The 57671-nt window shown below is 25.6% G+C and carries 58 protein-coding genes and 1 riboswitch (1 of these 59 running past the window's edge); of the genes, 8 read left to right on the top strand and 50 right to left on the bottom strand.

Annotation, left to right across the window (positions count from 1 at the left end):
- From BN346_RS11540 to BN346_RS11505, 8 genes are all read right to left on the bottom strand, one after another.
- Nucleotides 1–370 carry the 5' portion of a GNAT family N-acetyltransferase gene (locus BN346_RS11540; protein ID WP_040328752.1) on the bottom strand. Its footprint begins 149 nt before the window's first position, so the window shows 370 of its 519 coding nt (coding positions 1–370); the start codon lies at nucleotides 368–370; its stop codon lies off the left edge, out of view.
- Between the two features lie 171 nt (nucleotides 371–541).
- Entirely contained in the window at nucleotides 542–1423 is an 882-nt protein-coding gene (locus tag BN346_RS11535) for an aminoglycoside phosphotransferase family protein (protein WP_040328751.1), read from the bottom strand.
- 270 nt (nucleotides 1424–1693) lie between these two features.
- Complete coding sequence (locus BN346_RS11530) at nucleotides 1694–2119, bottom strand: N-acetyltransferase (RefSeq protein ID WP_040328749.1); 426 nt, start codon at nucleotides 2117–2119, stop codon at nucleotides 1694–1696.
- Nucleotides 2120–2221: 102 nt separating this feature from the next.
- Nucleotides 2222–2749, bottom strand: coding sequence for a putative immunity protein (locus BN346_RS11525; protein ID WP_040328748.1), 528 nt, complete (start codon nucleotides 2747–2749; stop codon nucleotides 2222–2224).
- A 238-nt stretch (nucleotides 2750–2987) separates the two neighbouring features.
- Nucleotides 2988–3398, bottom strand: coding sequence for a peptide deformylase (locus BN346_RS11520; RefSeq protein ID WP_040328747.1), 411 nt, complete (start codon nucleotides 3396–3398; stop codon nucleotides 2988–2990).
- 368 nt (nucleotides 3399–3766) lie between these two features.
- Nucleotides 3767–4444 carry a Dph6-related ATP pyrophosphatase gene (locus BN346_RS11515; RefSeq protein WP_040328746.1) on the bottom strand — a complete coding sequence of 226 codons (678 nt, stop codon included), beginning with the start codon at nucleotides 4442–4444 and terminating at the stop codon, nucleotides 3767–3769.
- Nucleotides 4445–4754: 310 nt separating this feature from the next.
- Nucleotides 4755–5465: an HAD family hydrolase gene (locus tag BN346_RS11510; RefSeq protein WP_040328745.1), complete on the bottom strand. Its 711-nt coding sequence runs from the start codon at nucleotides 5463–5465 to the stop codon at nucleotides 4755–4757.
- Between the two features lie 189 nt (nucleotides 5466–5654).
- Nucleotides 5655–7055, bottom strand: a complete 1401-nt coding sequence (locus BN346_RS11505; protein WP_158644486.1) for a sensor domain-containing diguanylate cyclase — start codon at nucleotides 7053–7055, stop codon at nucleotides 5655–5657.
- 516 nt (nucleotides 7056–7571) lie between these two features.
- On the opposite strand from BN346_RS11505, the gene bsh reads away from it, so the two are divergent.
- On the top strand, nucleotides 7572–8561 hold the full coding sequence (gene bsh / locus BN346_RS11500; protein ID WP_040328742.1) for a choloylglycine hydrolase: 990 nt from the start codon (nucleotides 7572–7574) through the stop codon (nucleotides 8559–8561).
- A gap of 91 nt (nucleotides 8562–8652) precedes the next feature.
- Here bsh and BN346_RS11495 read toward each other — a convergent pair whose 3' ends face one another.
- Both BN346_RS11495 and BN346_RS11490 read right to left on the bottom strand, forming a co-directional pair.
- The gene (locus BN346_RS11495) at nucleotides 8653–9117 is read right to left on the bottom strand and encodes a GNAT family N-acetyltransferase (RefSeq protein WP_040328741.1); all 465 of its coding nucleotides are present in this window, start codon (nucleotides 9115–9117) and stop codon (nucleotides 8653–8655) included.
- Between the two features lie 75 nt (nucleotides 9118–9192).
- Nucleotides 9193–9585 carry a cytidine deaminase family protein gene (locus BN346_RS11490; protein ID WP_040328740.1) on the bottom strand — a complete coding sequence of 131 codons (393 nt, stop codon included), beginning with the start codon at nucleotides 9583–9585 and terminating at the stop codon, nucleotides 9193–9195.
- A gap of 191 nt (nucleotides 9586–9776) precedes the next feature.
- Here BN346_RS11490 and BN346_RS11485 point away from each other — a divergent pair, with 191 nt between their 5' ends.
- A complete protein-coding gene (locus tag BN346_RS11485) occupies nucleotides 9777–9971 on the top strand; it encodes a DUF6199 family natural product biosynthesis protein (RefSeq protein ID WP_040328739.1) in 195 nt (64 codons plus the stop codon).
- A 64-nt stretch (nucleotides 9972–10035) separates the two neighbouring features.
- Here the strand turns inward: BN346_RS11485 and BN346_RS11480 are convergent, their stop codons facing one another.
- The 8 genes from BN346_RS11480 to BN346_RS11445 all read right to left on the bottom strand — a co-directional run bounded on the left by BN346_RS11480 (nucleotide 10036) and on the right by BN346_RS11445 (nucleotide 17473).
- Nucleotides 10036–10605, bottom strand: coding sequence for a GrpB family protein (locus BN346_RS11480; protein ID WP_040328737.1), 570 nt, complete (start codon nucleotides 10603–10605; stop codon nucleotides 10036–10038).
- 49 nt (nucleotides 10606–10654) lie between these two features.
- On the bottom strand, nucleotides 10655–11098 hold the full coding sequence (locus tag BN346_RS11475) for a GNAT family N-acetyltransferase (RefSeq protein ID WP_040328736.1): 444 nt from the start codon (nucleotides 11096–11098) through the stop codon (nucleotides 10655–10657).
- Between the two features lie 45 nt (nucleotides 11099–11143).
- Nucleotides 11144–11896 (bottom strand): class I SAM-dependent methyltransferase, encoded by a 753-nt coding sequence (locus tag BN346_RS11470; protein WP_040328734.1) that lies wholly within the window; start codon nucleotides 11894–11896, stop codon nucleotides 11144–11146.
- Nucleotides 11897–12007: 111 nt separating this feature from the next.
- Nucleotides 12008–12382 carry a VOC family protein gene (locus tag BN346_RS11465; RefSeq protein ID WP_040328733.1) on the bottom strand — a complete coding sequence of 125 codons (375 nt, stop codon included), beginning with the start codon at nucleotides 12380–12382 and terminating at the stop codon, nucleotides 12008–12010.
- A 209-nt stretch (nucleotides 12383–12591) separates the two neighbouring features.
- On the bottom strand, nucleotides 12592–14310 hold the full coding sequence (locus tag BN346_RS11460; RefSeq protein ID WP_040328731.1) for an ABC transporter ATP-binding protein: 1719 nt from the start codon (nucleotides 14308–14310) through the stop codon (nucleotides 12592–12594).
- Between the two features lies 1 nt (nucleotide 14311).
- Nucleotides 14312–16054 (bottom strand): ABC transporter ATP-binding protein, encoded by a 1743-nt coding sequence (locus tag BN346_RS11455; RefSeq protein WP_040328729.1) that lies wholly within the window; start codon nucleotides 16052–16054, stop codon nucleotides 14312–14314.
- Nucleotides 16054–16452, bottom strand: a complete 399-nt coding sequence (locus BN346_RS11450) for an ATP-binding cassette domain-containing protein (protein ID WP_040328727.1) — start codon at nucleotides 16450–16452, stop codon at nucleotides 16054–16056. Before BN346_RS11450 ends, BN346_RS11455 begins: the two co-directional genes overlap by 1 nt.
- Before the next feature lie 109 nt (nucleotides 16453–16561).
- Complete coding sequence (locus BN346_RS11445) at nucleotides 16562–17473, bottom strand: helix-turn-helix transcriptional regulator (RefSeq protein ID WP_081770995.1); 912 nt, start codon at nucleotides 17471–17473, stop codon at nucleotides 16562–16564.
- A 772-nt stretch (nucleotides 17474–18245) separates the two neighbouring features.
- On the opposite strand from BN346_RS11445, the gene BN346_RS11440 reads away from it, so the two are divergent.
- Complete coding sequence (locus BN346_RS11440; RefSeq protein ID WP_040328723.1) at nucleotides 18246–19853, top strand: ATP-binding cassette domain-containing protein; 1608 nt, start codon at nucleotides 18246–18248, stop codon at nucleotides 19851–19853.
- 435 nt (nucleotides 19854–20288) lie between these two features.
- Here the strand turns inward: BN346_RS11440 and BN346_RS21845 are convergent, their stop codons facing one another.
- The 8 genes from BN346_RS21845 to BN346_RS11405 all read right to left on the bottom strand — a co-directional run bounded on the left by BN346_RS21845 (nucleotide 20289) and on the right by BN346_RS11405 (nucleotide 25645).
- Nucleotides 20289–20396, bottom strand: coding sequence for an SdpI family protein (locus tag BN346_RS21845; protein WP_148361103.1), 108 nt, complete (start codon nucleotides 20394–20396; stop codon nucleotides 20289–20291).
- A gap of 116 nt (nucleotides 20397–20512) precedes the next feature.
- Nucleotides 20513–21364, bottom strand: a complete 852-nt coding sequence (locus BN346_RS11435; RefSeq protein WP_040328722.1) for a class I SAM-dependent methyltransferase — start codon at nucleotides 21362–21364, stop codon at nucleotides 20513–20515.
- 48 nt (nucleotides 21365–21412) lie between these two features.
- Nucleotides 21413–22234, bottom strand: coding sequence for a class I SAM-dependent methyltransferase (locus tag BN346_RS11430; RefSeq protein WP_040328721.1), 822 nt, complete (start codon nucleotides 22232–22234; stop codon nucleotides 21413–21415).
- A gap of 49 nt (nucleotides 22235–22283) precedes the next feature.
- Nucleotides 22284–22781, bottom strand: a complete 498-nt coding sequence (locus tag BN346_RS11425; protein ID WP_040328720.1) for a YcxB family protein — start codon at nucleotides 22779–22781, stop codon at nucleotides 22284–22286.
- Nucleotides 22782–23012: 231 nt separating this feature from the next.
- Nucleotides 23013–23594 carry a 4Fe-4S binding protein gene (locus BN346_RS11420; protein WP_040328719.1) on the bottom strand — a complete coding sequence of 194 codons (582 nt, stop codon included), beginning with the start codon at nucleotides 23592–23594 and terminating at the stop codon, nucleotides 23013–23015.
- Nucleotides 23594–23806 carry a DUF362 domain-containing protein gene (locus tag BN346_RS11415; protein WP_040328718.1) on the bottom strand — a complete coding sequence of 71 codons (213 nt, stop codon included), beginning with the start codon at nucleotides 23804–23806 and terminating at the stop codon, nucleotides 23594–23596. The genes BN346_RS11420 and BN346_RS11415 overlap by 1 nt, the downstream gene beginning before the upstream one ends.
- Before the next feature lie 123 nt (nucleotides 23807–23929).
- A complete protein-coding gene (locus BN346_RS11410) occupies nucleotides 23930–24688 on the bottom strand; it encodes an APH(3') family aminoglycoside O-phosphotransferase (protein WP_051540333.1) in 759 nt (252 codons plus the stop codon).
- A 102-nt stretch (nucleotides 24689–24790) separates the two neighbouring features.
- A complete protein-coding gene (locus BN346_RS11405) occupies nucleotides 24791–25645 on the bottom strand; it encodes a DUF4438 domain-containing protein (protein WP_040328716.1) in 855 nt (284 codons plus the stop codon).
- Nucleotides 25646–25936: 291 nt separating this feature from the next.
- Here BN346_RS11405 and BN346_RS11400 point away from each other — a divergent pair, with 291 nt between their 5' ends.
- The gene (locus tag BN346_RS11400; RefSeq protein ID WP_040328714.1) at nucleotides 25937–26407 is read left to right on the top strand and encodes a VOC family protein; all 471 of its coding nucleotides are present in this window, start codon (nucleotides 25937–25939) and stop codon (nucleotides 26405–26407) included.
- A gap of 46 nt (nucleotides 26408–26453) precedes the next feature.
- On the opposite strand, the gene BN346_RS11395 is transcribed toward BN346_RS11400, so the two are convergent.
- The 10 genes from BN346_RS11395 to BN346_RS11350 form a co-directional block, all read right to left on the bottom strand.
- Complete coding sequence (locus tag BN346_RS11395; protein ID WP_040328713.1) at nucleotides 26454–29582, bottom strand: AAA family ATPase; 3129 nt, start codon at nucleotides 29580–29582, stop codon at nucleotides 26454–26456.
- Nucleotides 29583–29588: 6 nt separating this feature from the next.
- Entirely contained in the window at nucleotides 29589–30776 is a 1188-nt protein-coding gene (locus tag BN346_RS11390; RefSeq protein WP_341350022.1) for an exonuclease SbcCD subunit D, read from the bottom strand.
- A 1150-nt stretch (nucleotides 30777–31926) separates the two neighbouring features.
- Nucleotides 31927–33102, bottom strand: coding sequence for a NupC/NupG family nucleoside CNT transporter (locus BN346_RS11385; RefSeq protein ID WP_040328711.1), 1176 nt, complete (start codon nucleotides 33100–33102; stop codon nucleotides 31927–31929).
- Nucleotides 33103–33480: 378 nt separating this feature from the next.
- Entirely contained in the window at nucleotides 33481–34164 is a 684-nt protein-coding gene (locus BN346_RS11380; protein ID WP_040328710.1) for a peptidylprolyl isomerase, read from the bottom strand.
- Nucleotides 34165–34429: 265 nt separating this feature from the next.
- Complete coding sequence (locus BN346_RS11375; protein ID WP_040328709.1) at nucleotides 34430–34612, bottom strand: hypothetical protein; 183 nt, start codon at nucleotides 34610–34612, stop codon at nucleotides 34430–34432.
- Nucleotides 34613–34770: 158 nt separating this feature from the next.
- Complete coding sequence (locus tag BN346_RS11370; protein ID WP_040328707.1) at nucleotides 34771–34986, bottom strand: heavy-metal-associated domain-containing protein; 216 nt, start codon at nucleotides 34984–34986, stop codon at nucleotides 34771–34773.
- A 483-nt stretch (nucleotides 34987–35469) separates the two neighbouring features.
- Nucleotides 35470–37911: a heavy metal translocating P-type ATPase gene (locus BN346_RS11365; protein ID WP_278245515.1), complete on the bottom strand. Its 2442-nt coding sequence runs from the start codon at nucleotides 37909–37911 to the stop codon at nucleotides 35470–35472.
- A 177-nt stretch (nucleotides 37912–38088) separates the two neighbouring features.
- Nucleotides 38089–38352 carry a metal-sensing transcriptional repressor gene (locus BN346_RS11360; protein WP_040328987.1) on the bottom strand — a complete coding sequence of 88 codons (264 nt, stop codon included), beginning with the start codon at nucleotides 38350–38352 and terminating at the stop codon, nucleotides 38089–38091.
- 160 nt (nucleotides 38353–38512) lie between these two features.
- Nucleotides 38513–39001 (bottom strand): hypothetical protein, encoded by a 489-nt coding sequence (locus tag BN346_RS11355; RefSeq protein ID WP_040328705.1) that lies wholly within the window; start codon nucleotides 38999–39001, stop codon nucleotides 38513–38515.
- An 83-nt stretch (nucleotides 39002–39084) separates the two neighbouring features.
- Nucleotides 39085–39714, bottom strand: coding sequence for a hypothetical protein (locus tag BN346_RS11350; protein WP_040328703.1), 630 nt, complete (start codon nucleotides 39712–39714; stop codon nucleotides 39085–39087).
- Nucleotides 39715–40091: 377 nt separating this feature from the next.
- Here BN346_RS11350 and uvsE point away from each other — a divergent pair, with 377 nt between their 5' ends.
- Nucleotides 40092–41051 (top strand): UV DNA damage repair endonuclease UvsE, encoded by a 960-nt coding sequence (gene uvsE, locus BN346_RS11345; protein ID WP_040328701.1) that lies wholly within the window; start codon nucleotides 40092–40094, stop codon nucleotides 41049–41051.
- Between the two features lie 40 nt (nucleotides 41052–41091).
- Here the strand turns inward: uvsE and BN346_RS11340 are convergent, their stop codons facing one another.
- The gene (locus tag BN346_RS11340; protein ID WP_040328700.1) at nucleotides 41092–41523 is read right to left on the bottom strand and encodes a hypothetical protein; all 432 of its coding nucleotides are present in this window, start codon (nucleotides 41521–41523) and stop codon (nucleotides 41092–41094) included.
- Nucleotides 41524–41780: 257 nt separating this feature from the next.
- Between BN346_RS11340 and BN346_RS11335 the strand changes: the two genes are divergently transcribed.
- Complete coding sequence (locus BN346_RS11335) at nucleotides 41781–42449, top strand: zinc dependent phospholipase C family protein (protein WP_040328699.1); 669 nt, start codon at nucleotides 41781–41783, stop codon at nucleotides 42447–42449.
- Nucleotides 42450–43117: 668 nt separating this feature from the next.
- Here the strand turns inward: BN346_RS11335 and BN346_RS11330 are convergent.
- The gene (locus BN346_RS11330; RefSeq protein ID WP_040328698.1) at nucleotides 43118–43621 is read right to left on the bottom strand and encodes a TspO/MBR family protein; all 504 of its coding nucleotides are present in this window, start codon (nucleotides 43619–43621) and stop codon (nucleotides 43118–43120) included.
- Between the two features lie 262 nt (nucleotides 43622–43883).
- Nucleotides 43884–43947: riboswitch (Fluoride riboswitch) on the top strand.
- Nucleotides 43948–43978: 31 nt separating this feature from the next.
- Between BN346_RS11330 and BN346_RS11325 the strand changes: the two genes are divergently transcribed.
- Entirely contained in the window at nucleotides 43979–45187 is a 1209-nt protein-coding gene (locus tag BN346_RS11325; RefSeq protein ID WP_040328697.1) for a cation:proton antiporter domain-containing protein, read from the top strand.
- A gap of 95 nt (nucleotides 45188–45282) precedes the next feature.
- The gene (locus BN346_RS11320) at nucleotides 45283–46833 is read left to right on the top strand and encodes a nitrite/sulfite reductase (protein WP_040328985.1); all 1551 of its coding nucleotides are present in this window, start codon (nucleotides 45283–45285) and stop codon (nucleotides 46831–46833) included.
- Nucleotides 46834–46909: 76 nt separating this feature from the next.
- Here the strand turns inward: BN346_RS11320 and BN346_RS11315 are convergent, their stop codons facing one another.
- The 12 genes from BN346_RS11315 to BN346_RS11265 all read right to left on the bottom strand — a co-directional run bounded on the left by BN346_RS11315 (nucleotide 46910) and on the right by BN346_RS11265 (nucleotide 57358).
- A complete protein-coding gene (locus BN346_RS11315) occupies nucleotides 46910–47545 on the bottom strand; it encodes an ABC transporter ATP-binding protein (RefSeq protein ID WP_040328695.1) in 636 nt (211 codons plus the stop codon).
- Nucleotides 47538–48275: a hypothetical protein gene (locus BN346_RS11310; RefSeq protein ID WP_040328693.1), complete on the bottom strand. Its 738-nt coding sequence runs from the start codon at nucleotides 48273–48275 to the stop codon at nucleotides 47538–47540. Before BN346_RS11310 ends, BN346_RS11315 begins: the two co-directional genes overlap by 8 nt.
- Nucleotides 48262–48846 (bottom strand): hypothetical protein, encoded by a 585-nt coding sequence (locus BN346_RS11305; protein ID WP_148361102.1) that lies wholly within the window; start codon nucleotides 48844–48846, stop codon nucleotides 48262–48264. The genes BN346_RS11310 and BN346_RS11305 overlap by 14 nt, the downstream gene beginning before the upstream one ends.
- Before the next feature lie 33 nt (nucleotides 48847–48879).
- Nucleotides 48880–49557: a hypothetical protein gene (locus tag BN346_RS11300; RefSeq protein ID WP_040328689.1), complete on the bottom strand. Its 678-nt coding sequence runs from the start codon at nucleotides 49555–49557 to the stop codon at nucleotides 48880–48882.
- 11 nt (nucleotides 49558–49568) lie between these two features.
- Nucleotides 49569–50351 carry a hypothetical protein gene (locus tag BN346_RS11295; RefSeq protein WP_148361101.1) on the bottom strand — a complete coding sequence of 261 codons (783 nt, stop codon included), beginning with the start codon at nucleotides 50349–50351 and terminating at the stop codon, nucleotides 49569–49571.
- 156 nt (nucleotides 50352–50507) lie between these two features.
- Nucleotides 50508–51005, bottom strand: a complete 498-nt coding sequence (locus tag BN346_RS11290) for a DUF4829 domain-containing protein (protein ID WP_040328687.1) — start codon at nucleotides 51003–51005, stop codon at nucleotides 50508–50510.
- A 3-nt stretch (nucleotides 51006–51008) separates the two neighbouring features.
- Nucleotides 51009–51233 carry an amidase domain-containing protein gene (locus tag BN346_RS11285; protein ID WP_040328685.1) on the bottom strand — a complete coding sequence of 75 codons (225 nt, stop codon included), beginning with the start codon at nucleotides 51231–51233 and terminating at the stop codon, nucleotides 51009–51011.
- 23 nt (nucleotides 51234–51256) lie between these two features.
- The gene (locus BN346_RS21690) at nucleotides 51257–51439 is read right to left on the bottom strand and encodes a hypothetical protein (protein ID WP_148361100.1); all 183 of its coding nucleotides are present in this window, start codon (nucleotides 51437–51439) and stop codon (nucleotides 51257–51259) included.
- A gap of 239 nt (nucleotides 51440–51678) precedes the next feature.
- A complete protein-coding gene (locus tag BN346_RS11280) occupies nucleotides 51679–53241 on the bottom strand; it encodes a methyl-accepting chemotaxis protein (RefSeq protein WP_040328684.1) in 1563 nt (520 codons plus the stop codon).
- A gap of 24 nt (nucleotides 53242–53265) precedes the next feature.
- On the bottom strand, nucleotides 53266–54270 hold the full coding sequence (locus tag BN346_RS11275) for a ketoacyl-ACP synthase III (RefSeq protein WP_040328683.1): 1005 nt from the start codon (nucleotides 54268–54270) through the stop codon (nucleotides 53266–53268).
- Between the two features lie 336 nt (nucleotides 54271–54606).
- Nucleotides 54607–56139: a methyl-accepting chemotaxis protein gene (locus BN346_RS11270; RefSeq protein ID WP_040328682.1), complete on the bottom strand. Its 1533-nt coding sequence runs from the start codon at nucleotides 56137–56139 to the stop codon at nucleotides 54607–54609.
- Between the two features lie 214 nt (nucleotides 56140–56353).
- Complete coding sequence (locus tag BN346_RS11265) at nucleotides 56354–57358, bottom strand: ketoacyl-ACP synthase III (RefSeq protein WP_040328681.1); 1005 nt, start codon at nucleotides 57356–57358, stop codon at nucleotides 56354–56356.
- Nucleotides 57359–57671: the final 313 nt, after the last annotated feature.

Here is a 57671-nt window from a genome sequence, read left to right as displayed (position 1 = left end):
ACTCTGTTATTCCTTGATTTTTTAATTCATTTTTAGCAAATTTAAATATTTGTGAACCTATTCCCTTACCTTGATACTCTTTTAATAAATATAGTAACCCTATATCATGAGTGTATTTATCAAAAGATCTCATAATTCTACCACAACTAACATATCCAATAATTCTTGAATTATTTAAAACAATGAATAATCTCTGTGATTGTTTTTTTATTATATTCTTAAATTTATTTTCATTTAACTCAATATCATATTTATCTATTTTTTCATTTGGATAAATTCCTCTATAAGTAGTTTCCCATACATTTCTTTTTAATATGGCTAACTTTGCACAGTCTTCATATGTTGCAATACGAATTTCTATTTCTATCACCTCTTAAATTAAGTATTTATTACTTTTATCTATACTTCTAATTTTAACTTTTTTAAGACTTGAAATTTTTTTAAATAAAGCCTAATATCTTGCCTATTGTAGTAATTTAATATTATTTTATTTTTCAATTGAAACTTGCAAATTACCTAAAAGATAAATTTAATTTTATACTTATAAAATACAGCCTTTATACCAAGTCGGAACAGGATTTTGCATATTATCATACCACTGAAGAACTTCTTTTGCTTGATTTATCATATTATTAATTTCATTTTTTCCAAATTGCATTGCCCAAGATATAGATGATATAGTATTGTTTGAAATATATAATGCAAGCAACTTCCAGAAATCCATTGGTACATTTTCATCAAAATAGCCATTTACCATACCTGAAGCGAAAAGTGGTGATTTTTGTGCACTCCAAACAATTCGATCAAACTCCTGCCATGGATCACCAAAATCAGCTCTATCAAAATCAATGATTTGCAAATTTCCATAATTATCAATCATCATATTTCCAACATGGTAATCACCATGCTGATAACATTGTGGACGACTATTTAACAAATAGCGATTTTTATTTATATAGTCAATAAAAAATTGTCCATTTTCATATTTTATCGGACACTCTTTATACATTTGAATTTTCCGCTCAATTTTACGATTAAATTGTATCTCCCATTTTTCATGTGTATCAGGAATTTTAATAGTATGGATTTTCTTTAGTATTTGACCAGCCTGAACTCCATAGTCATATTGATCTTTATCAGTTAACATGATAATAACTTCTTCAAAATTCTTTCCTTCAATCCAACTTTGTAAGCAGTATACGCCTTCGTCACAAGTACCAAACGTAATTGGATTACACATAGGCACACCAAGAGCTTCCACACACTTCATAAATTCAAATTCAACACTTTTACGTTCCTTTTGTTCTATTTTTGAAATACGTAACAAATATTTTTTATCATTCTCTGTTGTAACACAATATTTTTTATCATCTGACCATCCTTCTAAAATTTGTACCTTTGTTTTAAAATCATATATAAACATGCCTATTCATCACCCTCTAAAATCCTCAAAAGTTGTGTAATTCTTTAACTATACATTAAACTAGATTAATTATAATTTCTTCTTAACTTTTAGTAAAATTTTATCATATTTACTATATTATTTCATTAAGTTCCTATACACAATTATTAAAATTTTAAAGAACATTATTTAAAGATATATCTAATGATAAAAACATAATATAAAATACCGTAAATTCATTTCTGAATATTACGGTATCTCTACTAATTTAATATTTAATTATAGTTTTAACTATTTTTTATAAAACAAAGTGTACTCAAGCTCTTTTGTTTCTTCATCAAATTTACTATCTAATACTTTGAAATTGTTTTTATAATAAAAATTTAATGCTTTTTCATTTTTATTATAAACATCCAATGTAATATTTTCATATTTAGATTTGATGTAGTCTATTAATTTATTACCTATTCCTTCTCTTTGATATTCCTTCTTTATAAAAATACCTGCAATATATCCATTTTCAATAACACCTATAAATCCTTTTATAGTATTACATTCCTTAAAAACATAAATATCAGAACTAGGCAGTAACTTTTTAACCAATGGAGCTTTATCAATCCAATATTCTTTTGGTATAAAACTATGAGCATCTATATTAGTTTCAAGCCAAATTTTCATTAATTCATCTAATTGTTCTATTTTAAATTTTGTTATCATTTTATTCTCTCCACTTTCCTAAAATATTTACACTAGGACTTATAGAGACTCATAAAATTCCCTCCTTTTATAATATGCTTATTGATACATATCATTTTATATTTAGCAATTCCAATTTATTTTTGCTGGATTCGACTCGTCTTTTATAGCAATTTTGCATAATGCTTCTTTCATCTTCCTACACTCTATTGCTGCAATTTCATCATAAACTTCTGGCTTTTCATTAACTCCAAGAGATGAATATGCTATTGCTGCTGCCCCATAAAACGCAAGTCCTAAACAACTAGTTATATTATTAATTGTTATAGTTGTTGCACCAATTGCCCTAGCTGCAGCTTGTGCAGCTGGATTTCCTTCTACTTCCCTTGCTGCTATTTGAGCTTCCTTAATAATTTTCTTTGCTTGTACTAATTTTATATTTCCATCTAAACATTCCTTACATGCATCTAATGCATTTTTTAAACGAAAATCTTCTGGATAATCTTTTTCATAAATAGGTAAAATATGCTCTCTTGCATATTCATTACACCACTTTACAATAGTATCTTTACTTTGTGTTTCTATTAACCTCATAAGAGAAACAATATATGTTGAATCTGCTTTTCCAAGCATCTTTCTTAATTTTGCCATAATAAATTCCTTTCACTGAACATATAGGGTTCCAATCTCAAATTCAAAGTAATCTCTTTATCAAATGATACTACTAAAATTACATGCTATTTCTATTTTTATATTGGAACCAAGTAAGAAGTAAGCGTGAAAAGTTAAGGTAGTTATTACTCACTTTTTTCCTAATATCTAAAAATAGACGTACATAAAAACTCTTTTTTAACTAATATTATCAATTAATAACAAATAACTTTATAATCTAAATTATTACTCCTTCAAAGTGATCCATTTCATGTTGAATAATTTGTGCAGTAAATCCAGTAAATACTTGTTTTTGCTTTTTAAAATTTCTATCTAGATATTCTACTTCTATTAATTCATATCTTTTTGCTTTTCTAACTCCAACTAAAGACAAGCAGCTTTCCTCTGTCTCATACATTTTATCCTTCCTCAATATAACAGGGTTCACCATTGGTACAATAACATTTCCCATAACAAATACCAATATACGTTTCTTCACTCCAATCATATTTGCAGCCATGCCAACACAATACTCTAAATTTGCTCTTAAAGTATCTATTAAATCATCAATCACATTTGCATCATTCTTCGTTGCATCCTCTGACTTTTGTCCTAAAAATAATACATCTCTCACAACTGTCTTTATCATAAATAATCCATCCTTCTTAAATTTCTCATTAATTACTACTCTCTTAATTTTAAACTTATTATAACATAAGCCAATGACAGTTTTAATATCATTGGTTCAAGTTTAGTTTTCTCAAATAAAATTCATACTATCTTATATAACTTTTAACTATACATTTAAACTCAAAGTTTAAACTATTCATTGAAAATTTAATTAGAAAATCTTATGGATTTTTATTGGATTTTTATGACCTAATCCGAGAACGGATTAGCCACTGCACCACCCAGGACGTAGTTTTAGTGGGAAGTCATAAAAAAATATATATTATATTACAATTCAATAAAAAGAACATTAACCACTTTAATATAAGTACGTTAATGTTCATTTATCTATTCCAAATCTAATGTTAGATACATATACTTTCCATCTTTTATAATTTCTTTTTCTTTAACTTTTATCTGCTTTTTAAAAATTGGGCCATCTATAACTACAGTGTGGAATTCTCCAGATTCACCACATGGATCAATTCCACGTTTTTCTAGCTCTTTCATGTAATCAAAAGTTAGTATTCTCCCAAGGTCTTCTTTCTTCATTCCTTGTTTTGTATCTATTGTTATAATTTTAGTTATAAATCCTAAAGAAATAAATTCCTCAACTACTTCTCTATGATTCATTTTCCAAAGAGGAATACCAAGTTCAAGTCCTACATTATGTACAACCCTTTCATGCCAACAGTCCTTTTCTGGAACATCAATATCACCAGTTACAAGAACTTCTGCACCTAGTTTTTTTACTTCTTTTAATATTTCTACAAATACTTTCTCATAATTTTCCCAATTTGCATTACCTGAAAAAACAGGTAATCCTATTGCTTCTCCTTGAGCTTTTAATATATCTAAAAATAAACTATGCGCTCTAGATTTTTCCCCATCTTCCTCCATCATTACAATAATCCCTAAAGCTTCTCCCTTTTTCATAGCTTTATATAACGCTAATGTGCTATCTTTTCCTCCACTATATGAAGCTATGAATTTTTTATTTTCTGCACCATCAATCCAATTTTTCATTACTATCACTACTCCTAATTAAATAAATTTCCAAGTATATCTTTTAATTATTTCTACTATTAATCATCTATATCAATAACCTTAATATCTATCTTTTCCCTAGATTATATATTAATTCTACTTTTTATCAAACATTTACCACTTTTCAATTTAATAAGTTCTTATGTAATTATACAAGATAAAAATAACTTTAAAAATACATTTTTTATAATAAAAATAAAAAGAACTTCATCATATTTGACTTAGTTCTTTATATTATTCAGTATATAAATTTTAATAAATATCATAGTATTTTACTTTTAAATTAAACCTACTTAATTATTTCTAATAATTCATTTAATGATTTAATCTCAATGAACTCATCATTGTTAATATTTGTATTCTTTTTACGATTTATGAAAACTGGAGTAAATCCAAAATTTTTCGCTCCAAGAATATCTGCCTGAAAGTTATCTCCAATGAAATAAACATCATTCGTTTCTATGCTTTTATTTTTCTCTTTAATATCATCAAATACAATTTTAAACAAGTCTTTATGTGGCTTTCTTATATTATAATCTGCACTAAAATATACATTAACAAAATACTTTTCTAAATCGTATTGATTAATAATTTTTCTCATTACATTCTTTTTAAATATGGAATTACTTAATAAGTAAACTGGAATTTCTAAAAGCTTAAGCTGTTCCAAAACAAAAATAGTATCCTCATATAGCTCAGCAATATTCATTTTAAGTGCACAATTTAATACAATTTCTTCTAATGAATAATCTACTTTAAAACCATATTTGTTTTTAAAATCTAAAAGTTCATCTTCAAATGCTAATTCTGAATTGTCTTCGCTTCTTTTATCATAAAGCTCTTTCCAATATGTAGATGCATAGTGTAGAAACTCAACTTTATCAGTATCTTTTGTTAAAATATTTTCATGCAAATAACATAACCCTGAATCAAAATCAAATTTAATATCCTTAAGTAAGGTATCAAATAAATCAAAAATAATAGCTTTTGCTTTCACCATAATCCCCTCCATAAATTACACATTTATACCCCATATTCATTTAACTTATTATACCATATGTCATAAATAGTAAATATAATAAGAAGAATTTTCTAATTACACTGTAAGTTTCATACTTAGAAAAATAAAATTTTGTATATAATAAAAATAGATAATTGCAAATATATATAATCCACAACTATCTTAATTTTAATCATATTCAATAATAAATTTATTTTTCCCCTTTTCCTTTGCTTCATATAACAAATTATCTACTTCATCATAATTTTCAATGTAAGTCTTATCTAAGAAAAATCTTTTACAACCAACACTTATACTAATCTTAGGATTAATATCTATAGAGTTAATTTTTTCAAATATACTTTTCAATACTATTTCTGGTGAAGTCTTACTAATATCTATCAAACCAGCAAACTCATCTCCACCTATTCTGAAAAACATACATCTATTTTCTTCCTTAAGGATTTCTCCTATAATAGATAAATATTCATCGCCTTTATTATGACCATAGTTATTATTTAAATTTCTTAAATCATCTAAATCTATTAATATAAGATATATATTATTATTTTTGTTTAAATAAATTTTATTTATTTCAATTTTAAATCTTCGTCTATTAAATATTTTTGTTAATTCATCTAGTTCAGACTTTTCTATAGCTTTCATCTCATCCGTAATATCCCTAGCTATACCTAATATTCCTCCATCAATTTTTTCTTTAGAAACTCTAAAAATTCGATTTCCCTTAGTTTCAATTCTATCATAATATCCTTGTTCTAAAGCAATTTTATCTCCCAATTTCCACTCATAGTATAATTTCTCATCTAAAAAATTTTCATTCAGTAAATCTAAATCTGTTTTCCCAATAATTTTGTCTTTATCTCTATTTAAAAAATTCTCACCTGCATTATTTAAGTATGTGTATCTAAAATTAGAATCCTTAAAAAACATAACATCTTTTGATTTATCAACTAATTCATTAAAAAAATTTAATTTTTTATAAGTATCCAATTCTTCTTCAAACCATTTTATTGCTCTTATCTTTTCATTAACTGAGAAATAAAAACAAAATGCAATGCAAAATCTATCTATTAACATAATCTTTGTAGTTGAAATAGAATCGCTTGAATAAAAATATGTATGGTTAGAATTTAATAATAAAATAATTAAACTAATTATTGTAAAAGTACTCATTAATAAAATATTTCTATTATCTAATAATTTTTTTACAATTTCTAAACTTACAAATTTGTTGAAATTTAATATTAAAATTAATCCTATAAACCTTGATGCAGCAAATGATAGTACATATGTATCATACGACATAATAACATCACTCATGCTTTTTTTTAATAATAAACTAAATATACCAACACATATATCTCTAATGAAAATCAACATAAAAATATTAGTAATAATAATGCTATATATCTCACCTAATTTATTTCTAAAATTTACTTTGTAAATAATCATATATTCAATAAATAAAGTTAAATATACAATTGGTGTATATACTTTATGAACTATCATTATCATAGAGATAATTGATATAGTTATAATTAAAATTTCAGATACTTTTTTACTTTTCAAATTTAATATACTGTAACTATAATCCATTAAGGCCCTATTAAATAAATAAATAGCTAAAAAAGTTATTAAGTATATACTAGTTATATTATCACCTACTTCTTATAAGTTACTCTTTTAAAATCTTCAGATTAAAAACCATATTTACTTGCTCATAAATTGTTTTTTACATATTATTAGAACCTATTATAATTTTAATTTTATTAAATTCTTATGATGAAATTTATTTCATAAAGTATTTTATTATCTATATAATTCTTTGTCAATGTACTGTTCTTATATTATTTAAAATTAGAATTTGCAAAAATTATGTTTTATTTTAAAATCATAACATAAATTGAGTATTCGTTCTATAACAACAATATTAAGATTTATCAACAACACTTTTAATATTATTTTATATTTAACAGTTTCATGTTAACTTAAATAAATTAATTTAATATATCAGTATAAATATCTTAGAATTTTCAAACATTAAAAATAAATATATTAGTAATTATAATAATATGAGGTGGAAATATGTGTACAGCTTTAAGTATAAAATCTAATGAAAACAAATATTTTTTTGGACGGAATATGGATTTAGCTTATAATTTTAATCAATCAGTTATGATTATTCCAAGAAATTATAAATTCAAAGATACAATTACAGGCAATGTAATGACTAATAATCATGCAATTATTGGAATGGGTACTATTATTGATAATCATCCCGTAATAGCTGATGGAATGAATGAACACGGTTTAGCTTGTGCAGGATTAAATTTTGCAGGTTATGCTTATTTTGGAAAAGATCCTGTAGTTGATAAAGTTAATATTGCACCCTATGACTTTGTGCAATGGGTGTTGTCAAATCATGATACTGTAGATGAAGTTAAAGTTACAATTAAAAATTTAGAATTAGTAAATAGACCAATAAATGAAAAAACACCAGTACCAACACTTCATTGGATGATTGTTGATAAAAACGGTAAATCTATAGTGGTTGAAAAAACTAAAAATAGCTTTTCAATTCATGATAATACTGTTGGAGTTATGACTAATAATCCTACATTTGATTGGCACTTAACAAATTTAAACGAGTATTTATATTTAACTCCTGATTATCCAAAAGAAACTACTTGGAATAACCAAGAATTAAAAGCTTTAGGCATAGGAGCTGGTACTTTAGGAATGCCTGGAGATTTTGCTTCTGTTTCAAGATTTGTAAGAATTGCTTATATTAGATCTAAAATGCCGTCTATTGATAATGATATATTGGCTATTACTCAATTTTTCCACATGCTAGATTATGTAAAAATGGTAAAAGGTGGTGTAATTACAGAGGATGGTTTAGAAGACCTAACTACATACTCTTCTTGTATGAATCAAAATAATGGAGTTTATTACTACAAAACATATGATAATAATAGAATAAATGCTATTGATATTAATAAAGAAAATTTAAACGCAGAAGAAATTAAGATATTTGAATATTTAACATCACAAGATATCAACTATCAAAATTAATACATAATCATCATAACTTAAATAGGGCAGGTATATATTATTAAATATACTTGTCCTAGTAAAAGTTAATTTTATCTTACTACAAATTAGACTATAGATTACTTAATGTCATAACATAGATTTGACAAGGGTTCCATTCATCCCAAAGTGAAGGAAAACATTCAAATTCCTTAAATCCAAGTTTTTTATAAAATGCTATTGTTCTATCATATTCTTCATAGCACCCCTCTTTTACTGTTTTAACTTGCATATATAAATATCCTTGCTCTTTAGCATAATTATAACAAGCATCAAATAACTTCACACCAATTTTATTTCTATGAAACTCTTTCAATACTCCTAAAACGTAAAGTTCAACAGTATAAGGACTTGTCTCTTTTAGTACAATAAATCCCCTCGCCTTATCATCTTCAATATCTGCCCAAAAGTTCATATCTTTACTACAATAAATATATTCTTCAGTGCTTTCTGGTAATCCAAACCATTCAGGCAAATTATATAATATATCTCTTGCTATTTTTTCTTTTTTATCTCTATCTTTAATAATATATATCATGATATTCCCCTATTCTAATTGCTATTTTATATTAAATGAAAATCTAAAATTTATTATAGGTAAGGATGACTAAATTTATTTATATTTTGGGTATTCTGGCAACAAATCAATTAACTTTATTGTTTTTCCTTCCTTATCAAGTAGCATTTCAATATTATCTGAGTTATTTCCAAGATGCATCATAAATTCTCTACATGCACCACAGGAAGGTATCACCTTTCCATCCTTATATACAGAAACAATCTTATCTACCTCATTTTCTCCATTAGTTAACATTGTTGATAATGCATTTCTCTCCGCACACATTCCTAATGAACCATTTGTATCAATGCAAATACCTACATAAATATTTCCTTTTTTAGTTAAAATCGCTGAGGCCACACTACCAACCCACATAGTTTTTGATACTTCATGAGGATTTAGTGCATTCACAGCCTCTTTATAAAGTTTTTCCCATATTTGTTCCATATTACATTCTCCTTAATCTCTAATTTGTTACAGCGCTCAGTATTAATTTCATATACTTATAATACCATATATTGTAATTATTAGTTGTAAATACTTTTTATTTTTAATATTTTACTTGTAATATAATTGAATTTTTAGCATAAAATTTCTGTAGCATGTTATTATAATAATATGAGAAAGGAGGTTATTAAATGGAATTAATACTTGGTATATTTTTTATTGTTATTGGTATAATAATGTTATTAAACCCTAAAATTATGTGGAAAATTTCAGATTCATGGAAAACAAAAACTAAAGCTGAACCAAGCAAATTCTATATAACACTTATACGAATTGCTGGCTGTATATTAATTGTAGCTGGCATTTTTGTAACTTTACAAAGGTAATACAAATTTAAAGATAAAAGCCCAGTAAAGAATGTCTTACTGGACTTTTGTTATATCTTGTAATTTAAATATATCTATCTTTATATAATACCTTTGCCTTTTCTGTATGCTTCTTTATAAAATCCGTTTTACTATCTGTATAAGCATCACGATTATGTTCATATTTCTTCCACAATTCTAATTTTAATTTTTCATACTCTTTTGCAACATCAATATTATTCATAAGGTAATCTCTAAAATAAAGTTCATCATTATCACCAACACATCTCAAATGCAAATGAAATACTCTATCTGCAAAACCATCAATAGTATACCCTCTATTAAAAGATATTCTATCATCACTCTCTGACATGCATGTATACCCATTTCTAATTATGATACTTTTTATCTCCTTAATGTTACATTTAGACTTTAATTCTACCATAATATCAACAGTTGGTTTCGCCCAAATAGTTTTAATTGATGTACTTCCAATATGACTTATACGTGCTATTAAATTCATAGGAAGAACTGTTTCTAATCTCTTTTCTTCTTCTTTATACCAATCTTGCCATTCATCATTATGCTCTGTAAGCTTAATGGGAAACAACTCCCAAAGTTCCTCCAATGTCATTCCGTCAAGTGTTTTCTTCATTCTAATCACCTTTCAAATATAAATTTTTTTACTTTTATGTTATAAGCACTTAATATCTATAATTATAAATTATTTCATCTTTCACTTTTGGCTCTTTTGCACCAATACTTCTATACAATGCACAAGCCGCTTTATTACTTATGTTTGTTGGAATCCAAATTTTCATTGATTCATTCAACTTTCCATCTTCAATAATTTTCTCTATTATTCTTTTTGCAATTCCCATTCTTCTAAAGCAATTTAATGTACCTATTTCATATAGACAAATCATATTTTTCATAGTATCGATCCGTCGTTGAACATAAGCAATGGCATAGGAACTTACCTTTTCATCTATAATTGCAACATAAAACCAATTATCTTCATTTTTTAAGAACTCTTTTATAGCCTCCTCATTAAAACAACATATATCTTCTTCAGCTTTAACATTAACAATTGCATCTTTAATATATTCTATTTCATTAATCCCACATCTAAAAATTTTTACAGACATGTTGTGTTTTCCTCCAATAATTAATATTAAATTTGATTTATTTTTTTATGATTTTCTTGCCAAATATAAAATTATTGTGTCATAAAGCTTTATATTATTTCCAAAACTTATAATAGCATCCTTAATGCCTGAATAAAATTTTGATTTATATGGCTCCCTCAAAGTTATATGAGAAGCATGTGTACTTATCCATGAAACATACTCATCAGCATTAAGCTCTCTTACCTTATAATACTTGTTACACTTAATATCACTAAATCCATAATTTTTAATGTTATTATAATTTAACTTACATGTATATTCTGTTTCTGGATGAAAATATTTGTCATATACTTCTTGTATCTTTGAATATAAAAGTTCATTGCCACTTTTTTCATCTGTTTTAGTTAACATCATTGCAAATGTTCCATTGCTTTTTAATATATTATAAACTTTATTAAAACCAATTTCTTCTGGTATCCACTGAATTGTAGCAGCTGAATAAACTAAATCGAATTGCTCATTTTCAAAATTATATGTTTCAAAATCACCATTTACAATTTGAAAATTATCATATGAACTAAATTTAGTTTTTGTATACATTGCAAGGTTTTCACCAAGTTCAATTGCCAAATATGAACAACCTGTTTTAAGTATTGGTTCAGTAGCTTGACCTGTTCCATGACCAATTTCAAGAACTGTTTTATCAGATTCTAACCTTGAATATTCTATAAGATCGTTAAAAAGTTCCCTACAATAACGTGTTCTCCATTTATCAAATTCTTTTGGAATACTGTCAAAAACCTTTCTAAAATCCATAATATCCCCCCTTAATTATATATCAAATAAAGCTCGCACTATATATATAATATTTTAAAATTTCAGAAAATATTATATTAAATACTTATAGATTAGTTAAATTTCTAATTACTAGACAAAAAGACACCATCTAACTCCAAACTTGTCAATAAAATCTGTACACAATGGACTAAACTCACAAGGCCCTAATGGAAATAGGATTTTACTCTCCTCTTTAAGCACCTCATAAGCCTGTTTGACCATATTCTTATTTTCTTGGTCATAATGTAACCAGAGATGCATTGTGTTACCTATAATAATTTTGTCATTATCATCATTTGCCTCATCTACGGCTAAGGTATGTCCACAAATATCAAGTTCTGAATGGTAAAACGTATCATCAGAGTTTTTTACATTAAATCCTAAAGTAGCATTAAAAACTTTTAAATACAGTTTCACAGCCTCTCCACTACCTTTTACATAAACTTGCATCATTGATCTTTTCATAATGTACCTCCTTTGCCTTATTTTTTACTTTTTTAAACAATTATATAAACTAATTATTACTACTTATATATTTCTATATAAAAACTTTTCTTCCTTGCTTTTATTATTTAATATGCAAAAAAGCCTCTAAAAATAAATACTTTTCAAAGGCTTTTTATCATTCATTTTTAATATTATATTTTTCTCTATTCTATCAAATGAATAATAATTTATATCTTCATGTTTTCTAATTTCTTATATAACCCATCTTTACTCATCAATTGGCTATGAGTACCTTCATCTACAAGCTTTCCATCTTGTAAAACAACAATCTTGTCACAATGTTTGATTGTATCAAGTTTATGTGCAATAACTAAAACTGTTTTGTTTTTTGTTACATAACTCAGTGCTTCTTGAACTAGATTTTCATTCTCAATATCTAATGCTGATGTAACTTCATCAAGTAGCACAATAGGTGCATCTTTAATAATTGCTCTAGCTATAGAAATTCTTTGTTTCTCTCCTCCAGATAAAAGTTTTCCGTTTTCACCAATATAAGTATCATAACCATTAGGTAATTCCATAATAAAATCATGGCAATTAGCAAGTTTTGCAGCATCAATTACTTCTTTATCTGTGGAATTCTTATTTCCAAGTCTTATATTTTCCATTATAGTATTATCAAAAAGTAATACATCTTGAAAAACTACCGAATAATATTTAAGTAAAACTTCTGCATCCATATCTGCTATTTTCTGATTACCTAAATATATGTTTCCACTTGATACATCATAAAATCTAGCTGATAATTTTAGTAAGGTTGATTTTCCTGAGCCTGATGGTCCTACTAATGCAGTCTTTTCACCTTCTTTAGCCGTAAAACTAACATTATCAATAACCTTAGAATCACTATATCCAAAGGAAACCTTATCAAAAGTAATATCAAATTTACTATTATTAAACTTTGTTACTCCATCAAATATTTTTTCACTTTTTATATCGTTTATCCTCTTTGTTAAGATATCTGTAGAAAAAACTTCAGTTAATGAATTCATTAAACCATATATAGGATCATATACTAAGCCAGCTGAAAATAAAAATATAATATAAGTATATAAATTCACTTCACCTTTTAATAATAAATCACTTCCTATTATTATAACTGTTGCTATACCTAATTTTAGTATCATTTGTGCTGAACCTAAAATCGTAGCTGAAAATAACTCACTCTTTTTTTGGCTGTTTTCAAAATTGTTAAGTTGATTCTTCAAATTTTCTTTATATTCATCCTCCAAGGAAAATGACTTGATTTCTTTAATCATTTCCAATGTGGCTTGAATTTCATTAGAACAATCTAGCTTATCCTTTTTAAACTGATTTCCAAGTCCATTTTGTATTTTTCTTGATAAAAGTACCACTAAAAATGCAATAGGAATAACCCAAAATAATGCTAGTGCTAGTTTGACATTAAATATAGCTAGTGCAATACATACAACAATTGTTGATATTATAGTACCATAGGCTTGAGGTATAACATGAGCTAAAGCATGTTCAATTCCTGAAGTATCTGTCATAATAGCAGTAGTTATATCTGCTATATCTCTTTTAGCAAAGAATGATAATGGGAGTTTTCTCAAAAATTCTGCAATATCTATTCTTCTATTTGCACTTTCTCTATAAATATCAATATAAGTTTTTGTATATTCTATATATGAAAGTATAAACATTATAAGTATAGCAATTATTGAAAATACTATATATTTTTGAATTGGTATATAACTTGTATTTTTATTTGAAATTATTGCCGACATATTAAATAGTAAATAGGTACATATACCAACAGGAATCATTTTAGCAATGTTAGAAAGTGCATTAAATAAGACTCCTTCTTTTATTAATTTTGCTTCATTATTAGATAAATAATATCCGTTTTTTAATTTGTTGAACATACTATAACCTCCAATCTGTTGAACCTACATATTGATTCCACATTTTTGCATACTGATTTCCATCTTTTATTAGAGTATTATGATTTCCCTTTTCAACAATTTTTCCTTTATCCATAACAATAATTTCATCTACATCTTGTATTGTAGATAATCTGTGCGCAACTAAAATAACAGTTTTATTTTTTGAAATATCTTCAATGGCTTTCGTAATATAATATTCATTTTCTGCATCTGTTGCTGATGTTGCTTCATCAAATATAATTATAGGAGAGTCTTTAATAAACGCTCTTGCTAAAGCAATTCTCTGCCTTTCTCCTCCTGATAAATATACTCCTTTAGTTCCATAAACACTTTTAATACCAAATGGCAATTTCTCTATAATACTTTCACACTGAGCAATTTTAAGTGCTTTTTTTACTTCCATTTCTGATGCATCCTTTTTTCCTATACGTATATTGTCTAATATGCTCATTTCAAATAACTTACTATCTTGAAAAACAAAAGATACATTTTTCATTAACTCTTCATTTCTTATATTTTTAATATCTATATCACCTATAGTTATTTCTCCATCTTTTACCTCGAAAAATTTTCCTATTAATGAAATAATGGTACTTTTACCCGAACCAGACAACCCTACAAATGCAACTTTTGATTTTTCTTTAATCTTCAAGTCTATATTGTATAGTACTTTTCTTTCATGGCCTGGGTAAGAAAAGCTCACATTTTTAAACTTAATATCATGTTTCTCTGGAAAACTTACTCCTTCAACCTTATTCTTTGTGTTATTATAAATAATAGATTCTATTCTTATCAAAGCTTCTTTAGCTTGTATAAGATTCTCTCCAGTCATCATTAATCTCATCATTGTTGTGGATATCAATGGTGCAATTAATATGAAAAATATCAAGTTTAAAAATACTCCTACTTTATCTGAAGAAAAATTAAACACTATAATACCAATAACAATTAAAAAAATAAAGAAACTATTTAAAGCAATTATGAAAACCGTTTTAGGTAATCTACAATTTTTTGCATACTCTGCTACTAAATCTCTATAGTTTAGGATTGTATCATGAAACTTTTTAAAGCTAAATACAGTCTGCTGAAAAACTTTTATAATTGGAATTCCTCTAACATACTCAACAGCTTCTTTATTCATTTGCTCCTGAATGGTCATTATTTTTCCCATTGTAAACTTATTTTCTCCACCCATCATTTTATGAATGCAAAAGAAAGCAATAAGTAATGGAATGAAACAAACTATGCCCATCCTCCAATCATAAAAGAAAAAACTAATAACAATGACTATGGGCATAATTAAAGTTGCTGCAAAATCAGGCAATTTATGTGCCAAGAAATCCTCTGTTAACATAGTGTTTTCATCAATTGTCTTTCTCAACTCCCCTGTTGATTTCATTTCAAAATAACCAAGTGGCATATCAATAATATGATTGCAAGCTTTCATTTTTAAATTTTTTGCTACTCTAAATGCAGCAATGTGACCTAATGACAATGCAATAAAATACAATGTAACACTTATTATGGATGTTAATACAGCTATTTTTCCATATCTAATAATTTGATCTGATTGATTATTCAATATGAAATATTTTATGATATTGTAAATACATACAAATGGAACAATTGATAAAGCAGAACTTATACCTGATAACACACATGAAACAATTGTAAGCCACTTGTAACCTTCTGCATACTTCAATAAACTATTTTTTCTATTCATTATGCTTCACCTTCATTCTTCAACACTTGAAGTATAGACTTTGTATCAATTTTTGTATCAAAGGTAGTTATTTTATTCTTATCTATCATTAAAGTTTCTGTGCATGTTTCCATCAAAAATTCATAATCTTGTGTAATTACAATAACAATTTTCCCACTCTTTTGAAGTTCCTTAAGTCTATCTGATACCAAATGCATACTGTCAGCATCTAAGCCACTAGTAGGCTGATCAAATATAAATGCTTCCTTATTTAAAACCTCTGCTGCAGCTATAGTAAGTCTTTGCTTTTGTCCACCTGATAATGTTAAAGAATGACGATTTTTCATATTAGGAAGCTTATATTTTCTTAATAAATTCTCTGTATTTACATTACTTACGGTTAATTTTTTATTTTTCATTTTTTCCCCCTGATTTAATATTGCGATCTGTTAAGTTAATATGCTCTACAAGAATATGTTAGCATGCTCTAACTTTTTTATCTTTCCCAATATGACCATTATTACCAAATCAGGCATGAACTTTTCTATATTCCATTGGTGTAATATTATACATTTTTTTAAAAGCTGTAGAATATTTTGAATTACTTGAATACCCAACAAGCAGTGCTATTTCAGTAATCGTAAATGATGAAGTTTTTAACAATTTTGATGATTTATCCAATCTAGTTTTCATAAATGTAGTATAAATTGTTTCTCCATAAGTAGACTTATAACATCTTTTCATTGTAGTTTGATTTATAGAAAACATGAAAGATAATTCCTCATATGTATAATGTTTTTCTGAATTTTCAATAATAAATGAATGTAATTTTTTCACTATATTAACATTAGATTTTGTAAAATATTCTCTATCTATCACTTCATTTTTAGGATCAATTGTACTTAAATACAAGAACAGTTCTTGTATTTTAACTTTCAAATAAGGTATAACAATATTTTCTTCAACATTATATATTTCACAGAAAATATGTTGTATTTTAGGCGTTGCTCTTTTTATAAAAAGTCTATCACCCTCACATAATTTATTTAAAATGTTATTGTAGTTTATATTAAAGACCTTTTGCAAACACTCTGCTTCCTCACCAAGTTCTGATGGAGTTATATAAACTGTAACTCCATGATAATGTCTTATTGGAAAGTTAGATTGAGAAGGACAATTTTCTAATGGATTAATTGAAAAATCTCCAGCATTCATATATGTTATAGTTCCATCCTTTAAAACACATTCAAACTTTCCTTCTCTACAATGGTTAATCTCGTAACTCTTAGAATTGGATTCACAATGAAAATTATGTATAATTTTATCCGTATGAATGTCATTATAAAATACTTTTATACCTTTAAAAATCTCATACTTTCTTGAACTATATTTTTCGCCTTCATTTCTCTTGCAAATTTTTAAAAATTCATTATTATTCATACTTATCCTTACATTGATGTATTTAAAACTAACTACATCAATTCTCTCCTTTCTTTTAAATAATAAATACCTATTAATGCTATGAAAAAAACTTTGTCCATTATGCTAAAAATTTATAACAGCAACGACAAAGATTTGTTTATACCATATAGTTATTTTCACTATCAGTAACCATTTTAATAATACCTACTGATAAGTACATATGATTTTTAACATCAATAATACTACTCATTATAACTTCTTAGGTTATTTAAAATTAATTTATCCATTTTCTCGTTATCCACCAAACCCTTCTTTACTTCTTGCTAATAACACTAAAATCATTTTACTATTTCCGATATTGATTATCAATATTAATTAAGACTGCAATTTAATATATTGTTTAAAGGATTTTCTTCACATATGAATCCATAATCAAAATTTATATAAAAAAACTATATAAATTTTGATTAAAGTTTACCATGTATGCTATTTTTTATGTATAATAAAAATATACAAATATTTCAACATAAGGCAAAGGTTAGAATTGCATCTTAAGAATGAACATATTGAAAATGTAATTGAGTCAAACTAATTTTATAAAATAATTGTAAATCACATTCATAAATTCCAGCACCAATATGACTTGATTTTTACCATTTAAAATGAACAAAAGAATTATCATTTTCTTTAAATAATTTATATAAATAAAAAATATTTAGTAATACATTTGTCAACTACAAGTGATATGAATAATACAAGGACTCTTGCTTTATAGAAAGGAAAATACAAAATGAATAATTTAAGAAAATCTTTTAGAAATATTATTGTTAAAAATAAATTTTTACTTTTTAAAAGCATTCTTTTGGTTTTTCTACTTATTGTATTTCAAGTTTTTTTACCTTTATTAATGCGAAAATTTATTTCACAAGTATCAATAATTCAATCCGTATCATTTCTATTGCTCTGTGTTTTTATATATGCACTATTCATTCTTATTTATAATATTATTGATGTTACATGGATGAAGTTTCTAGATAAATTGGGTGGTATAATTCTTGAAGGAATTAGACGTGATTTATACTATTCTATAACAAATGCAAATTATGAAAAATTGATTTTAATAGGAAAAGAAAAATTAAAAAATATTCTTTATATGGATACATTAAATATATTTAGTTCAATTGCCTGTCATAGTATACAGATATGTGTTAATTTGTTGTTAATAATAGTTTTTTTAGTGATATCAGCATACATAGATTTGAAATTAACATTAATTTTATTAATAGCTTCAATTATTGGTTTTCTAATTTCTATGTTTTCTCGTAAACCTATTTCTAATGCCTCTATGAAAGTTAATATTAAAATGAAAGAAGACAATAAGACTTTAAATGAATATATAGATGCACTTGAATTAGCAAAAACAAATAACTTAGATGAATATTTTCTTAATAAAAGTAAACAAAGTTTATGGAATTTCATAAATACATCTATTAAAGCAGATAATACTCTTGTTTTTCTAAAAAATCTTGTTACAGGATTCCATCAGGTAGTTTCTATTAGTATCGCATCATTTTTATCTATGACAATGCAGGCTGACTCTGTTGGAGATTTAGTCTTTTATTTATTTGTTTCTAATATGGTTTTAGATATAAGTCAACAAATTGAGTCTTCAATATACTCATTAGTTAAAATGATACCTTCATTTAAAAATGTAAATGAAATACTTAATTTAGCTAAATGTGGTGGAAATGAAACAATAAATTCCATAGAAACAATAGAATTTAAAGATGTTACTTTCCGCTATCAAGGTAATGAAAGAGCAATCCTATATAATAAAAATGAATTATTTAAAAAAGGAGATATTATTAGGATTACGGGACAAAATGGCGGTGGAAAATCTACCTTTGTAAAATTACTACAAGGCCTGTTGTACCCTAAGGTTGGAGATGTACTTTTAAATGGAATCTCAACAAAGACCTTAGACACAAATTCTATAAAAAATCAAATTCTTTATATTGACCAAGATGAAATTATATTAAATGATAATATAAAAAATTATTTGGAGGCAATATCAGAACAAAGTATTTCTAAATATCAATTGAAAGAATTAAAAAATATAGTTAGATTTGATGAAAATATATTTTCTATAAGTGAAAATGGACGTTCCTTATCAGGTGGACAACGTAAAAAGTTATTAATGATTAAATTATTATTAAAGTATAATTTAGTTTCTGTAATTATTTTAGATGAATTAGAAGCTGGCCTTGATGCTGAAACCAAAAACATAGTTACCCAATTAGAAAAAGAAATTATTAAAAATAATAATGATTTTATTTTTTTCAAAATTACACACGAAACTCAAGAAGATGATATATTTAATAGAATAATTACTTTTTAAACTGATTTTTAACATTATTACATTATGTGGAGTGATAAAAATTTGTAACTATATTTATTACAATATTTCTTAAGATAAAACAAGAAGGAGTGACCTTCTTAGATACTCCTTCTTGTTTACTTATATATTTATTAAGTTATCATTAGTTTTTAGTTTTATTCGCTCTATATCTCTTATGCTGTTAATTGTTATTTCTTTCAAATTTCATTCTTTCCTAAAATTCTATGTTTCTTAGTACTATTGGAAATTTATTTTAATCAAATAGTTTTACTATTCTATTTTGAATCTGCTTATTTTAAATTCTATATAACAAATAGCACCTAGTATACTCCATATATTTATCAAAAATATAATAGTACCATTTTCTAAATTTGTTATTAGATATGCCCCTATATTAAATATAAATAGTACAATTGAAATGTACCTTATAACTTTTTATGCAAGTTTGTTTGAAAAATGCCACAGTTCTTTGCTTTCTCTAGCTTTTTTACCTCTATACCCAACTGTAGTATCTGGATATTCACTTGGTTTCCTTATTATCATTCTAGAGATATAACAAATTATTGTAAACACTTCAAATATGAAAAGTATTAACATATTAACACATCACCATTTTAATTATATTTATCATTTCAAGTTTAGTTAATTCAATGATTTAATTATTTTGTACGTTGAGCTTCAATTATAGAGTAAAATTGTGTATCACCTGCTACTGGAATTAAATCGTATGGATTTTCTGCCCATATAGCCTTTGATACAACTTTTGATATAATATTTTTAAAACCTGCATTTTTTAAATCATTAATTAAATATTCTTCTACTAAACCACGTTCAATATTTTTACTTTTAGCAAGTTCAAAGCTTTTACTTCCTTTTTCAATATAACTACTTTGAATTACAATTTTGCCATTTGGCTTTAAAATTCTATATAATTCTCTTATAACTTTATTGCTTTCTGGAATATTTCCAAGTGCAGCTAAAGAAGTGATATAATCAAAGCTCTCATCCTTTATTGACATATACCTACCATCAGTTGCTACATAAAAGACTCTTTTGTCATCTGTTTGTTTTAATTTTCTAGTCTTCATTAATACATATTTATCTATGTCAGTACAAACAATAGAGAAGTTTTTATTTTTTGAATTAAGTAATCTTTGAAGCATAGATCCCATTCCAGTTGAAAGGTCACAAACAGTTCCTGAAAACTCTTCTATTAAACTATTCATACATTCTCCGTGAATTTTTTGTGCCTCAATTGTTTCTTTATTTTTATGTGCATTATAGTCTTTAATTGCAGAAGCATCTTTTTTTCTTATATCTTCAATATCTTTTTCAAGCATATCTTCTGTTATATTCCATAGTATTTCTTGATTATCTGATAAACTAGGAGCTACAATATTAAATACACCATGTTCATAAGAAAATTTACTTTTACATTTTGAACATTCCAAATTTTTCATTAATTCTTCTTTACATACAGGACACATAAGTAAATCTTGAATATTCTCCATTTAATTTTCCTCCTTAAAATTGAGAATAAAACTTTCAAAAATTAAATTTTATTTTTTAGGATTTTTAGCTATAAACATACCACTACTTTTAGGTATATCAATACTTCCATCTTTTGAAATTATATCTTCCAAATATCTATAAAAATCTGTTACTTTTTTCTCTGTCATTATAGTATTTATATTTGTATGTCCTTCTAAAGATAATATATAATCTACTAATGGTTTTGGATTTGTTATGTGAAGAGAATCTTCATATATTACTTTTTCAATAGAGTTAAAATGTTTTTTTAATTGTTCTTCTCCATTTTCTAGTCCAAATTCTTTTGTAATAGAAAACATTTTATAATTAGATTGTGCATCAAACTTGGTTACTAAATCTTTAAGACCCTTCATATTATTTGCACCATTAGTAGTTGCATAAAAAGTTCCATCAGATTTTAGTATGCGAGCAATTTCACTTATAGCAAGTTCTCTATTTGGTACATGATAAAGCATGTGATTGGCAATAACTACGTCAAAATAATTATCCTCAAACTCTATATTTTGTATATCCATAACAGAATAATTAACTATCTCTTTAACGTCTGAAAGTTTGTTCTTTGCTGAATTTAACATACCTTCTGAAAAATCTGTTAAAATTACATTAATATCTTTTGGTATTCTATTTTTATTTTTAACCCATATACTCCCATTTCCACAACCAAATTCAATAACTTTACTATTAGGCTTAAAGTTATATTGATCAAATATCCAATTTGTCCATCCATATTTATTTATACTACATTCATTGTGAAATGCTTGTCTAGCATTTAAATTCTTATCTGAATTATATTGAACCTTAACTATATTACTATCATTTGCTCTAGACATATTGTTTCCCCCTTTTTTATATCCTTTCAAGTTGAACATTATTTAAATTCTATTTTAAATTTTTACACTTTTCTCTCATAAATAAATCAAACTCACCTTCTCTATCATTTAAATATTTTTTATCTATAATAAAGACTTGATTTGTTTTTGTAATAATAAGATAAGCCTCAGGAATTTCTATAAATCGTACAAATGAATCATATTTCATAACAACTTTTCCACCTGTATTTGCATTATTAATTGTTGCACTTATTTCATCAAAGGATATTTCATAAGTTATTTCCCTTTTCCCAGCAATTTCCTCTACTCTATCCATAAATACTTTGCAGTATTTATTAATAATTAAAAGATATTCCGCAACCAAAATAATAGCTCCAATAAAAGCAATAGCTACAATATATTTATCACCTAAAGAAATATTAATTAATCCTATTAATGTACATATGCTAATTAGTATTATAAACACATTTTTTTGCAAAGGTGTCATTAAATATTTTTTGAATATTTTTATATTTTCTTCATTAATTGTACCCTTTGTTTCAAACATATAAATCTCCTCTCATTTCTAAAATCCCCACTTATTTAGCATTTTTATTATAACATATTATGTAAATTTGTTATATATAAGGAAATACATTAAAATTTATTAATGATTTTCAATTTATTTTAATATCTTAAAAACTACACTTATTTTATTAAAATTAGAAATATCAAGTTTTATATACACAAAAATAGTCTTAAATGCATTATCACATTTTAAGACTATTTTTTTACTAATCTATTTAATTTTATCTTTTATAATACAAACTCCTTGAGTCATTGTTCCCATGGGACAATATACACACCATGATCTTGGTTTATATAATGCCATTGTAATAAATCCAAGTATTGTTGATGTAAGCATCATACTATAAAATCCAAATGCAAATTGTGCTATCCAAGGAGTTACATTAGTTAACTCATTAAACCTCCAAGGTACTTTAAATGTCCACATAAGAGTAATAACTTCCTTTAATCCAGTAGTTTCATTAAAAACTAAATAGGTAACATATAACATATTTACAAACATAGTTAAAAAGAATATTAAAAATCCATACCTAAACCATTTTGTTTTTAAAAATTTTGGCATAGGTTTATTTCTTGAAAACTTAGTTCCAACCAATTCTAATAACTGTCCCCTACCACAATATTTATTACAATAAGCTTTATCCTTTTTAGTAAAACTCATAATTAATGGTATAAAGAAGCATAACAATCCTAACCAAGCAAATAATATATTAAATAGTCCTAATGTCAAATATAAGATAGTTGCTATCCAAAGATATTCATACCAATTCTTTTTCTTTTTTACTTTACCCATTATTGCCCCTCCTCTTGCTTTATTTCAATAACTGATGCAGGACATTGTTTTTCACATTTTGAACATCCAACACATTTATCAAAGTCAACTTCTGCATAAATTCCCTTATATATAGAAATGGCGCCAAATGGACAAGTTCTTGCACACACACCACATGCAACACAATATTTAGTATCAACATAAGCTTTTCTTTTAACTATTTTTTTATTCATTATATTCCTCCTAGTAATACATACGTTTTTCATATTTTATATTTTAAAATAAACATAAAAAATAAACTGTAACAAAGTCACAAAAGTTTGTGATTCTATTACAGTTTAAATTAATATAAGATATTAAAATAATTCATCCAAGAGAATATAATAACGTATTTTTTCATAATCCGGTTTAATGTTTAAGTAATGAAATAATAATTCAGTATAACATTTTTCATAATTCATAAGCTCACGAACACATAATGCAATGTCTTGATATCTGTCTCCTATGCCACCTCTTCCCATATCTATAAATCCTGAAATTTTATTATTTTGAGCAAAATAATTATTAAAACAATAATCACCATGAACTAAAACTTTGTCTTCTTTTGGCATATTTGAAACTAAATACTCATAAACATCTTTTTCATTATTAAATACATCTGTATATATATTTTTATCAACACAAATTTTCATTCCATTATCAATATTTTCTTTTACCTTCTTTAGCTTACTTTCAATTGATGCATTAAAAGGGCATTTTGAAATTGGTATTTTCCATAATATGTTTAATCCTTCTGCTGCAAGTCGTACTAATTGTTCAGGATTTTTAACATAACATTCACTCTCTAACATAATTCCATCTGCTTTTTCAAGTAAAATATAATCCATACCATCTTCAAAACATTCGCAAATGACTTTTGGAACTGGAACTTTTTCTTTTAACCAATGATACATTTCATGTTCACGAATGCTCTCATCATTTCTTTTTTCTACTTTTAGATAATAGATTTTTTCCCCATCAACAAACTTATAAATATCAGCTTTAGATTTTCCTTCATTATCTTTTACACATTTCATATCCTTTATAAAAATTTCTACTTCCTTTGGAAAACACATAAATATACAGTTCCCCCTTATTTTTTATAGATATCTGATCTTATATTCAAAAATCTATATATTAAGTACTAACTTCACTTAAGGATCAAATAATTTTATTTTTTACATATAATCTTTTATATTACTATCTTCACTTATCATACCTTTTATTAAGGGCTTTTTACTTGTTAGTATAGTTGTTACTCCAGGGCCATGTCCCATTTTTATACAATCACTGTGAATTACAACACCTACTGAAACTGCTCCTGTTAAGTAGCCTCTTCCATAAGTATTATCACAATCTGCAAGTAACACTAAATCTCCAAACTTTAATTTATCTATACCATGTTTTTTTATTTCATCCATATCCGCTGTCATAATATCATAGTCACCTTTATAAGCAGATCCAGCACCTATACCTGACCCCATTAGATATGGTGGAATTATAGCTGCAACTTTAATTATAAGTTTTCCTTCTTTTTCAATTATAGGAAGTCTTTCTAGAAGTTCTGGATCTATATTCATAACATGAATATCTTCATAATCTAAAAGTTTAAGTCCTTGTCCATATGCTTTAATTAATATTTTATCATCTATAGCTAAGTTTTCTAAATCATCTTTTTTAAAATTAATTAAAACATGTTCAACCCCTCCATGTTTTCCTGTAACGTAACCTACAGAGCCTTTTCCATCACCAGATACAACTTTAGCTTTGTTTCCAATGCAAGATAGTGAATTTAATGCACTATTTTCTCTTTCATTTTCATTTCTAATTGAAACTCCTGGTTCAATATGGTCCCCTGCTAATTTAAAAGCATAATCTCCTATCTTAACATTATAACAAATTCCACCAGTTGCAGGCACAACTAGTGATTCCCCTTCATGACTTAACCTATATGGTGAAGCTGGAAATGATGGATGATGAATTTTTCCTTGTACACTTTGCATAACAACTTTATCTTTATTAGTTCTAAGCATAATAATCTCCCCCTAACTTGTATATGTAATTTTTTTCATTAACTTACACTAAATTTATTACACTTCAAAACTATTCTATTAAATATATATAAATTCCTCCATATTAAAAGTTTTACATAAGTTTTTAATATATTGTTCATATTTATTCCCATATATTTCATAATAAATTTATTAATTTATGTTAAACTACATATACATTAGCTAGAAAAAATTTACACTAATTTAGATTAAGAAAACTTATAAAGTAACTGCATAAGTAAGGTTATATGATTAGAAAGAAGGTTAACAAACATGTTAGAGTTAGGTTCTACTTATTTAATTGTTAAAGATATGGAAAAATCTATTAATTTTTATGAACAATTATTGGAAATGAAAGTTTCACATAGAAATTTTAATAGGTGGGCTCAATTTAATTTTAGTGGAAACTGTATTGCTTTATACAATAATTCCTATGATTACGAAATTATAAATAGCAATAAAAATTTAGACAAATACTTTAATGAAGAATATATAAATTACTTAAAGCATAGAAAAATAAAATATGGAAATAATTTTGTTTTAAACTTTTGGATTGAAGATTTAAATGCAGAATATGAGCGGATAAAAGCATTGGATATAGGTAAACTTTCAGAAATTATGTATTTAAATATAGCTAGTCCATACTATTTCTTTGTTTTAGAAGATCCTGATAATAATACTATTGAAATTACTGGTAATTATAAAATTCCTGGAATAAATAATCAATGTGCTGTAGATTTTTAGATAAAAGTTAAAGGAAGACTCTTTGCCTTCCTTTAATAACTTTTTATTATACTTTTACACTTAATTTACTTCCTTCTTTTGTTGGGTAAACTTCTATCTTAGCTTCTATTCTTTCTTTAAGTTCTGGAACGTGTGATATTATTCCTACAAGTCTTCCACCTTCTTTAAGTCCTATTAAACATTCAATAGCATTATCTAAAGACTCTGGGTCAAGTGTTCCAAATCCTTCATCTACAAACATTGTATCAAGTTCTATTCCACCAGCATAAGCTTCAACTACATCAGCAAGTCCAAGTGCCATAGCAAGAGATGCTTTAAAACTTTCTCCACCGGATAGAGTCTTAACATGTCTTGGTTTACCTGTGTAATTATCAAACACTTCTAATTCTAATCCTTGCTGGGCAGCACCTTTTCCTTTTTCTTTCTTTCTTAAAAGTTCAAACCTTCCATTACTCATTTTCTTAAGCCTAATATTAGAAGCCTCTATAATATCATCAAAATATGAAGCCAACACATATCTTTCAAAACTTATTCTCTCTTTATTATTTCCTTTAATCATATTAGCTAAATCGCCAACTACCCTATATTTTTCTTCTTTTGATTTTATTTTTTCACTTAATTCTTTTCCATCCTTTAATAATGCTGAGTTGTTTTCAATTCTAGAATATACTGAGTTATAATTTTCTTCTAAGTTCTTTTCTTGATTTCTTAAATGAGATAAATCTTCATTTAGTTTACTTAAATCTATAACTTCTAATCCTTTTGTTTCATTAACTGCTTTTTCATAAAACTCTTCACAAGTTTTTAAATTTTGATAATATATTTTAATCTCATTTTCTAAAAATTTAAAATCACTATCATTTAAAATTGATTTTTTATAATCCTCAAAATCAATAAACTTTAATAAGTTAATTTTATTTTTTAACTCATTTAATAAATTTTCACCTTCAGTTTTATCTTTTATAAGACTTTCTTCTTTTTCATTTTTAGATGTTTTTAATTGTAAACATTTATTATTACATAAATTAAAATCTTTTTCCGCTTTAATAAAGCTTTCTTTAATTTCTTGAATTTTGTTTGTTACATTACTTATATCTAAGTTTAATTCATTTAAAGTTCTTATTTCTCCATTGAAATCTTCTTTTATTGAGTTTAATTTTTCCTTATTAACTTCTATAGATTTTTCAAAATCTAAAACTTTTAAACCTAAAGTTTCTACATCATTTTCGGATTTTTGTATTTCTTTTTCTAATGAATCTTTTAAACTTACCAAACTTTCTTTTTCAGCTATTTCCTTATCTAATTTTTTTATTAATTCCACTAAAGCATCTATATTAGTTTTTCTTACTTTTCCTTCTTCAACTACTTTATCCTTAACGTCCTTAATACTCGAAAACTCTAAATTTAAAATTTCCTTTATTACAGGTTTTATTCCATTTTCAGTAGCTTCATCTATTTTACTTTTTAGTGCTATAAGCTTATTTAGGCATACATCATATTTTTCTTTTAATAAATTAAGATTTTCCTTTTCCAACTTTATAACATCTTCAGTTATAGCTTCTTCAATTAATATTGCTTTATTGGGATGACTAGTAGAACCACAAACTGGACAAGGCATATTTTCTTTTAAACTTAAAGCAAGTATACCTGCTTGACTTTTTCTAAATAACTCTTCCTTAAGTTCAACTTCTGCCTTTCTAATTTTATAATCCTTTTCTAATACATTAAATTGACTTTTAAGCTCAAAATGTGTGTTTTCATCATTTTGAACTGAATCAATTTTTTTAAAGAGATTAACTAATACTTCACGTTGTTCTTTTTCTATTTTTAAAGTATTTTCTTTTTCTATTTTTTGTTTTTCTTTTTCACTTATATTATTTAAATAATCATCTATTTTTTTTATTTTTTCTTTATTTGTTTTTACTAGTTCTTTTAAATAATCATTTCTATCTTTTAACTCTTTTAATGATTTACTTTTTATATTTATCTCATTTTTACTTTTTTCATATACATCTACTTTAAATCTTAATTTCTCTAAGTCATTTAAAGTTATTTCTAACTTTTTACGCTCATCTTCTCTATTTTTTTCAGAATTAAAATTTAATAATGAAATATTATATTTCTCATTCCAACTTTTTAATTTATTTTCTACGAAAATTAATTCTTCTTCTCTTAATTTAATCTTTTTAATTATAGATGTATATTGATTTTCTATGATTTCTACTTCTTTTGCTTTTTTAGCTTTTTCTAAGTTATTTTCTTTTAACTTATATTCTTCTTTTTGCTCTTCTAAATGTTTCTTTTTATTTTCTAATAACACTTTTTCTTCTAATTTTTTATTTATATCATTAGCTTTTGTAATTTCTATATTTTTCTTTTCTAATAAAGATTTTATATTTACTATCTTATTTCTTATATCTTTTTCTAATTCTTTATCTTTCTCTAAAAGATTTTCTCCAAGCTCTATAACTTCAGCTGAATTAATCTCATCTAATGAAATTAAATTATATAACTCTTCGCTAACCTCTTTACAATTTATGCTTTTTAACTTAGTATCTCTTCTTTCAGCTACTTTACTTATATCATTTCTTAATGCACTTTCTTCTAATGTTATATGTTTTTGTATTTTTTCAAAAGCATATGTTCCAAAAATTTTTCTAAATATTTTCTCTCTCTCTACACTGTCAGAAGTTAATAGCTTTCTAAATTCACCTTGTGGAATCATAACTATTTGTTTAAATTGTTCTTTGCTTATACCTAATATATTTTCAACTTCAGCATTAACTTCAGTAACCTTTGTAAGGATTTTACCATTTGGAAGATGTAATTCTGCTTCTGATTTTTGCTCTGTGTACCCTTCGCCTCTTTTTTTCTTTTTAAGCTGCTGAGGCACTCTTCTTATATAATATTCTTCATTTCTTAATTTAAAATAGAGTTCTGTTTCAGTTAAAACTTCTGGCATTGCAAAATCACTTCTAAGTGAAGAACCTTCTCTATCACTACCACTAGCTTCTCCATATAATGAAAATGTTATAGCATCAAAAATAGTAGTTTTCCCTGCACCAGTAGGCCCTGTTATTAAAAATATATTTTTATCGTCTAGTTTTGAAAAATCTATTTCTACATTTTCACTATAAGGGCCAAAAGCTTTCATAACTAATTTAATTGGTTTCATAAAAAACTACACCTCTTTTCTTTCTACATTTTCAATTAATGTTTCCATAAGCTTAATTCCTTCTTCTGAACATTCTTTTCCCTTTACATCTTTATAGAAACTTTTAAATAAATCTATCTTGCTTTTTTCTTTAAAAGATTTTTTTTCTTTTCCTTCACTTCTTTCTTTTAAAGAATTTTCATAAGTAAGTTCCATAACATTAGGATATACCATTTTTAATTTTCTCATAGGTTCCAGAACTTCACCTTCATCCGTAAGTATTACCTTTAAGTAATCTTCTCTATTTTCTTTTGAATAAACTTCTTTGTCTAAAAGATTATTAAGTTCTCCCTTTATAATTCTGAAATCTCTTCTAAGTTCAAACTCTTTAAATTCTACAGTACACTCACCTTTTTCATTTAAAGATACAATATTTACACCTTTTTTTTGTTTTACCTCCGAAAAAGAATATTTATAAAGTGAACCTGCATATCTAATATTCTCATTACCAACTTTTTGCCTTCCATGTAAGTGTCCCAGTGCTGTATAGTTAAAATCATTAAAATAACTAGAATTAATATACTCTGAACCTCCAATAGATAGTGGTCTTTCTGAATCACTTCTCTCTAAAGAATTAAACTCCTTACCCTCAGCATCTTTTGCGTATGTAACATATCCATGAGCAACAATTACATTTCTCTCATCTTTATTCATATTTTCCTTTATATTTTCCAATATAACTCTCATTGCATCATCATAATCTCTTATTTCTTTATCTTCATATAATGCTCTAACTATTGCTGGTTCTGCATATGGAATCATATAAAAATTCACATTTCCATAATCATCGCATAATGTTATTTTTTCTATATTTTTATTTAATGTACCACTTATATAAAAGCTTTTATCCTTTAAAAGACTACTTGCAAATTCTAATCTCTCTCCACTATCGTGGTTTCCTGCTATAGCAATAATTGGAGTTTTAAGATCTACTATTACTTTATTTATAGTGTCATTTAAAAGCTCAATAGCCTCTACAGGTGCTACAGACCTATCATATAAATCTCCAGCTATAACCAGTGCATCTGGCTTCTCTTCCTCTATAATATTAAAAAGTTGATTTAACACAAACTTTTGATCTTCTGTCATATAATATTCATTAACAATTTTACCTATATGCCAATCACTTGTATGAATAAACTTCAAAAATAACACCTCTCTTATATAATTACATAATTAGTTATCTACACATTTTATCCTCATTATATCATGTTTTTAAAACCCAATTAAGAACTTAATCTTATTTAAATGGAAAGTGAAAAGTGAAGATTGAAAATGATGAAGCATAGTATTTAATTAAATCATGTGTCCTATGTAGCTGAGGTTTTAACCTTAGCGGTCCTTGATATCAATATAAACTTATAAATTAATATATTAAAATGACGTTAAGCAAGAATGAATTCTCGCCTACAAACTTTGAGTCCTTCAACTAAATCTATGTTTCATTCGTAGCTGAGACTTTAGTCTTGGCGGTATTTGATATGAATATAAACTTAGAATTAACATATTTAAATGACATTTTGCAAGGTTGAAACCTCGCCTACTTTATTAATTGAAAGTGGAAGATTAAAAATGACGTTTTGCAAGAATGAATTCTAGCCTACAAACGTTGGTACTTCTAATTTAATTTTTATTTCTTTCGTAGCTGAAACTTTAGTCTTGGTGGTAATGTATCCTTGCTAAATTTTATTGGTTTCATCTTTAAAATATACTAATCAACAAGAGGGACGGACCTCTCATAGAACAATCACCTTTTCATAATTTATTACCCTTTTTAATAATATACTTATCTAAACAAGTAAAGTCAGTCCCTAACAGATTACAAATTTTAAAGTAAGGTAAATAACGTTTTGCAAGGTTGAAACCTCACCTACTTTATTAATTGAAAATTGAAGATTGAAAATGATAAATTATATTATTAAATTCAATTATTTCTCTTCACCCTTTCTTCTTCGTAGATAAGGTTTTAACCTTGGAGGATTCTTATATGGATGTAAAATTAGAATAATATATTTTAAACGACATTAAGCAAGAATGAATTCTCGCCTACAAACTTTGAGTCCTTCAACTGAATCTATGTTTCATTCGTAGCTGAGACTTTAGTCTTGGCGGTCTTTGATGTGGCATATCATTCTTAAAATAATATATTAAAATGACGTTTTGCAAGAATGAATTCTCGCCTACAAAGGTTAGGACTACAAACTTTTGAACTTTCATTTTCAGCTTTAAACCCTAGAATATAATAAAAGCACAATGAAATTTAAATTCATTGTGCTTTTTATGTAAATTTACTTTTATATGTATGTTAAACTATCATTCCCACTATTGCTGCAGTTATTAATGTTGATAATGTTCCTGCTAACAATGCTTTTAATCCGTTTTTAGTAACTTCTTCTCTTCTTTCTGGTGCTAAAATTGCGAATCCTCCAATTTGTATTCCAATTGAAGATAAATTAGCAAAGTTACAAAGTGCTACTGATAATATAGCTATTGTTCTTGGAGATAATGACTTCATAACAGTTGCCATATCACTAAATGCTACAAATTCATTAACAGACATTTTAGTTCCTATTAATGATGCAAAAGTTGCTGCTTCTGATCCTGGTATATGGAATAAAAGGCTTAATGGTCTTAATAAAAACCCTAAAATTGAAGTTATACTTAATCCAAAAACACCTAATATAACATTTACTAAAGCCATAAGTCCTATAAAAGAAATTAAACTTGCGCCAACATTTAAAGCTAAATTTAAACCTTGGCTTGTTCCTTCCCCTATAGCATCAAAAACATTTTTTGCTGTACTGTTTTCTATTCTTACTTCTTCAAATTCTCCTTCACTATCTTCTGGAAATAGTATTTTTGAAATCATAAGTGAACTAAATGGAACAGTAAATATGGCTATTAATAAGTATCTTGAATCTATACCCATCATACTATATCCACCTAAAATAGCTGCTGATGCGCTTCCAAATCCTGCTGACATTACAGCAAATAATTCTGATTTTGTAAGTGATTTTAAATAAGGTTTTATAAGTATTGGAGCTTCTGTAGAACCTAAAAATATGTTTCCAACAGCATTAAAACTTTCTGCAAGTGTAGTTCCCATAATTTTAGAAACCATTTTTCCTATTACATTAACTACTATAGGTAATATTCTTAAATAATATAATAATGCTACAAGTGCTGATGTAAATACAATTAACCCCAAAACATTAATTGCAAATACAAATCCTAGTGATAAATCACCAAATACAAATTTTATTCCTTCAACCCCTGTATTAATAACACTATTTAATCCATTAGCTATAGCTAATAATATTTTTTGACCTACTGGTACTTTTAAAACAAAAACTATTAAAGCTAATTGAACTAAAATTCCTGGTATAATTATTTTATATTTTATTGCTTTTTTATTATTAGAAAATAATACTGCAATTCCTATTAAAAGTATTATACAAATAATTCCTAATAGTATATTCATCTAAAAAATTCCTCCTTATTAAATTATTATGATAAATTTTACTAAATTATTTTAACATGATTTTTTTTAAAATCTTATTTTAAAATCATTTAAAACCATTTTAAAATTTAGTATATAATGAATATTGAAACTTATGTATAACCCTTGTATAGTCTCATTTCCCATGTAATAGTTTTCATTTTATATTTTACATATCCAAATATATTTATACTAAAAATTCATATTTAATCTTTCATAAAATTTATAAAATCGCAAAAAAAACTCTATTGATTATATGGTTATAAATTTCTTAATCTTTAAACCATTAGGCACTTAATGAGTTAATCATTATCTCATTTCACCTTATTAATCAATAGAGTTTTTTATATTTAATTTATTTTAACTTTGTTTTTCAATTTTTTCTGGTTCTTGATATTTTACACCAAAAGTATCAACAGAAATTTTCTTTATTTTTATTTCTTTTTCAGGTTTATCTTGTGAATTTGTTTCTGAATTAGCTATTTCATCAACAACTTCCATACCTTCTATAACCTTTCCAAAAGCAGCATATTTACCATCTAAGTAGTTTGAATCTTCATGAACTATAAAGAACTGTGAACCAGCAGAATCAGGTTCTTGAGTTCTTGCCATTGATATTACTCCTCTTTCGTGGATTAATGTGTTTTGATTAAATTCATTTTCTGGGAATTCACCCTTTATGCTATATCCTGGACCACCTTGACCATTTCCTTCTGGATCTCCACCTTGAATCATGAATCCTTTTATTACTCTATGAAAAGTTAATCCATTATAGAAACCTGAATTTGAAAGACTTATAAAGTTTCTTACAGTATTTGGTGCCATTTCTGGATATAATTCTACTTTTATAGACTTTCCATTTTCCATTTCAATTGTAGCTACAGGATTTTTATCATCTTTTCCTTTTTCACTTTCTACAACTGCTATTGATTCTGATTTTGCAGCCTTTTCATCAGCAGACTCTTTGTTTTCTTTTGCATTGCATCCCACTAATATAACAGAACCTAATATAAAAACCAGTATTAGTGCTATGTATTTTTTCATAAATAAAAATCTCCTTTCATATTGAAGCATAATGATTAAATTTTACCATATTTCTTAATTCTATTAAAGAATACTATTCTCTTATCTAAATTATGTGTTAATTATGTAAATTTAATATATTTAGTAGAACTTATCCTTGCATTATTTAATCTAAATCTTTTTTCTATAATATAATATATATATTACAAATATGTGACGATATTTATATAAAAAAACATATTTTAAAAGCCACATATCTATAGAAAGACATGTGGCTTTTCTGCTACTATACTTTTTCTGTAACCCATTTTAAAATTTCCTCATACTTTGGATATTCTTTTACGTCTTCTTTTAAAAAAGTTTCGTAGTCATAATCATATTCTAGAACTTCATTTGTATCTTCATATTTATTATTAGTATTAATAATAATCACCTTCTTAATTTTATCTTTATAGTAATTTATATGCATTTATCTTGCTGTTTGTTCTTGATTTGAAGTTTTGTAAATAAAAATTTACACATTTATATTATTGTCTAATAAAAATATATTATTCATTTCATTAAAAAACATAGTATTTATGGTAAACACTATGTTTTTTTGTTAAATAAATAATTAACTAAGTAAAATTAAATCTTTTCAAATCCAGCTAAAATGTAACCATATTCATCTAAAGCAGTTTTAACTGTATTTTCATCTAATTCGCTAGAACTATCTACTATAGCATTCTTATTTTCAAGACTCACTTCTACAGAATTTACTCCATTAAGTTCACTTAAACATTCTTCTACATGCTTAACACAATGCATACAGCTCATTCCATCAACTTTAATACTAAATTTCATAATAAATCTCCTTTTCATTATACATCATATATTTTTAAATAAACTTTTAACATATACTAACTTTTGTATATATTATAATTTATATTAAACCTTATCATAAATATAGATTAGAAAACTATGTTAAATTAAATTCCACATTTTTAAGTAGTATTTTCAACTTATCCTAAAATATATTTCATACTTGTTTATTAATAATTTGTTCATATAGGTTTTTAATATAAACTTTATAGCTATATCTTCATCCAATAATACTTTAATTTCTGAAATCAATTTTTAAAATAGAATTTTTATAAACTATTTACATATTTTTAATCTTTACTTACTCTCTGAAATTTAAAAACAATTTTTTTATCTATAATTTTCCAAACTCAAAGTTTAAATAACACATTTATCAATTGAAAAACTTTTTTCTTTTATCAAGAAACAGGAATTATTTAAATTAGTATTTCTTTAAAAATTGATTTAGAAAATCTTATTAATTTATTATGCTTTAAATCCTTTAAGTCTTAAAGCATTTAAAAGTACTGATACAGAGCTAAAGCTCATTGCAAGTGCTGCAAGCATAGGATTTAATAATGGTCCTCCAAATATATGTAAAACACCCATTGCTATTGGAATTCCTAATGTATTGTATCCAAATGCCCAAAATAAATTTTCTTTTATATTAGCAATTGTCTTTTTACTTAATTTAATTGCTATAGCCACATCTTCTAAATCACTTTTCATAAGTACAACATCAGCTGACTCTATTGCAACATCTGTACCAGAACCTATAGCAATTCCTATATCAGCTTTTGCTAATGCGGGTGCATCGTTTATTCCATCTCCAACCATAGCAACTTTTCTATTTTCTTTTTGGAAACTTTCAATAACATTAGATTTTTCATTTGGCAGCACATCTGAAATAACTACATCTATATTAACTTCTTTAGCTATAGCATTTGCTGTAACTTTATTATCTCCAGTAAGCATAGCTACTTTTATTCCCATTGAATGTAATCTTTCTATAGCTTTCTTACTACTTGGTTTTACTGTATCTGCAACAGCTATCATACCACCTAGTTCTCCATTTACAGCTATAAACATTGGAGTTTTTCCTTCATTTGCAAGTTTATTATAAGCTTCATTAGATTTTTCTATATCTATATTATAAGCGCTCATAAGCTTATCATTTCCTAAAATTATTTCTTTATTTTCAATAGTACAAGTTATTCCTTTACCAGATATAGCTTTAAAACTTTCGAGTTCTCTAAATTTAACTTTTCTATTTTCAGCCTCTAAAACTATTGCTTCTCCTAATGGATGTTCTGAACCCTTTTCGCTAGATGCTGCAATTGCTAAAAGTTCATCTTCTTCTATACCATAATTTATTATATCTGTAACCTTTGGCTTTCCTTCTGTTATTGTTCCTGTTTTGTCAAAAACTACAGTTTGAATCTTATGTGTTTCTTCAAGTGCTGTACCATTTTTAAATAAAACTCCAAGCTCAGCACCTTTACCTGTACCAACCATTATAGCTGTTGGTGTAGCAAGTCCTAATGCACAAGGACAAGCAATTACAAGGACAGATGTAAAAATAGTTAAAGAAAATATAAAATCTCTTTCATAAATGTACCATCCTATTGAAGATACCAGTGCAAGTATTATTACTATTGGCACAAAATAACCTGATACAATATCCGCAAGCCTTGCTATAGGTGCCTTAGACCCTTGAGCCTCTTCAACTAATTTAATAATTTGAGAAAGTGTAGTATCACTACCAACTTTAGTAGCCTTATATTTTATAAGACCATTTTTATTGATACTAGCACCGATAACTTTACTACCTTCTACTTTTTCAACTGGAATGCTCTCACCAGTAAGCATACTTTCATCTATTGAAGTCATACCGCTTATAACTACACCATCTACTGGAAGTTTTTCTCCTGGCTTTACAATAATAATATCTCCAACTTCAACATCATCAATAGATATTGAAATTTCTTTTCCATCTTTTTCAATAGTAGCTGTTTTAGGACTAAGTCCCATAAGTTTTTTTATTGCCTCTGATGTTTTTCCTTTAGTTTTAGTTTCTAAATACTTTCCTAGTGTTATTAATGTAAGTATTGTTGCTGCTGATTCAAAATATAATTTATCATGTACTGCATGGCTATTTCCATTATATATCTCTACCATTGCATAAACACTATATAGGTAAGATGCTAATGATCCTATTGATATCAAAGAATCCATATTAGGACTACCTTTAAACAATGACTTAAATCCTACTTTAAAAAACTTATTTCCTATTATTATAACAATAGTTGTTAAAATAAATTGAACAAGTGCAAAATTAAAACTGTTTTTCATTGGATCAATTATATTTGGAAGTTTTAATCCCATCATAGATCCCATTGAAATTACAAGTAATGGAACCGTAAATATTACTGAATATATAAATCTTTTAAATAAAGCTTTTCTTTCCTTTTCTTTTCTTGTTTTATCTTCATCTATGTTTTCTTCTTTATTATTTAAAACTTTATAACCTGATTTTTCAATAGCTTTTTTTATTTCGGATAATGATGTTTTTTCCTTTTCAAATTCAACGGTTAATTTTTCTGTGGCTAAATTTACATTAGCACTTATAGTTCCATCTAACTTTTTCACTACTCTTTCTACTGCTTTAGAACATGATGCACATGTCATACCACCTATCTTAAGCGATTTAGTTGTGCTGTCAAGTTTTGCTTTATATCCTGCATTATCTATTACAGACATAATATCTTCTAAGGATATTTTATTTTCATCAAACTCTATATTTAACTTTTCAGTAGCTAAGTTTACATTAGACTCATTTACACCATCTAATTTTTTAGTTACTCTCTCTACAGCCTTAGAACAAGCTGCACATGTCATACCTTCAATTTTAATTGTCTTTTTTGTCAACTTTCTCAACTCCTTTTTAGTACAAAATTTCGATATCATTTGTAAATATATTTTTTATTAATTAATAATTTCAAAATTATATTCTACTGCTTATCCATTTTTAGAACTCAATTATAGATTAAGCCTTATAATCATGTTTCATCATCAATTCAGACTTTTTACTGATACATAATTAAACTATTTCATTAATTTATCTATTAACGTATTAATTTCTTCTAGTTTTTCATCTATATCATCATGACAGCAGGAATTTTTAACACAATGACTTAAATGTTGTTTTATAATTTCTGAATTTGCTTTTTTTAGTATAGATTGTGATGCAATTATTTGATTAGATATATCCATACAATATCGTTCATCCTCTATCATTTTTATTATTCCATCAATTTGACCTCTAGCAATTTTTAAGTATTTTATTGCATTTTTCTTTTCTTCATTCATCTTTGAAATAGTAATCACTCCCTTCTGTTACCCCCACCCCCTGGGGGTATATTAATATAGTAAATGATATTCTTTCTCAAGTCAATAGTAAATTATATTTTTTTATAACTAGCTTGTGCATTAATTAAAAATATTTTAATATCATGCACAAGCAATTAATCTATTTCATTTTCACTTCATATTTTGCTGATTTATATGTAATAGGTTCTTTACTAGAATCATTATCTTTAAATTGTATTATCTCAACCACATGCTCACCTTCATATAAATTTTCATCTGATAAATTTAAACTAACTTTATCATTTTCATAATTACCCTTAGCCACTAAATTTTTATCTATAAATATATAACTTGTTTTTTTATTGTCAAAATTAGATGTAGATAAATCTAATTGCATAATCTTAACACCTACTTCTGGGTGAATTATAGGTATAAGATTTTCTTTTGAATTTTCGTTAGGTAAAGAAACTATTATGGTTCCTTCTCCTAATTCTTCACTTAAATCTTTAGGATAAGTTACAATTTCATCTTTAACTTTTTCCTCTATATTTTCGTTTACATCACTTTTTATATTCTTATTATTATTATTAGATCCACATCCTGTAAGTACAATCATAGATGCTACTATTATAAGTAAAATTTTTTTCATTTTTTCTTCCTCCTAAGTTAATTTAATCAAAAAAATAACTATAACTTTTTTAGTTATAGTTATTTTTCTCTAAGGCATAGTATTTATACTAGTTCATTTTGTTTTTTTAGTTCCTTTAATCTATCCTCTTCCTTTTTCATTGCAATATAAATATAAACTTTTTCATGCCAACTTTCATAAAGTTTATAATCTACATCCTTTAAAAAATGTAAGAATTCTTCTAATCTACCTCGTTTCTCCATGCCTCTCATTAGATGTCTTGGATAACTAACCTTTTCATCATATTGATTTTTAGGATCTATTACTTTTATTGAATAGTCTTCTTGTACATATAAATCCTTACATCTAATATCCAGCTTTCTATATCCTAGTTTTTTGAAGTCTTTATAAAGACATATAATATGTTCTGTTAACTTTCTATTTATATGGTTTCTTCTTAAGTACTTATCAAGCCTAACACCACCTACATAATCCCTAATTATATAGAAACTACCATGTTCATAAGCTTTAGGAAAATATTCACTTTTCCTTGATTTAACTAAAGTTTCATACTCTGATTTGCAAACTTTTGGACTGTTAAATATTTTTATTATTTTGCCATCAGGAAGTAAATAGACTACTCCATTATTTCCTCTACCTAAATAGTCTGATTTTTTTATCATATTTTCTATTCTTTCACTTAAATATATTGGATTACTAAATCCTCTAGTCATAGTTCCTCCATTATACATAGCTATTAATATTATTCTATGCAAAAGTTAAAATAAGTAGCATTAAAATCTTTAAATTTGAAATACTACAATTATAATTAGGAATTTAACCTTAAACACATGTATAGGGTTCCAAGTTTAAATAACATCTTTACCAAGTGATATTATTAAGCTTACAGTTTATTCTATTATCATGTTGGAAACCAATTAAAAAGTAAGAGTGAAGAGTGAAAAGTTATGGTGAATATTACTCACTTCGTTCTTAATATTTAAAATAGAAATACATAAAACCTATGTTTTTATGTATTTTTAACTAATTTGCTGTGCAAATTTAATAAAATGTTATTATTTAAATTGTTATTCATATAAAAGGAGATATTATGATTGTTAGATTGGGTTATGTAGCAATTGCTTTAAATTTGAAAAATGTTAAATCATCTAGTACTGTAACATTTAGTTACTATAATAAACTAAAGACTGATGATGAAAAATTAAATAAATTAATTTCAGTAACTAAAGCAAATCTAGATGGATTATATAAAATTTTAAAGTATAATGTAGAAAATCAAATTCATTTTTATAGAATATCTTCTGCTATAATTCCTTTAGCTACTCACCCTGAAGTTGAAAATTGGAATTATAGAGAAATTTTTAAAGACTCATTTAAAACTATTGGTGAATTTATACAAGATAATAATTTAAGAGTAGACACTCACCCTGATCAATTCAATGTAATTAACAGTGTAAATTCTAAAACCGTAGAAAATACTACTAGAAATTTAGTAGTACATTCTAATTTTTTTGAAGACATTAATTATAATAATGGAAAAATGGTGCTACATGTGGGTGGTAAACAAGATGGAATAGATTTGGCCTCTAAAAGATTTATAGATAATTTCGAAAAACTTCCTAAAGAAATTACATCTAAAATAATTTTAGAAAATGATGATAAAAGCTTTTCAGCTATGAATACTTTAAACATTTGCAAAAAATTAAACATACCTATGGTATTAGATTTACATCATCACAAATGCCATAATAACAATGAATCACTTTTAAAAATACTAGAAGATTTTATTTCAACATGGAACAACGAATATTTTCCACCTAAAATTCATTATTCAACACCACGTGCTCATAAATTAGATAGGAAACATGCTGATTATATAAATGCTATTGAATTTGTAAATTTCTTAGAACTTTTTAAGACTTTAGATACTAACTTAGATGTAATGATTGAAGCTAAAAATAAAGATTTAGCTCTATTTAAATTGCATAATGATATAAAAAGATTAAAACCTGAATGGACTTGGTTAGACAACTCTACTATTCTAATATAAAAAGCATTGAAGAAAATTTTTCTCAATGCTTTTTATATTTCTATTTATGATATTTTATAAGACCTGGGAATAACTCATCTCCAAGTTCTTTACCTTCTTCCATAAGTTCTTTTAATTCATCTATATCGTCTATGTAGCTTACCCCTTCTTCTAAATCAAATATATCTACATATTCTTCATTCTCTTCTTCATTTAATTCAAACTCAGAATCATCTTCGTTTTCTTCTTCTAAATCAAAATCACTAAAATCTTCTAAGTCTACCTTTTCTGTTTCTTTATTTTCAGTTTCTATGTCTACATCTTTATTTTCTTCAAAAACTTCGTCTATTTTTATTGCTTTAACATCATAACCTTCAAGTTCTAAACATTTTCCACAATTATCACAAATTTTATTTTTATCTAATTCACAAGTCTCACATTCTTTACAATCATTACAAATTTTATTTTCATTAAAGATACATTTTTTGCTCATTTAACTACCTTCTTTTCAATTTATTTGTATACTCTTCCAATCTGATTTTTAAATCATAACACTATATATATTTTTGACAACTTTGTCTAAAATTAAAACTAATATGTTGCATAGTAAATTTTAAAAATCGCATTATATTATATCAAACTAACAAGTTTAATTCAAGTTTAAATACTATAATATATATATTTGTTAATTTATGATATAATCTAAATATTCACACAACAAGTAAATTATGTAAGGGGGCTATATTAGTTATGGCTACATGGATTGCTCATTTAAGAGTAGCTGAAAATTTATTAAATAAAGGATTCAATTTTGATGTATCTTCATTTTTAATTGGAAACATAGGACCTGATTCTGGTGTTCCTAATGAAGATTATAGTAGTTTTTATCCACCACGTGAGATAACTCATTGGGAAAAAAATAAAATTTCAGATGCTGAAGGATTTTTTAATAAATATATACAAAATGCTCATCCAATCACTGATAAAAATGAATTTTCATTTAAAATAGGTTATTATACCCATCTATTAACTGATATTGAGTGGAGAAAATTATATGAAGCTAAAAAGAAAACTCCTCTTTATAAAGAAAATTTAGATAAAGATAAAAAATTCATATGGGTAATTAAAGACGATTGGTATGGATTAGACTTTTTATATCTAGACCAAAATCCCAATTGCTACTTTTTTAAAGTATTTAAAAATGTATCTGAAGTTCCTGACTATCTTGATTACTTTCCTAAAGGAGCTTTTACTAAAAGTGTTAAAAACATATGTGAATATTATTTAGGTGAAAACACATTAACTAAAGAAAACTTTAAATACCTAACAGAAGAAGAAATGAATAAATTTATTGAAAATGCTACAAATACAATTGAAATAATTTTAAAAGAAAAACTAAAGAATTTAAATCTAAATTAATTTTATCACTTAAATATTATTATAAATTCTACTAATACAATATTAAAGGACCACACCCAAGTGGTCTTTTAAATAATTAAGTTATCTGTTTCAATATTAATATTCATCATTCTCAAACTCCCCTTTAATAGTCTTGGAATTTTTATTCTATATTTTTACTTTTTATAATATTTTTGCAATTATATTATGTAATTTAAATTTTATCCATAAATTTGTAAAATATATTAAATCTTCACACTATTCCCTAGCTTCATTATTCAGAGTTTTACTTGTATAAAAACATTAAAAAAATCCAATTCAAACAACTATAACTTATTTATGAATTGGATTATTACATATAGGGTTCAAATTCAAAGTAATCTTTTTATCAAATGATATTACTAAAATTATATTTTATTCCTATGTTTGTATCTTAAACCAATTAAGAACTAAGAGTGAAAAGTTAAAAGTTATGGTAAATATTACTCTCTTTGTTCCTAATATCTAAAAATAGAAACACATAAAAACTAGTTTTTATATAATATTTAAATTATTTACTTTGAAAAATATTATAAAATTTGATTAAAAAACTGAGACTTCAGTTTTATCGTTAATTGTTAATTTTTGTACAACACTTCTAATTGCTCGTTCTCAATTGAAATAAGAATAATTTCATCTTTCAACTTGCACTACAAATTTTTATTTAGTCTATATACTTCATAATTTAATATAAGTGCAAAGCTAGACCAAATTAAGTACGGAATTAATAATATACCTGCTATTCTATCTTTTTTATAAAACTTTATAACTGTAATTATTAATACTATAATTAAACATGCTAAATCTATAAGTGCTAATAATCTAAAATTAAAATAAAAGAATAATATTGGCCATAATAAATTTAATGCAAATTGTACTATAAAAATAACTACCTCAAAAGTAACATCTTCCCCTAAACTTCCAAGCATAAGTATTCTATAAAAAGCTAATGCCATTAAAACATATAATATAGGCCAAACTATTCCAAAAACAATTGGTGGTGGTGCAAATTTAGGTCTCATAAGCCCTAAATAAATATTTGGTGCTGACCTTGTTATAATGCTTATTATTATAGATAATCCTAAAACAAAAATTAAACTAATTAAAAGAAGAAATATGTTTTTCTCCCCTTTAACTTTTAAAATTGACTTCACAAAATTCACCTACCTAAAACAAATATTTTTTATTTACCTATTCTACTAATATTTATATAAATCCTAATTATTCATACTTTGATAATATTTTTATAAAATACATATAAATATCTATAAATATATCCACTTAAATAGAATTGTTTATATTTTCAAGTCTTTTCTCATCTATTGACTCCAACTAATAAAAATTGTAAAATATATTTTGTTATTATAGTCTTATTTAACTTAATCATATCTTTTAAACATTTCATTTATAAAAAAATTTCCAATAGGTGATGGGGTTCGCCTTTAAATGCCAAGCTTTGGCTGATGACTCCTACATAAAAATTTAATATTGATGTTTTCAGGAGGTTTTTTATGACTTTTTTTATTTTACTTATTAGTTTGCTCATAATAGGCTTACTTTCCAATTTTAGTGGAAAACTAGCAGAGTTAATTAAATTGCCCTCTCTTATTGGAATGATGCTTCTAGGAATGCTTATAGGACCTTATTGTTTTAAATTAGTTCCTAATATCACTATTTCTGTAGCTCCTTTCATAAAAGATTTTGCTCTTATAACCGTATTATTTATTGCTGGCCTTGGAATTAGCAAAAGTCAAATGCACAAAATTGGTCGTCCTGCTATTTTATTAAGTATAGTACCAGCAACTATAGAAGGCTTTATAATTGCATATCTTAGTACAATTTTTTTAGGTTTTCATTTTATTCAAGGAGCAATTTTAGGCTTTATAATTGCAGCTGTAAGTCCTGCTGTACTTATTCCTTCCATGCTTGACTTAATTGATAAAAGGCTTGGTGAAGATAAATCTATTCCAGAAATGCTTTTAGTGGGAGCTTCTGCTGATGATACTGTTGCTATAACACTTTTTACTACTTTTTTATCTTTATATATGCAAAAAAGTTCTGGTGGAGATTTCTCACTAATAAAAAGCATAGCTACAATTCCACTTACTATAATTTTAAGCATAATAATTTCATATATACTTTGCAAACTTTCAACTTTTGTTATATCTAAATTTAAAACTAAATACTTGAAAGTTATATTTGTATTTTCAATATGTATTATTCTTAGAATTATAGAATCTAGATTCAAAATTGAAGTGTTTAATTCATTATTAACAATAATGTTATATGGATTTTTCTTAAGATCTCAAATAGAAGATAGTGCACTATATATAAAAACTAAAATGGATAAATTTTGGAAACTAGGAAAGCTATATCTTTTTGTTTTTGTAGGTATGGCAATAAATCCATCTTTAGCTTTAGGTTATTTAAAAATTGGAGTAATAATTTTAACAATTTCTCTTTCATTTAGGTCTTTAGGTGTTTTATTATCTCTAGTAAATACAAATCTTACAATGAAGGAAAGATTATTTTGTGTTGTAGCTTATCTTCCTAAAGCAACAGTTCAATCTGCTAAAGCTGGTATTCCTCTTCAAATGGGAGTAGCTGGTGGTGAAATTATGCAGGCTATTGCTCTTTTAAGTGTTTTAATAACTGCTCCAATTGGTGCTATAGGCATAAAAATCTTTGCACCTAAATGTTTAAATAAAATTAATGATTAATAACAGTATAATAACTCTTTCAACAATTAATACTAAGGTTATAAATAAAAATGAATTTTAATAACTTAAAGTTTAATTTTGGAAAAGGTGATGAAATGGATAAATTAAAAGAAATATTATTAAGTGAAATTCCTGGTTTTAAAGAAACAGGATTAAAATTTTTGAACAAAGAAATCACTAAAATGGAATTTAAAGGAGTGTCTGGTGGCTTTGGAGCATATGCTCATAGAGATGGACAGTCTTTTATGATTAGACTTAGAATTCCTTCAGGAATTACGTCTAAAGAAGAACTAAAAATTATATATGATATGGCTAAAAAATATAATTTAGATCATATTCATTTAACTACTCGTCAAGCTATTCAATTTCATGGACTCTCTATAGAAGATATTTGTGAAGTCATGGAAGAAGGTTTAAAACATAATATTTACACTAGAGGTGCTGGTGGAAACTATCCAAGAAATGTTGCCATGTCTCCTCTATCTGGTGTAGATCCTAATGAAATTTTTGATGTTACACCATATGCTATTGCTGCTAATAATCATTTTTTGCAAAAAATATATACATACAAATTACCTAGAAAACTAAAAGTTGCTTTTTCTAATAATAATTTAGACGAAGGTCACTGTACTGTTCATGATTTAGGTTTTGTAGCATGCAAAAAAGATAATAAAGATTATTTCAAAGTGTTTTTAGGTGGTGGTCTTGGAAGAAATCCTAAATTAAGTTTAGAACTTGATGAACTTGTTGAACCTAAGGATGTATTATACCACATAGAAGCTATGACCAATCTTTTTATAAACGAAGGAAACTATGAAAATAAAAGTAAAGCTCGTATAAGATATATGGTTGAAAAATTAGGTGAAGAAGGTTTCTTAAATGAATATAAAAAATATTTAAAACAAGCTAAAGAAAAAGGCGGTTTAGATGTAAATCCTGAACCAATAAATTATACTAAAGAAGGTTTAGAAACAACCATTCAAGATAAGCGACTATTTAAACAAAAACAATCTGGTCTTTATAGTGTTTACTTCCATCCAATTGGTGGTCAGCTTAGCATGAAAGATTTTAAAGTCATTTTAGATGAACTTGATAAAATTGAAAATCCAATTATAAGACTTGCTATGACAGAAGGCATTTACTTTATAAATTTAAATGGTAAAGAAGCTGAATCAATGCTTAAAGCCACATCAAAATTAGGAGGAGAAACAGCCTTAGAACAAAGTGTTTCTTGTATAGGTGTACCTATTTGTCAAATGGGACTACTTGAAAGCCAAAAAGAACTTAATTCTATAGTAGATTACTTTAGAGAACATAATTTCAACTCAGACATACTTCCTAGAATTCATATTTCAGGATGTGGAAACTCTTGTGGAGTTCATCAAATTGGTGAAATAGGTTTAACTGGAAAAATGAAAAGAGTAAATGACAAATCTACAGGAGTTTTTGAACTTCATATTGGTGGAAATGTAGGTGTTGGAAAAGCTGCTTTAGGTGAATGCTATGGCGACATTGAATTCTCTAAAGTTCCTGAATTTTTATATGAAATTGCTTTAAAAATTAAAGATAGCAATAAAGATTTCTGCACTTGGGTTAAAGAAAACAATTCTGAACTTAGAGAAATAGTAACTAAATTTGCAGTTTAAAAAAATAATTTAAATACATGTAAAAGTCCAGTAAATAAACTTACTGGACTTTTATATAGTCTTGTTTTTTTTAATCTTAAGAAATCTCCTTGCTAAATTCACCATTTAATAGCATTAATTTTTTATCACATATTTCTTTTATATCATCCATCACATGACTAACTATTAAAATTGTTGTACCTCTTTCTTTTTCTTCAAGCATTAGTTTTTGAAACATCTCAACACCTTCTGCATCTAAACTATTTGTAGGTTCATCCAACAAAAGTATTTCTGGTTTTTCTACAATTGCTTGTGCTATTGCAAGACGTTGCCTCATTCCTAAAGAATATTTTCTAATTTTTTTATCTTTAACATCAGAAAGTCCAACTTTTCCTAGTACTTCTTCAATCTCTGTCTTTGATATTTTTCCTCTAATTGATGTTAAAAATTCTAGTGTTTCAAATCCTGTTTTATCCTTCCAAAATATTGGCGTTTCAATTATAACTCCAAGAGATGGAAGAATGGAAAAATCTTTGTTTAAAATCTTACCATTATATTCAACACTTCCACTAGTAATTTTAGTTAAGCCACATATAGATTTAAGAAATACAGTTTTTCCAGAACCATTTTTACCTTGAATACAATAAATTGTTCCAGGTTCAAAATTGTAATTTATATTTTTTAATACTTCTTGATTTTTAAATGTTTTATATAAATTATTAATTTTAAGCATTCAAATTTCTCCTTTTTCCTAAAAATATCATGTTATACAAAAGAAGTACTCCTAACATAAGCACATTCATTGTTATTTCTCTATTTAAAATTAGAATTCCATTACCACCTGGTTCGCCATGAAAATACATTATATTATTTAGCATTGGATTCAAAAAGTTTAAATTATCTAATTGAAAATATTTTAAAAATAACCCTATAGCTAATAAAGCAATTTGAACGAACAGTGCATTAGTCATTGATATAGAAAATGAGCAATAAACTCTCAGCATAAGGATTATTGTTACTAATATAAGTACATTTATATAGTTTAATAAAAATGAAACCAGTATTAATTTTATATTTCCTATAACATGGTGTCCACTAATAAAGAGCAATAAACTAGTTCCTACATATGTAGTAAAAATCAAAACAAATCCTTCTATAAGCTCTTTTTTTATTAAGATTCTATTATAAATAGCTTGTCCACCGAGTCTTGTAACAAGAAAAGTGTAATTTTCATAAAACTCATTGCATCTTACTCCTAGTACAAAAGTCCATATTGATATAGGAATAGCATATACTGCTATACTATATACATCTATTAAACATTCAAACTCAAAGCTATTATACATATATACTATAGCACTACTTATGTCCAAATTTTTTGTTATAAACTTAGTTTTTATTATCATAAAAATAATAGCCAAAAAAAATGGCAAGTAAATCTTTTTCATATTAAGAAGTTTCATAATTACATCCTCTCAATTTATTTGTAATAAAATAAGCAAAATACATAATAAAATCTATTAATAATAAATATATTATTGATTTATTTATATTTGTTCCCCCTGTACCTCTTAAATCATAAAGTGTTAATAAAAATCTTGTTATTTTTAATTCTGTCATAGAGCATAATCCCACTACTACTGTTATAATCATCCCTCTTTTATAACTAAGCTTGTATAAAATTAAAATTTCACCTGCCAAAAATAAAAACAAAAAATATTGCAAATATACTGCTCCAATTAAGAATTTTTCAACTGGATTTAAAGACATAAATAAATTATCTAAGCTTAACACTAAAGCTCCTATTGCGGAATATTCAAAAATAACCATTGTAACTTTCTTTTCCCATAAGTGTGCTTTCGTTAACCTAGAAACTACATAACTATTATAATATTCTAATAAATCACCATATAAAAACCATATATATACTGGTATGAAAAAAGCAAATATCCTAAAATTATCATAAAATCCTTTTGATATATATAAACTTATAAATAGCATAATTATCATTTTAACTTCTCTTCTGAAACTCACTAATTTATGCACCTCTATTCTTAAACAAAATCATTAATATGTCTTTTCAATATCACCTAATATACAATTATATTTTTCAACATTCTCATTTTCTATTAAAAATACTGGCAAATCTATTACCTCATTAAAATGCATCTCATCTTTGTCTGGATTTCGTTCAATTAATTTTGCTTTTTCTCCTAACTTATATTTTCCAAAAGTAGGATTTGTATATAAATATCCATTTCTAAGTTTTTCATCAGAAACTTTATCTGAATTTTCAATATTTTTAAGAAACACTATGTATTTCTCATCTTTTTTCATACTTATATATCCTTGTTCACAAATATAATTGTCTGTATGCATAAATATATTAGGTTCATAAATGTATATATTTTCATCTATGCTTTTTCCCTTAAATGTATTTATAACTTTACATTTTCTAAGAGTTGCGTAAGCAACAAGTGTTCCATCATCTATAGGCATAACGTCAGCAATAAAATGTGATTGTTTTTTCAAATCATCTAAATTATTTATATCATATGAGTAGTATGGATATGTGGCTCTAAGTATTTCATCTTCATGCCAACTATATGAAACTGTCGGATTTGCCTTAATTTCTTCATCAAATGTTGGTATTTCTATAAATGAACTTTTAACTTTTTTTCCTGTAACAATTGAAATTGTAATAATGGTAATTATACATAATATCCATAATCTCTTTTTATTCATTATTCTTCTCCCTAATTAATATCAATTTCTCTTTTTACTCCAATAAAATATAGTATCAAAATAAATATAATAATTACAATTACATCTTTTATAAAGCCTTGTAATCCCATATTAGGTGCTAATGGATTCATATAATTGAACAATTTATATTTATCCATATGAAGCTTTTCTAAAATTAAGTTAAATCCAATATATATTCCATAAGATATTAGACAGCATAAATATTTATTGGTTTTAATAACAATAGATATGCAATATGTTACAGAGGCAAAAAGTGCAAAAATAATACTTGGTGTTATTATATAAATCATATTATATCTAAGTGGATTATAAATTCTTAAATACTCCAAAGAATTTACAGGTGCTTTACTAATAACATAAGCTGGTGTACATGTACTATTATCAAAGCCTGTAAGTGGATATGTATACATACATAATCCTAAATTAATTAGTAATGGAATTAGCATAATAAAAAATGATATGATAAAAACTGCTAAAAGATTATTCCTATGATATTTCCTTTTTTCCTCTCTAGTTAATATAAGTGAAATACAATTACTATCTAAATCATCAAAATAAATATCTCCAAATGCAAAAGAAATAATTAGCGGTCCAATCAATGTCATTATTAACATGATAAATCTTAATTCTAGTGAAATGAGCATGGTGTTTTCATATGCAGACCTTAAAGTTGAAACAGAATTTCCAAAATCCAACATTGCTTGAAAATAAAACGAAAAAATTGCAAGCAAAAAAAGCATAAGAAATATGACGATAGTTTTAGTTCTATTCATCCCCCTCTTAATAGTTATAAATAAACTCAATAAATCACTTCCTTTAAAAACATTATTTAATACTTTAATCTTTTATTATCAAAATATAAACTTCTATATATTAAAGCAAAGGGTGTATTTCCACAAAGCCTTAATAAAACTACCTTATTGATAAAATTATCCTATAATAATATTTCCAGTATCTTTATTAACTTTAATAATATCAGTGTTTATTAACCATTTATTTTCTCTTTTTTCAAGCACTAATACTTCACAATAATTTCCTGATTCAATTGGTGATGCTACATCCTTCTTAAATTTTATATTATATTCAACCATATAAAATTTTCTTTCTACCTTTGAATCACTATACTTTTCCTTTATAATTTGTTTTAAATCATCATGATCATTTGGACTAAGCTCCTTTATTTCTACAAGTTCTCTTTTTTCAACAATATCAGGAAATACAGAAATATCATCTAACTTATCTTCTGATATTACTAAGGAATTGTATTTTTTTAAATTTCTCGTTTCATCAATAGTATTATAATATTCTTTTATAATACCTTCTTCACTATATTTTTTATTTTGTATAAAGTAAAAAAATATAGTACTAAATAAAATAATAATTACAATAATAATACTAATTAACTTATTACTTTTTATAATCTTCACCCCCTAATTAGTTAATATTAAATATTTTTTTGTTTCAGTATAATTTGCTAGTGCCCTGTTATAATAATCACTTGTATGTGCAGATACAAATAATTGTCCATCATTTCTCTTATAAGTTATAATAAGACTATGATATGGTTTATTTGAACTATTATAAAATTGAACCAAGTCACCCTCCCTTGCATTTGATTGCCAAGTTAATTCTTTTGCATATCCTTTATTCAGCAACCAACTTCTTAATTCAGCAACTCTTATCCATGCACAAATTTATTAATTTCATCTTTAAACTTATTATTATTTTTTAAATTTTTGTAATGCCAATCAAAATAATCATTAAGAGTTGAACTCATTTCATCATATTTATTGCAATTCATTTTAATAGCATTGTTTATTTCAATATTATTGTAATTTTGATAACATTTACCAAATACCACAACTGGTACTAAATTTGATAATATAAGTGTAGATAAAATTAATACTTTAATAGATTTTTTTCATTGTAAAACCCTCTTTTTTTTAATTTTATACCTTATATTAACATTGTTTCATCTATTTGTAAATTATTTTTCTGAATTTTCTATATATTCTTGTTGTTGTAATAATATTAGATATAAAAAAATATAGGAGCTAGTAAACGCTTATACTAATTCTCCTATATTAATATTTATCTTTTTTAATTTTCATTGGAAATAAGTTTATTCATTTCTAATGACATACTTCTAAGTTCCTCAGAGCTTGCTGATAACTCTTGACTCATAGCTGCTGTTTGAGTAACTGCTTCATTTACCATATTAAATGAGTCCATAGTTTCTTTTGTAGAAATATATATATCATTATTAAAGTTAACTACATTTTCAGTTTCATTTAATAGTTCATCAATTAATCCACTAATCTCTTTAATTTTTTCATCTGAAATATTTAAATCTTTTAACATAACTTTTATATTTTTAACTGTCTCATTTATAATGAAATCTCCTGTATCAATTCTTTCAGTGTTTTCATTCATAAGACTTTCAACATTATTAACTAATCCTTTTAATTCATTTGTTATATTGCTAACATCTTGAAGTGAAGCATTAGTGTTTTCTGCAAGTTTTCTTATTTCATCAGCTACAACTGAAAATCCTTTTCCATATTCTCCAGCCCTAGCAGCTTCAATAGATGCATTTAGAGCAAGCAAATTTGTTTGGTTAGAAATTTTTGAAATAAGTTCAATAATACTGTCAATTTCCTTTGATTTATCATCAAGTAGCCTAGTAGCTTCAAAAGTACTTCCTACGCTTTCTTTAATTCCTGAAATTATAGTAACTATTTCCCCTAATTTTTTTTCATTTGTATTAGACAGTTTAATAATCTCTTTTGATTTATCTTCTATATCTTTAGTTTTATCAGAAACTATTTTATTTGTATTTAAAAACTCATCTAATATTTTTGTACTTTCCAATGAATTATCAAGTGTCAATTGAGATTTTTCTGATATTGATTCTGTTGTATTTACTAAATCATCTAATCTTTTATTTTCTTCTTCTGACACATTTAATAGTGTTTCACTAGAATTCAATAAAACTTCAGCATAATTTTTCATATGATTAAACATATCATTAATTCTATGATTATTTTCTAAAAGTTCTTTTTCTCTTCCATCTACAATTTTTAATAAATTAGATGCAAAAGTTGTAAGAAACAGTATTCCTGTAGAAATTAATGTTATTACAACCATTCTTAAAATAAGTTCCCTAACCATAAATTCGCTACTTGGTAATGTTGATGGATTTAATATAAATATAGCAACTTGTGATATTAAACTTATTATAATAGAAGCTACATTTAGTTTATTATCTAAAAATAATGCACCTATAAGAATAAAATAAAATACAGATGCCCAAATTTCTTTTGATGGAACAATTAAAGCTATTGCATTATAATTTATATAAGATATAACTAGTATTAAACATTTTAATTTAGGCAATATTTCAATATTTAGCTTATTATCTACAATTGCTTTATTGTGAATTACTCGAAAGACAACAACTTCTAAAACTGTTAAAATAAAAAATCCAATTAATGTGCTCCAGTTTATTTCTGGGTACATTTTTAATATCTTTAATGTAATAAATGTTGTTGACGCTACTAATGCACTTATTGAATAAATTATAAGAATATATTTTAAAGAATTTTTCTGATAATCTATTATTGTACTAGTATTATCTACTAAGCTATTTTTACTTGATTCCAAATACTATCACTCCCTAAATAAAATTTACCATTTATAAAGCAATACACCAATTGTGTATCCTGCCGCAACAGAGCAAAATATACCTAGATCTCCACTTTCAAAAGTCTTAACTTTCAATGCATCATCTAATGACATAATAGGACTTGTACATCCAGTATATCCATACTTATCTCCTACAAATGTTGTTTTTGTCATATCTGCTTCAAGTTTTTCAAAAGTTAACTCTAAGTCAGCCTTAGAAAATTGTGACATAAAGTAATGTGTTACGTCTCCTACATTATATCCATGTTCATCTAAAATTGCTTTTATATTCTCACTCCATTTTTCAGATAAGAAGCTAAAATCAAAAGGCTTCCAAAGTAATTGTCTATCTTCTTTTGTTCTTCCCTCGTCATTTAAATTAGACATTCCACAAGCTGGAAATGTTATTGTTAAATAATATTCATCATCAGTATACATTCTTGAACCTAAAAATCCTCTTTCTTCAGATTCTTCTCTAACTTCAAGAATTATTGCTGCTCCTCCATCACCAAAACAACCATAGCTTACTATATCATCTTCTCTTGCTAAGCTATTAATGAATGAACCTCCAGCTATTAATATTTTTTTATATTTTGAATCTGTTTTTAAATATCTACATGCAATATCTATTGCAGTAAGCATTCCTGTACAATTAGAGTTTACATCAAACACTGCTGTTGAATTTTTAGCACCAATTTTATTTCTTACCATAATTGCACAACAAGGCGATAAATATTCTGCAGCATCAGATACAGATATAATCATATCTATGTCCTCAGCTTTTAACCCAGCATTTTGTAATGCATTTTTTGAAGCCTCTACTGACATAGTTACTGTAGATTCATCACTACTTGCATGTGTTCTTATATCTCTACCTAATTTATTCATAAGGCCTTTAGCATGATCTTCTAAATTAAACTTTTTAAAATGCTCTAATAATTCCTCATTTTTAACTTTCTTTTTAGGATGATAAGATCCTACTCCTTTAATGTGTACATTTTTATACATGTTGTCCTCCTTCATTGTTAATACACAATATTATTATTTTATATAATTTCAAACTTAAATTTTTTATTATAAATTCATTAGCTGACAAAATTTAAAATTACCACTATGTATGTCGATAAGTGTATGCATTTGTATTTTTTCGAAAATTCATTCTACATTTTAATATATTTTATATCATATTTTTAACTATACAAAACAATTACTAAATGAAATCAATTACATTTCTTAAAATTCTTTTAATATAATTATATATCGTATGTTTTTTTGTAAAGCTTATAGTTTTTCATAAAAAAATAAGTAGACATTTTAATGTCTACTTATAAATATCTAGTTATTTTAACTTAACATAAGATTTTCCATTTCTGCTGCCATAGTTCTAAGTTCTTGTGAACTTGCTGACAATTCTTCACTCATAGCAGCAGTTTCTTCTAAAGAAGTATTTACCTCTTCAAAACTTTTCATTGTCTCTTTAGTATCTTCATATATATCATTATTAAAATTAAAAATATTTTCTGTTTCTAATAAAATATTTTTCGCTAATCCGTTTATATCATTAATTTTTTCACCTGAATTGTTTAAATCTTTTAACATAGTTTTTATATTATTTGCAGCATTTTTTATAATAGTGTCACCATTATTTATTCTATCACTATTTTTATCCATTAGATTTTCTACATTTCCAATTAAATTTTTTAATTCATTAGTTATATTTGAAATATCTTTTAATGAACTATTTGTATTTTCAGCTAATTTTCTTATTTCATCTGCAACAATGGCAAATCCCTTACCATGTTCACCTGCCCTTGCTGCCTCTATAGATGCATTTAATGCTAACAAATTAGTTTGATTTGAAATTTCACCTATTAAATTAATAATATTATCAATTTCTTTTGATTTTGAGTCTAAAAGCCTAGTAGCATTAAACGTACTATCAATACTATTTTTAATATCCATTATAATCTCTACTATCTCATTTAATGTTGCTTCATTATTTTCTGACAACTTTATAATTTCATCTGAATCACTTTTTACATCAATAGTCTTTGTTGATATTACTTTATTAGTCTCTAAAAAATTCTTTAAGATTTCTGTATTCTCTTCTGTATTTGATAAAACAGAATTAGCTTTTTCCGAAACTATTTCTGTAGTTTTAACTAAACTATCTAAACGTTTGCTTTCTTCTTCTGATATATTTAATAAGACTTCACTAGAGTTTGATAATGTTTTTGAGTAATCCTTAATTTTATCAAACATATTTGTAATAGTATTATTTTTGTTTTTTAAGTTTAATTCATTATTTTCAACTTCTCTAAGTATTTTAGATGCAAACATAGTAAGTGTAAGTATTGATGCATAAACTAAATATATTGCAACACCTCTTAATATAAGTTCCCTAACAACAAATTCATTTGGAATAGTGGCTGGGTTAACTATAAATATAATAATTTGACATATTACACCCACTCCAACTGATAATGCATTTATTTTATTATCTAAAAATATAGCTGACATAAGCATAAATGCAAATACACACATCCATATTTCCTTTGATGGTATAAATAGACATATAAGAATATAATTAATATATGATGTAATTAAAATCTCTAATTTTAAAAAACTAAACCACTTAAAATTTAATTCATTATTATCCATTGTTTTCTTATAAAATAAATTAAATGCTACAATTTCAATAATAGCTATTAAAAATAAAGTAATTAGTTTAATCCATGACACCTCTGGATACAATCCCGCAAATTTTAAAACTGTAAATAAAATAGGGCTAGATAATCCACTTACACCATACATTTTCAAAGTAAATTCTAATGTTTCTTTTTGATATTTAATAATAGTACTTCCTTCTTGACTCAACACGTTCCCCCCTCTATGAAAATTCCAATATGAATTTTCAAATAATAATATTATTAGGTCAACTTTTATATAACATTTTCTTTTAATTATCATTTAGAATAAGTTTAATTATATTTTGAGTTTGAAACCCTATAATGAATTTCAGTCTTAAGATAATATCTATATCAATTATTAATTTAAACATTTCAGATTTTACTTATAATTTCAATTTATATCACCATTTATATATTAGTGAAGCTATAGTATATCCTGATGCTACAGAACAAAAAATTCCTATATCCCCACTTTTAAATGTTTTCTTTTTTAATGTATCATCTAATGACATAATAGGACTTGTACATCCAGTGTACCCATATTTATCTCCTACAAATGTAGTTTTATCCATACTAGTTTCAAGTTTTTCAAAAGTTAATTCTAGGTCAGTTTTAGAAAACTGAGACATAAAATAATGCGTTACATCTTTAGGTTTGTAATTATGTTCATCTAAAATTCCTCTTATTACATCATTCCATTTTTCTGATAAAAAACTAAAATCAAATGGCTTCCATTGCACTCGCCTATCTTCATCTTCAATTGAATCACAAGCTATTTGTGACATACCACAACCTGGCATTGTTATAGACCAATAGAATGAATCATCTGTGTACATTTTAGATCCTAAAAATCCTCTTTCTTCACTTTCCTCTTTCACTTCAAGAATTATTGCTGCTCCTCCATCACCAGAACATCCATAAGCTACAATATCATCTTTTTTTGCAAGTTTATTTACCAACGATGATCCTGTTATTAATATTCTTTTATATCTACTATCAGTTTTTAAATATTTAGTTGCAATATCTATTCCTGTAAGCATTCCTGTACAGTTAGAATTCACATCAAAAACAGTTACACTGTTTTTTGCTTGTAGTTTATTTCTTATTATTAATGCACAACAAGGTGAAAAATACTCAGGCACATCTGCTGCAGATATGATCATATCAATATCACTTGCTTTTAATTTACAATTTTCAAGTGCATTTTTAGCAGCTTCTACTGCCATCGTTATACCTGTCTCCCCTTCTCTTGCATAAGTTCTAATGTTTCTTCCCAATTTTTCCATTATAGCTTCGGAATGTTCATCTAGATTATAATTTTTAAAATGTTCAATTAGTTCCTCATTATTAACCCTTATATCTGGATGATAAGTTCCTACTCCTTTTATATGTGCATTTCTATACATTTTTCTCCCCCTCGTAAATAATACTTACACTAAAAAAATTTCTTAGGTAAGTTTTTTGTGCCTCTTTACATATTTTTTATTTTTTTACATATTATATTAAATTTCTTGCTATTCACTTACATTATAACAATATTTTCTGATTTTTCAAATTAATTTTTATATTTCTTCACTTTATTTTTTAATTATTTTTTCATTATATTTACATATGTAATTTGATTTTATTTTTTTCAAAAAAATAATTCAATGTTAATTTAATTTAACATTGAATTAAAATTTTTCTATTTTCTAACACCAAAACCGCCATAAACAGTTT

This window comes from Clostridium ihumii AP5, from assembly GCF_000612845.1.
Classification (GTDB): Bacteria; Bacillota; Clostridia; order Clostridiales; family Clostridiaceae; genus Clostridium_J; species Clostridium_J ihumii.
Note: the sequence above shows the minus strand (reverse complement) of the source record. Positions and strands in the feature narration are given on the sequence as shown.

Bases quoted from the DNA above. Each gene is read 5' to 3' on its own strand.
- BN346_RS11480 (WP_040328737.1), bottom strand. From the start codon at position 10,605: ATGAAGAAAACACTTGACGGAATGACATTGGAGGAACTTTGGGAGTTG.
- BN346_RS21845 (WP_148361103.1), bottom strand. From the start codon at position 20,396: ATGATAATAAGGAAACCAAGTGAATATCCAGATACTACAGTTGGGTAT.
- BN346_RS11405 (WP_040328716.1), bottom strand. From the start codon at position 25,645: ATGCTTAGAACTAATAAAGATAAAGTTGTTATGCAAAGTGTACAAGGA.
- BN346_RS11520 (WP_040328747.1), bottom strand. From the start codon at position 3,398: ATGATAAAGACAGTTGTGAGAGATGTATTATTTTTAGGACAAAAGTCA.
- BN346_RS11360 (WP_040328987.1), bottom strand. From the start codon at position 38,352: ATGAATGAAGAAAAGAAAAATGCAATAAAATACTTAAAAATTGCTAGA.
- BN346_RS11530 (WP_040328749.1), bottom strand. From the start codon at position 2,119: ATGATAACAAAATTTAAAATAGAACAATTAGATGAATTAATGAAAATT.
- BN346_RS11295 (WP_148361101.1), bottom strand. From the start codon at position 50,351: ATGAATAGAACTAAAACTATCGTCATATTTCTTATGCTTTTTTTGCTT.
- BN346_RS11460 (WP_040328731.1), bottom strand. From the start codon at position 14,310: ATGTTCAACAAATTAAAAAACGGATATTATTTATCTAATAATGAAGCA.
- BN346_RS11435 (WP_040328722.1), bottom strand. From the start codon at position 21,364: ATGGAGAATATTCAAGATTTACTTATGTGTCCTGTATGTAAAGAAGAA.
- BN346_RS11525 (WP_040328748.1), bottom strand. From the start codon at position 2,749: ATGGCAAAATTAAGAAAGATGCTTGGAAAAGCAGATTCAACATATATT.
- BN346_RS11320 (WP_040328985.1), top strand. From the start codon at position 45,283: ATGGATAAATTAAAAGAAATATTATTAAGTGAAATTCCTGGTTTTAAA.
- BN346_RS11400 (WP_040328714.1), top strand. From the start codon at position 25,937: ATGTTAGAGTTAGGTTCTACTTATTTAATTGTTAAAGATATGGAAAAA.
- BN346_RS11450 (WP_040328727.1), bottom strand. From the start codon at position 16,452: ATGAAAAATAAAAAATTAACCGTAAGTAATGTAAATACAGAGAATTTA.
- BN346_RS11475 (WP_040328736.1), bottom strand. From the start codon at position 11,098: ATGTCTGTAAAAATTTTTAGATGTGGGATTAATGAAATAGAATATATT.
- uvsE (WP_040328701.1), top strand. From the start codon at position 40,092: ATGATTGTTAGATTGGGTTATGTAGCAATTGCTTTAAATTTGAAAAAT.
- BN346_RS11470 (WP_040328734.1), bottom strand. From the start codon at position 11,896: ATGGATTTTAGAAAGGTTTTTGACAGTATTCCAAAAGAATTTGATAAA.
- BN346_RS11445 (WP_081770995.1), bottom strand. From the start codon at position 17,473: ATGAATAATAATGAATTTTTAAAAATTTGCAAGAGAAATGAAGGCGAA.
- BN346_RS11395 (WP_040328713.1), bottom strand. From the start codon at position 29,582: ATGAAACCAATTAAATTAGTTATGAAAGCTTTTGGCCCTTATAGTGAA.
- BN346_RS11335 (WP_040328699.1), top strand. From the start codon at position 41,781: ATGGCTACATGGATTGCTCATTTAAGAGTAGCTGAAAATTTATTAAAT.
- BN346_RS11315 (WP_040328695.1), bottom strand. From the start codon at position 47,545: ATGCTTAAAATTAATAATTTATATAAAACATTTAAAAATCAAGAAGTA.
- BN346_RS11430 (WP_040328721.1), bottom strand. From the start codon at position 22,234: ATGTCTAGAGCAAATGATAGTAATATAGTTAAGGTTCAATATAATTCA.
- BN346_RS11340 (WP_040328700.1), bottom strand. From the start codon at position 41,523: ATGAGCAAAAAATGTATCTTTAATGAAAATAAAATTTGTAATGATTGT.
- BN346_RS11485 (WP_040328739.1), top strand. From the start codon at position 9,777: ATGGAATTAATACTTGGTATATTTTTTATTGTTATTGGTATAATAATG.
- BN346_RS11425 (WP_040328720.1), bottom strand. From the start codon at position 22,781: ATGTTTGAAACAAAGGGTACAATTAATGAAGAAAATATAAAAATATTC.
- BN346_RS11370 (WP_040328707.1), bottom strand. From the start codon at position 34,986: ATGAAATTTAGTATTAAAGTTGATGGAATGAGCTGTATGCATTGTGTT.
- BN346_RS11310 (WP_040328693.1), bottom strand. From the start codon at position 48,275: ATGAAACTTCTTAATATGAAAAAGATTTACTTGCCATTTTTTTTGGCT.
- BN346_RS11535 (WP_040328751.1), bottom strand. From the start codon at position 1,423: ATGTTTATATATGATTTTAAAACAAAGGTACAAATTTTAGAAGGATGG.
- BN346_RS11300 (WP_040328689.1), bottom strand. From the start codon at position 49,557: ATGAATAAAAAGAGATTATGGATATTATGTATAATTACCATTATTACA.
- BN346_RS11490 (WP_040328740.1), bottom strand. From the start codon at position 9,585: ATGGAACAAATATGGGAAAAACTTTATAAAGAGGCTGTGAATGCACTA.
- BN346_RS11385 (WP_040328711.1), bottom strand. From the start codon at position 33,102: ATGAATATACTATTAGGAATTATTTGTATAATACTTTTAATAGGAATT.
- BN346_RS11465 (WP_040328733.1), bottom strand. From the start codon at position 12,382: ATGAAAAGATCAATGATGCAAGTTTATGTAAAAGGTAGTGGAGAGGCT.
- BN346_RS11455 (WP_040328729.1), bottom strand. From the start codon at position 16,054: ATGAATAGAAAAAATAGTTTATTGAAGTATGCAGAAGGTTACAAGTGG.
- BN346_RS11410 (WP_051540333.1), bottom strand. From the start codon at position 24,688: ATGTGTTTTCCAAAGGAAGTAGAAATTTTTATAAAGGATATGAAATGT.
- BN346_RS11495 (WP_040328741.1), bottom strand. From the start codon at position 9,117: ATGATATATATTATTAAAGATAGAGATAAAAAAGAAAAAATAGCAAGA.
- BN346_RS11380 (WP_040328710.1), bottom strand. From the start codon at position 34,164: ATGAAAAAATACATAGCACTAATACTGGTTTTTATATTAGGTTCTGTT.
- BN346_RS11265 (WP_040328681.1), bottom strand. From the start codon at position 57,358: ATGTATAGAAATGCACATATAAAAGGAGTAGGAACTTATCATCCAGAT.
- BN346_RS11355 (WP_040328705.1), bottom strand. From the start codon at position 39,001: ATGAAAAAAATTTTACTTATAATAGTAGCATCTATGATTGTACTTACA.
- BN346_RS11350 (WP_040328703.1), bottom strand. From the start codon at position 39,714: ATGACTAGAGGATTTAGTAATCCAATATATTTAAGTGAAAGAATAGAA.
- BN346_RS11275 (WP_040328683.1), bottom strand. From the start codon at position 54,270: ATGTATAAAAATGTACACATTAAAGGAGTAGGATCTTATCATCCTAAA.
- BN346_RS11375 (WP_040328709.1), bottom strand. From the start codon at position 34,612: ATGCATATAAATTACTATAAAGATAAAATTAAGAAGGTGATTATTATT.
- BN346_RS11440 (WP_040328723.1), top strand. From the start codon at position 18,246: ATGAATAATTTAAGAAAATCTTTTAGAAATATTATTGTTAAAAATAAA.
- BN346_RS11415 (WP_040328718.1), bottom strand. From the start codon at position 23,806: ATGAATAAAAAAATAGTTAAAAGAAAAGCTTATGTTGATACTAAATAT.
- bsh (WP_040328742.1), top strand. From the start codon at position 7,572: ATGTGTACAGCTTTAAGTATAAAATCTAATGAAAACAAATATTTTTTT.
- BN346_RS11420 (WP_040328719.1), bottom strand. From the start codon at position 23,594: ATGGGTAAAGTAAAAAAGAAAAAGAATTGGTATGAATATCTTTGGATA.
- BN346_RS11515 (WP_040328746.1), bottom strand. From the start codon at position 4,444: ATGAAAAATTGGATTGATGGTGCAGAAAATAAAAAATTCATAGCTTCA.
- BN346_RS11510 (WP_040328745.1), bottom strand. From the start codon at position 5,465: ATGGTGAAAGCAAAAGCTATTATTTTTGATTTATTTGATACCTTACTT.
- BN346_RS11325 (WP_040328697.1), top strand. From the start codon at position 43,979: ATGACTTTTTTTATTTTACTTATTAGTTTGCTCATAATAGGCTTACTT.